A 56,438-nucleotide genomic window follows, 5' to 3' on the forward strand; every position below is an offset into this window, starting at 1 on the left:
TCGAAGGTGTCGTGCGCCGCATGCCCGCGCGCACGCACCGCCGCACCACCTCCGGCTGCTCCCGCATGAGCCGCAACCCGCGCCGCACGAGCGTCGGCACCGGCTTGCGGGCCTCGGCGACGTCGCGGGCGAACCGCCGCACGAACGTGACCGGCGGGCTCGGCGCGAGCACGATCGCGTCCCGCAGCACGCCCGCGTCCCGCGCGCCCTGGACCAGCAGGTCCGCGAACAGACCCTCCGCGATGAACGCGGGCGCGTCGCCGAGCTCGATCGTCTGGGTGCCGACCGCGCGGTCTTCGCTGATCGAGTAGACCGGCGCCTCGACCCTGCCCGTCTCCGACAGTTCGATCACGGCCTTCAGGGCCTTGTCCGCGTTCCACGAGCCGATGTCGTCCCAGTCGGCGCGGCCGTGGTCGTCGCGGGGGAGCAGCGGGTCGTCGCCGTCGCGGTAGAAGTCGTCCAGGCGCAGCACGGGCCAGCCGAGGTGGGCGGCGAGTGTCGACTTGCCTGAGCCGGAGGGTCCGGCGAGCAGCACGGCACGGGGGATGGGCACGGAACGCGATCCTCCCACATGTCCTAGGCTCGAACGCATGAGCGAAGGTCTGTTCGACGAGGGCCTCTTCGGCGCGACCGACGAGGAGAAGGCCGAGCGCATCGCGGCCAACGCCCCGCTGGCCGTGCGGATGCGCCCCGCCTCGCTGGACGAGGTCGTCGGCCAGGACCACCTGCTCGGCCCCGGCGCCCCGCTGCGCCGCCTGGTCGAGGGCGCCACGCCCGCGTCCGTGATGCTCTACGGCCCTCCCGGCACCGGCAAGACGACGCTCGCGACGTTGGTGTCCAAGGCGACCGGCCGCAGGTTTGTCGCGCTGTCGGCGCTGTCCGCGGGCGTCAAGGAGGTGCGGGCGGTCATCGACGAGGCCCGCCGCCGCCTGGTCCGCTCCGGCGAGTCCACGGTGCTGTTCATCGACGAGGTGCACCGGTTCTCCAAGACGCAGCAGGACGCGCTGCTGGGCGCGGTCGAGGACCGGATCGTGCTGCTGGTCGCGGCCACCACGGAGAACCCGTTCTTCTCGGTCGTGTCGCCGCTGCTGTCGCGCTCGCTGGTGCTGCAGCTCAAGTCGCTGACCGACGACGGCGTGCGGTCGGTCATCCGGCGCGCGGTGTCCGACGAACGCGGCCTGGGCGGGTCCGTGCGGCTCGAACCCGACGCCGAGGACCACCTGATCCGGCTGGCCGGGGGCGACGCCCGCCGGTCGCTGACGGCGCTGGAGGCGGCCGCGGACTCGGCGGTGGCCTCGAACGACGGCGTGATCACGCTGGAGCTGCTGGAGTCCACGGTGGACAAGGCGGCGGTGCGCTACGACCGCGACGGCGACCAGCACTACGACGTGACGTCCGCGTTCATCAAGTCCATCCGCGGCTCGGACGTCGACGCGGCGCTGCACTACCTCGCGCGCATGATCGAGGCGGGGGAGGACCCGAGGTTCATCGCCCGGCGGCTGGTGATCCACGCCAGCGAGGACGTCGGCATGGCCGACCCGACGGCGTTGCAGACGTGCGTGGCGGCCGCACAGGCCGTGCAGCTCATCGGACTGCCCGAGTGCGCGCTCAACCTCGCGCAGGCCACGATCCACCTGGCGACCGCGCCGAAGTCCAACGCCGTGACGACCGCGATCTACGCCGCGATCGAGGACGTGCGCAAGGGCGCTATCGGTGCCGTGCCCGCGCATCTGCGCGATGGGCACTATGCGGGCGCCGCGAAGCTCGGCAACGCCCAGGGCTACCGCTACCCGCACGACGTGCCCGAGGGGGTGCTCACACAGCAGTACGCGCCGGACGACCTGGTGGGCCGCGACTACTACGAGCCGACCGGACGTGGCGGCGAACGCGCTCTCGCGGAACGGCTGCCCCGCCTGCGCCGGGTGATCCGCGGCGAGTAAATCGCTTGGCGGCCCGCGCATGATCGACGCATGGAACTCGTGCCGCACGACCCCACCGACGGCGTCTACGCGACCGGCGGCGACTGGGTGCACGCCATGGAGGTCCGTGGCGCCGAACGGTTCTTGTTCGTCTCGGGCACGATGGGCCTCGACCCGGCCGGGAACCCCGGCGCGGACCTGGCCGGGCAGCTCGACCTGATCTGGGCCAACATCCGCGCGATCCTCGCGTCGGCCGGCATGACCGTCGACAACGTCGTGCGGCTCACCAGCTACCTGCGCGACGCCTCCTACGCCGAGGCCAACGCGGCCGCGCGGGTCGCGGCGCTCGGCGGCCGGGCCGTGCCGACCACCGCCATCGTCGCCACCACGCTGGTCAGCGACTGGCTGGTGGAAATCGAGGTGATCGCGGCCGGCTGACCTCGGTAGGTTCGGCGAGGTGACGATCAGAGAAGACTTCCTGACCACCGCCCGCACCGCGCTCGGCCTGCTGCGCCACGAGCAGGTCGGGAAGCACTGGGAGCGGCCCAGCGCGTTGCCGGAGTTCGGCGTCAGCGGCCTGGCCGGACACCTCGCGTACCAGGCGCTGCCGCTGCCCGGCATGATCGCGGCACCCCTCGGCGACGAGCCGGTCGTCTCGCTGATGGAGCACTACGAGCGGGCGAAGTGGACCGACCTCGACGTCGACTCCGAGTTCCACACCCGCATCCGCGCGGGCGGCGAGAAGCTCGCGGCCCAGGGGCGGACCGACCTCTGCGCGCGGTTCGAGCAGGTGCTCGACGAGCTCGAGAAGTCGTTGCCGGGCTTGGAGAACCGGGGCGTGCGCATGCCGCACTGGGGACCGTGGGCCGTGCCGCTGGACGAGTACCTCGTGAGCCGGCTGATGGAGTTCGTCGTGCACTCCGACGACCTCGCGGTCAGCGTCGGCGTGGAGACGCCCGAGTTCCCGCGCCGCGTCAACGAAACGGTGATCGACCTGCTGACGCGGATGTCGTTGAACAAGCACCGCGCCATCGACGTGGTGCGCGCGCTCAGCCGCAAGGAGCGCGCACCGCAGGACATCACCGCGTTCTAACGACGGCACACCATCAGCAGTGCGAGCTTGCCGGGCAGCATGATCTCGTCGGTCGCCACGAACCCACCGGCCTCGAACGACTTGATGGCGCGCGTGTTGCGCACGTCCGGTTCGAGCACGATCCGGGTGCAGTGCGGGTCGGCCTCGAACAACGCGTCGGTGAGGCGGGGGAGCAGGGACCGCACGAGCCCGCGGTCGGTCATCGCCAGCTCGCCGACCGCGAGGTTCAGCCCGAGGTCGTGCGGCCGCGCCCGGTAGCCCTGGGCGACCGCGTGCCGCGCGGCCCGGTAGACCTCGGCGTAGATCACCGGCCGGCCGTGCCAGCTGATCAGCAGGGGCCGCACGTCGTCACCCGCCAGGTGGCCGCGCAGTTCCTCCTCCCAGCGCGGGAGCGTCCACGCCTGCCGCCAGAACGCGGCCACGTGCGGGGCCTGGTTCCAGCGGTGCACGAGGTGCAGGTCGTAGCCGTCCGGCCGGGCCAGGCGCGCGTCCCAGGGCATCGACAGCTCGGGCACGGGCGGCGCGTCCGCGGTCAGTCGACGCCGGTAGGAGTCCAGGTGCGTCACCGGCTTCACGGGGCCTCCTGCGCGGATCAACTTAGGGTTGCCTAACTTCAGCCTGGCAAGGCCGCCGTGTCAAGCCCTGTGTGACGGGTATTTCACAGGCTGTGACGGGCACGCGTCAATGAGTTGTCCCGTACCTTCTCGTCATGCAGGAGACCCAGCGCGAACCCGTGCCGCGCGTCGACACCGGCGAGCTCGACGTCGCGCGCGCGTTCCTAGCGTTCCAGCGCCACTGCGTGCTCAAGAAGGCCGAGGGGCTCACCGACGAGCAGCTCCGCCGGTCGGTGGTCGCGAGCGGCACCTCGGTCCTGGGGCTGGTCCAGCACCTGGCCGGGGCGGAGCGCTTCTGGTTCGCCCACACCGTCGGCGGCGGCGCCGAACCCGCGGACGACGCCCTGAGCATGACGGTGTCACCGGACCGTTCGGCGGCCCGGGTGATCGAGGACTACCGCGCGGCGATCGCCGCCAGCGACCGGGTCGTCGAGGCCGCCGCGAGCCCGGAGGCGCTCACCGCGATCCCGATCGACGGCACGCCCAAGTCGCTGCGGTGGGTCCTCGCGCACATGACCGCCGAGACCGCCCGGCACGCCGGTCACGCCGACATCATTCGTGAGCAGATCGACGGCGCCACCGGTCGTTGAAGATCAACAAATGGTGCCGCCCAGTCGGGTGTCGGACCCACCCGGTAATCTCACCCGCAACCAAGCCTGAACGCCTGTTCACCAGGAGGATCTGTGTCGCCAGGGTGGCTCGCCGCCGGTGCCTTCGTGCTGCTCGTGATCGTGCTGGTGTTCGTGGGCATCAAGGCAGCGCGGTTCTTCGACGAGGCGACGATCGCGATGCGCAAGGCGCACGAGAACACGGACCCGTTGTTCACCGAGGCCAACACGACGCTCACGCACGTGAACACGCAGCTGGAGCGCGTCGACGGCATCACGGCCAACGCGCGCGCCGTCACGGGCAACGTCTCGGCGCTCACCAGCCTGTTCACCGCCACGCTCGGCGGCCCGCTGGTCAAGGCCGCCGCGCTGTCCTACGGCGTGAGCAAGGCCGTCAAGGCCCGCCGCAAGGCGGCCGAGCAGCCGAACAAGCACGCCAAGCGCCGCCCGAAGCGAGGTGGGCGATGAGCCGCCTCTTCTGGTTCGGCCTGGGTGCCGCGGCCGGTCTCTTCGCCGCGAAGAAGGCCGCCGAGGTGACAAAGCAGGCGACTCCTGCCGGTATCGGCGCTAACGTGGGTGAAGGCCTGCGCGAACTCGCCGGCGCCATCGGTTCCTTCGGGGCCGAGGTGCGCGCGGGAATGGCCGAGCGGGAACAGGAGTTGCAGGACACCGTGGAACGTCAGACGGGATTCACGCCGGGGCGTCGAGCGCCCAGGGCGAACGGAAAGCACTGACCGTTCGCCTCCTTGTCGTGCCCTGACCTTCCCCAGCAACACACTTAGGAACTTCCCGTGCAGACCCACGAGATCATCAAGCGCTTCCGCGAGCACTTCGAGAACGCCGGGCACAAGTACATCCCCAGCGCCTCGCTGCTGCTCGACGACCCCAACCTGCTGTTCGTCAACGCCGGCATGGTGCCGTTCAAGCCGTACTTCCTCGGCGAGGCCCCGCCGCCCGCCCCGCGGATGACGAGCATCCAGAAGTGCGTGCGCACCCCCGACATCGACGAGGTCGGCAAGACCACGCGCCACCTGACGTTCTTCCAGATGGCCGGCAACTTCTCGCTCGGCGACTACTTCAAGGAAGACGCCATCCGCCTGGCCTGGGAGCTGATCACCAAGTCCCAGGACGAGGGCGGCTACGGCTTCGACCCCGAGCGCATCTGGGTCACCGTCTACGAGACCGACGACGAGGCCATCGAGCTGTGGCAGAAGGTCGCCGGCATGCCGCTGGAGCGCATCCAGCGCCGCGGCATCGAGGACAACTTCTGGTCGATGGGCGTCCCCGGCCCGTGCGGCCCGTGCTCGGAGATCTACTACGACCGCGGCCCCGCCTACGGCAAGGAGGGCGGCCCGGTCGTCGACGAGGACAGGTACCTGGAGATCTGGAACCTCGTCTTCATGCAGAACATCCGCGGCGAGGGTGGTGCCAAGAAGGACTACCCCGTCATCGGTGAGCTGCCGTCGAAGAACATCGACACCGGCATGGGCGTCGAGCGCGTCGCCTACCTGCTGCAGGGCGTCGACAACGTCTACGAGACCGACCTCGTCCGCGCCGTAATCAACAAGGCCGAGGAGCTCTCCGGCCGCAAGTACGGCGCCAACGAGACCGACGACGTCCGCTTCCGCGTCATCGCCGACCACGCCCGCAGCGGTGTGCTCCTCGTCGGCGACGGTGTCACGCCCGGCAACGAGGCCCGCGGCTACGTGCTGCGCCGCCTGCTGCGCCGCATCGTGCGCTCGTCGCGCCTGCTCGGCGTGACCGAGCCGGTGCTGCAGACGTTCGCCGAGGTCGTCCGCGACTCGATGGGCGAGGCCTACCCCGAGCTGGTCACCGGGTTCGCCCGCATCCAGCAGGTGCTCAAGGCCGAGGAGGACACCTTCCTCCGCACGCTCGACGCCGGCTCGCGGATCTTCGAGAACGCCGCCGGCGAGGTCAAGGCCGACGGCCGCGCCACGCTGCCCGGTGACAAGGCCTTCCAGCTGCACGACACGTACGGCTTCCCGATCGACCTGACACTGGAGATGGCCTCCGAGGCCGGCCTGTCGGTCGACGAGGACGGCTTCCGCAAGCTGATGGCCGAGCAGCGCGCCCGCGCCAAGGCCGACGCCGCCGGCAAGAAGACCGGTCACGGCGACCAGTCGGTCTACCGCGAGCTGCTGGAGCAGGGCCCGACCGAGTTCACCGGCTACACCGAGCTCGCCTCCGAGGCCACGCTGCGCGGCATCGTGCTGAACGGCGCTCGGGTGAAGTCGGCTCGCGAGGGCGACATCGTCGAGGTCGTCCTCGACCGCACGCCGCTCTACGCCGAGTCCGGTGGCCAGGAGTCCGACGCCGGCACGATCGTCACGGCCAACGCCGAGCTCGAGGTGCTCGACGTGCAGAAGGTCGCCCGCAAGCTGTGGGTGCACCAGGTGCGCGTCCGCTCCGGCGAGGTCAGCGAGGGCGAGCACGTCGAGGCCCGCGTCGACCCGGAGTGGCGCGTCGGTGCCCGCCAGGGCCACTCGGGCACGCACGTCGTGCACGCCGCCCTGCGCCACGTGCTCGGCCCGTCGGCCCTGCAGAGCGGTTCGTACAACAAGCCCGGCTACCTGCGCCTCGACTTCGCCTGGACCGGTGGCCTGTCCGCCGAGGCCAAGAGCGAGATCGAGGAGGTCTCGAACCTCGCCGTGCGCCGCGACCTGCCGGTCAGCGTCGTCTACACCGACATGTCCGGTGCCCAGGAGATGGGCGCCGTCGCCCTGTTCGGCGAGACCTACGACGAGACGGTGCGCGTCGTCGAGATCGGTGGCGAGTGGTCCCGCGAGCTCTGCGGTGGCACCCACGTCGAGCACTCGTCGCAGATCGGCCCGATCACCCTGCTGGGTGAGTCGTCGGTCGGCTCCGGCGTGCGCCGACTGGAGGCCTACGTCGGCATCGAGGCCATGCGGTTCCTGGCCAAGGAACGCGCCATCGTGCAGAACCTCTCCGACATGCTGAAGGTCGGTTCCGAGGGCCTGCCCGAGCGGATCGAGTCGCTGGTCGAGCGCCTGAAGACCGCCGAGAAGGAGCTGGAGAAGGTCCGCGCCGCCGAGCTGCTCGGCAACGCCGGCGCCCTCGCCGACAAGGCCCTGGACATCCGCGGCCTGTCGCTCGTGGCCCTGGGCCTTGAGGGCGTGTCGGGCAACGACCTGCGCACCCTCGGTGGCGAGGTCCGCAACCGCCTGGGCAGCAAGCCCGGTGTGGTGGCCCTGTTCTCGACCGACGGTGACAAGGTGAGCTTCGTGGTGGCCACCACGGCCGCCGCCCGCGACATGGGTCTCGCCGCCGGCAAGCTCGTCCCGGTGTTCGGCCCGGCCATCGCCGCCCGCGGTGGCGGCAAGCCGGACCTGGCCCAGGGCGGTGGCACGAACCCGGCCGGCGTTCCGGAGGCCGTCACGGCCCTGACGAACGAACTGGACAAGGTGCTTGAGCAGCGCTGATGTTGCCGGTGTCGACGATCCGGGCCTCGGACGGAGGCTCGGCGTCGACGTCGGATCGGTTCGCGTGGGTATTTCGCTCAGCGATCCATCCGCTTTTCTCGCGACTCCGCTGGTTACCCTGCAGCGTGACGAGAAGAAGGGCTCCGACCTCACGGAGCTCGTACATCTCGTCGCCGAGCATGACGTCGTCGAGGTCGTGGTCGGCTTACCGAAGACACTGGCAGGCAAGCACGGGCCCGCTGCCGAGGCAGCGACCGCGTACGCTGCGGCCTTGGCCGGGCGCATCGCGCCGGTGCCGGTGCGGCTCAGCGACGAACGACTGACGACCGTCGTGGTGAGCCGAGTGCTGGCGCAGCGCGGTGTGAAGGGCAAGAAGCAGCGTGCCGTGGTCGATCAGGCTGCCGCTGTCGAGATCCTGCAATCTTGGCTGGACGCACGGGCACGTTCGGTGTCCGCCCGAAAGGACGAGGCGTGAGCGGCGACGATCTCGGGTTGTTCACCGACCCCGACGTGGACGAGCGGCGGCCGGCGAAGAAGCGCGACCGCCAGCGCGAGATCGCGCGGGCCAAGGCGAAGAAGCGCAAGAAGACGGTCCTGTGGCTGGTCGTCGCGCTGGTCCTCGCCGTCGGCATGGGTGGCGCCTACTACGGCTACACCGAGCTGCGCGGCATCGGCTCGTACGAGGACTACGCGGGCGCCGGCGAGACCGACACGATCGTCGAGGTCCAGGACGGCGACGTGGTCAGCAAGATCGCGTCGACCCTGCAGGAGAACGGCGTCGTCGCGTCCTCCACCGCCTTCATCCAGGCCAGCAAGACCGACGCCCGCGTGACGTCGATCCAGCCCGGCTTCTACCTGATGAAGACGAAGATGTCGGGCCAGAACGCCGTGGCCAAGATGATCGACCCGAAGACGCGCGTCCCTGCCGTCCAGATCGTCGGTGGCCTGAAGCTCACCGACATCCAGGCGAACGGCAAGACCGTCCCGGGCGTCTACTCCCAGCTCGCCGCCGCGAGCTGCACCGAGAAGGACGGCCAGAAGGTCTGCCTGACCGCGGACGAGATCAAGGCCGCCGCCGAGCAGACCGACCCGGTCGCCCTCGGCGTGCCGGACTGGGCGCTCGCCGACGTGAAGCGCGCCGATCCGCAGTTCCGGCTCGAAGGCCTGATCATGCGCGGCGTCTACCAGGTCAAGCCGGGTGTCAGTGCGGTCGAGCTGATCCGCAGCGTCGTCGTGTCCTCGGCCCAGAAGCTCCAGGGCGCCGGCATCCCCGGCGGCACCATGAACACCGGCTTCCGCCCGTACGAGGTCCTCGTGATCGCGTCGCTGATCGAGAAGGAAGCCATCGAGCAGGACTTCGGCAAGGTCTCGCGGGTCATCTACAACCGCATCGCGAAGCCCATGGCCCTGCAGTTCGACTCGACCATCAACTACAAGAACAACCAGCCGCACATCCGCACCTCCGACGCGGACCGCGCGGCGAACCAGCCGTACAACACGTACAAGAACCAGGGCCTGACGCCGACCCCGATCGGGTCGCCGTCGCAGCAGGCCATCGCCGCCGCGATCAAGCCCGAGGCCGGCGACATGCTGTACTTCGTGAAGTGCCAGACCAACGGCGCGTCGTGCTTCGCGAACACGTTCGAGGAGCACAACGCGAACGACCAGAAGGCCCAGAAGGACGGCATCTACTAGTGGTGCGCAAGGCCGCGGTGATCGGTTCGCCGATCGAGCACTCGCTTTCCCCCGTGCTGCACAACGCCGCCTACGCGGCCCTGGGCCTCGACTGGGAGTACACGAGGCTGGAGTGCACCGAGGCCGAGGTGCCGGCCCTCGTGTCGTCACTGGGCCCCGAGTGGGTCGGCCTGTCGTGCACGATGCCGACCAAACGCGCGGCGCTCGCGTTCGCCTCCGTGGTGACGCCACGCGCCTCGGCCGTCGGCGCGGCGAACACGCTGGTGCGGCACGGGTCCGAGTGGCACGCCGACTGCACCGATGTGGACGGTGTGGTCGGAGCGTTGCAGGAGAAGGGTTTCTCGTCCGGCTCGCACGGCGTGGTGCTGGGGGCCGGTGGGACGGCCACCGCGGCGTTGGCGGGGTTGGCCGCTCTGGGGATCTCCTCGGTTTCCCTTGTGGTGCGCGATTCTTCGCGTGCCGGCGAGGCTGTCTCGACGGCCGCTCGGGTGGGCGTCGCGGTCGAGGTGCTGGAGCTGTCCGCTGTGGACCTTGGGGTGCTCTGCGGGGCTGCGGACGTGGTGGTGTCCACTGTGCCCGCGTCGGCCACCGTGCCGTTGGCCGGGTTCTTGGCCCGCGCGCCCTACGTGCTGGACGTGATCTACCACCCGTGGCCCACGCCCGTCGCGTCTGCGGTGGAGGTTGCCGGCAGCCGGCTCGCCACCGGGCTGGACATGTTGCTGCACCAGGCTTTCGGGCAGGTGGAGCAGTTCACCGGGATGGCCGCGCCGCAGGACGTGATGAGGGAAGCGCTGGCGTCCGCGCTGGCTGCTCGGGCGTAACTTTCGGCTTGATCATTCGGCTGGGCGTGTTTTTCGGGGCTGCTGTTGTGGTTGGCTTGCGGAGACTCGTTTGGCTGCGGACGATGTGCCACTCGGCCGGAGCCATCGCATGCCGGTGATCACCTTGGGAGCCTTGGGAGAGCCGGTGGGTGGGGCGCACGGGTGTGCCTGCCGGGAGCCTCGCTTGGGCGCGTGGGCTACCGGTTCCGGCACTACGGCCACCTGTGCGTCCTGCCCCTGATCGCTGGTCACCTGCCGTGCGTCCCGTCGCCTTCCAGCGTGGTCACCGTGGCTCGTACCGGGCCGGTGCCGGGCATCGCCGCTTCGCGACGATTGCGATTGGGGCTTGACTTCGGGGCCCTTGCGAGGCCTTCCTCGGCCTAGAAAAGCCGGGTCTGTACAGCCCGGCCGAGGGTCAAGTTTAAGGCCTCGCACCCAAAGTCAAGCCCCAATCGCCGTCGTGGTTGCGTCACCACCACTTGACCGACATCCAGTGCGCACACGCCTCGGCTTCGCCATTGCGTGAGGCGGCGGGTGCTCGCTTTCCCCTTCACCCGGCAGCCTCCACACCTAGGATCTCCCTGTGGAGATTCCTGGCCTGGGAGCCGTGACCGAGGACGACTACGAAGGCCTCGCCAGCGCGCCCATCCCCGTCCCGGTCCTCGGCGGCGCCCCCTTCGTGTTCCACGTCGAGGGCTACGAGGACGACCCCGCCCCCGAGGACTTCCACGAAGCAGTCAAAGCCTTCCTAGCCCTCACCCCGAGCGACCTGGACGAGGCCGCGCAGGGCGTCTTCCAGTACTACCGGCACATGGGCGAGGTCTTCGGCGACGGCCTCGACGACTTCCCCCGCATCGCAGGGCCGGAAGATGTCTGGGACCACGTCACGTTCGAAGGGCACGACATCGCGGTGTCGAGGGACGCCGCGGGCGGTCCCGTCTACGTGTCCCTCGAAGCCGAGTGTGCGTGGGAGGTCGAGCACGGGCTGCAGGTCGTGTTCCGCCGCGGTGCCCGCGTCACGAAGGTCGGGCCGTACGACGGGCACCTGACGAACACGGACGACGTGCTGTACGAGCACTAAGGGCAGAGGTCGTCCGGGACCGGTTCCACGCCTGCCACCTTCGCCCGGCTCGCCAGTGCCGTGCAGTGCACCTGGAAGGCCGCCCACTTCGAGGTCGGCGGTGCCACCTCCTGCGGCATCACGATCACACCCAGGACGTCGACGGCCTTGGCTGTCGTCGTGGGGAGTTCGCTGGTCAGGCCCAGCTTCTTCTCCTCCTCGTTCGGGCCGGTCAGGAGGAGGTTCATGGCTGTGGTGATGTCCACGAGGCCGGTGTGGTCGCGGGTGCGGCGGACCAGGCCGTCGCCCTGGGCGTTGACCAGGTAGATGGTCACCTGGTGCTCGGAGACCGTGGGGGCCTCCGCGCCGGTCAGGATCGGGGTTGGGCGGATGCCGCAGGACGTGAGGGTCGCTAGGGCAAGCGCAAGGTGAAGACCGCGCCGCCGGTGGGGGCGTTGGCCGCCTCGATGGTGCCGCCGTGCAGGCGTGCGTTCTCCCATGCGATCGCCAATCCCAGTCCGCTGCCCTCGGAACGGGAGCGGGCCGTGTCTGCCTTGTAGAAGCGGTCGAAGATGTGGGGGAGGGCGTCCGCTGGGATGCCCGGGCCGTGGTCGGCAACCTCGATCGTGCCTGGCCGCACCGTCACGTGGACGGGGACGCCGCCGTGCTTCAGGGCGTTGCCGACGAGGTTGGCGACGATGACGTCCAGGCGGCGGCGGTCGACTCGTGCCACCACGCCCTCGGGCAGTGAGGCCTGCACCGACTCGGTCCAGCCTCGGGCGGCGAGGGTGTCGCGGACGGCCGTGCCGATGTCCCAGTCGTCGAGTTCCAGGAGGTTGCGGCCCTCGTCGAAGCGGGAGATCTCCATCAGGTCGTTGACCAGGCGGGTCAGCTTGCGCGTCTCCGCGGAGACCAGGCGGGCCGCGACGGCCGTGTCCGGCGGGAGCGTGTCCGCGTCCTCGTCCAGGACCGCCGTCACGGCGTTCATCGCCGTCAGCGGTGTGCGGAGTTCGTGGGACACGTCCGCGACGAACCGGCGGGAGGCGGCCTGGGAGGCCTCCAGCTGCTCCGCTGCGCGGTTGAACGTGCGGGCGAGGTCAGCGAGTTCGTCGGAGCCGCGTTCGTCCACTCGCGTGTCCAGGCGGCCCGAACCGAGTGCTCGGGCGGCGGTGCCCAGGCGGCGGACCGGGCGCAGGACGCCTCGTGCCGTGAAGAGCGCGAGGCCCAGGGCCAACGGGACCACGAGGCTCACGCCGACCCAGGCCGCGGTCGAGAAGCTGTCGATGGCCGTCTGCGGGCCTTTCAGGTACTGCAACGCCCACACCTCGACGCCTGTCGGCGTGCCGTCCGCACGGACCAGAGGGATGCCCACGACGACGTACGGGTCCGTCAGGTCCGTGCGGCGCTGCCAGAGCGTCGTCCTGCTCGTCTTCAGCATCTGACGCATGTCGGCCGGGATGAACGACGGGTCGGCGCCCGCTTTGGAGCGCAGGTTCTCGTAGACCACCACCGCCGACCCGCGCAGGTACTGGCCGAACTCGTCCAGGTCCGCCTGCGCCGGCGGCACGGTGAGGCGGGGCGCGTAGTCGCGGACGTCCGCCACCAGCGGGTTCATGAAGTTGTCCTGCGCGTCCTCCAGCAGCAACGTGCGGGCGGTCGCGTAGGAGGCACCCGCGGCTCCCACCGCGCCGAGCACCGTGAGCAGCAGGAACGCGGCCATCAGCCGGGGGCGCAGGCCGCGCAGCAACGACCTCATCGGGGGCCGAAGCGGTAACCGAAGCCGCGCACCGTGTGCACGTAGCCGGGGTCGGAGGGCACGTCCTCGATCTTCGCGCGCAACCGCTGCACGCACGCGTCGACGAGCCGCGAGTCGCCGAGGTAGTCGTGCTCCCACACGGCCTCGAGGATCTGCTGGCGGGTCAGGACGCGGCCGGGGGTGCGCGACAGTTCGAGCAGCAGCTTGAGCTCGGTCGGGGTCAGCGCGACCTTCACGTCGTTCTTGAGCACCTGCAACCCTGCCCGATCGATCACCAGCGAGCCGTGCCGCTCGACCGACGACGGCTCGGACACCGTGCGGCGCAGCACGGCCCGGATCCTCGCCTCCAGCACGCGCGGTTCGACGGGCTTGACCACGTAGTCGTCCGCGCCCGCCTCGAGGCCCGCGACCACGTCGAAGTCGTCGCCGCGCGCGGTGAGCATGATGATCGGCACCTCGGCGTGCGTGCGCATCCGGCGGCACGTCTCGAAGCCGTCGATGCCGGGCAGCATGATGTCGAGGACCACGATGTCGGGGCGGGACTCGCGCAGCTTCGCGACCCCGTCCTCGCCCGTTTCCGCTGCTCGGACGTCGTGTCCCTGGCGGCGCAACGCCAGCCCGAGTCCTTCACGCACCGAGGGGTCGTCCTCGACCAGCAAGACCATCGCCACGAGATCCATTATCGGCGGGAGGCGGCACCGTCGCTGGATCTGTAGCGGAACCATGACATGGCGTGGACGTTCCCATGGACCGGCTCGCGGAATCTCGAACGCATGGCCGGAAGTTTGCTGGGATTCCTCTTCACGTACTTCACGCTGGTATGGACGTCGTTCGGGCAGAAGGCGGAGAACGCCGCGTTGCCCGAGCTGTCACTGCAACGCTCGTGGGCGTCCAACGTGGACATGGCGATCCTTGTCGCCGCAGTCCTCGTGGTTCTCTTCGCCCGCAAGAAGTCCCTCGCGCCGTTGCTGCTGCTCGGCGGTTCGGTGCTGGGTGCGCAGGTCCTCAAGCTCTACGTGCTGGTGCGGCCGCCCCTGGACGACGACGCCGTGCTGGTGCACAACAGCTTCCCGAGTGGACACACGACGGCCGCGGTGGCGTCGGTGATCGCGGTGACGATGGCCGTGCCGCGCCGGTTCGCACCGGTCGTGGCGGTGCCGGGGGCGATCGGCGCGGGGCTGGTCGCGGCGGAGACGGTGTCGCTCGGCTGGCACCGGTTCAGCGACACGCTCGGGGCGGCGCTGCTGGTCTCGACGCTCGCGTTCCTGCTGCTGCGCAAGTGGACCGCGGGGCTGGTCGTGCCGCCCGTGCTGGCCGTGGGCGGTGTCTGGCTGATGGTGGACCACCCGCAGGCCACGCCGTCGACCTTGGCCGGCGTCGTGACCGCGGGTGTCGTCCTGCACTTCGGGTGGGCCGTGAGTGGTCTCGGCCGTCGGGGAGACCGAGACCACTCACAGCCGGGATCACTCGTCGTGGTCGGTGGCGATCAGTTCCGCGATGGCGTCGAGAGCGGCGTCCGCTCCGTCCCCCTCGGCGCTGAGCACCACCTCGTCACCGTGCATGGCGCCCAGGGTCATCAGACCCAGAACACTCGCCGCGTCAACGGCTTCGCCGCCGTCCTTGGCGATGCTGACCGTCACCGGCTGGTCGGCGGCGGCCTTCGCCAGCAGTGCGGCCGGTCGGGCGTGCAGTCCGACCTTGCTGGCCACGGTGACCCGTCGCTCGGCCATGATGATTCCCTTCGGTAGAACTGGTTGTGCTTACTGCTGGTCGCGCTTGGTGCGAGTCTCGCGCACCGCGGTGTCACCCGCGCTGCCGACCACGCTCTCGTCGGCCTCCGGCGACTCGTCGTCCTCGCGTCCCGGCGTCTTCAGGTTCCACTTGGTGATGACGAAGCGGAACAGGAAGTAGTAGATCACCGCGTAGATCGCGCCGAGGATGATGAGCAGCCACGGCTTCTGCGCGATGTTCCAGTTCAGGATGAAGTCGATCGCACCGGCGGAGAACGAGAAGCCGTCGTGCGCGCCCAGGGCGTTCGAGATCGCCAGGGAGCTACCGGTCAGGATCGCGTGGATCACGTACAGCGGCCACGCCACGAACATGAACGCGAACTCGAGCGGCTCCGTCACACCGGTGATGAACGCGGTGAGGGCGGCGGAGCCCATGATGCCGCCGATGAGCTTGCGCTGGCTCGGCCGTGCGGTGTGCACGATCGCGAGGGCGGCGGCCGGGAGGGCGAACATCAGGATGGGGAAGAAGCCGGTCTGGAACGTGCCGGCGGTCGGGTCGCCCTCGAGGAAGCGGGGGATGTCACCGGTCTTGCCGTTGTACTCGCCGAACTGGAACCACACGACGTTGTTGACGATGTGGTGCAGACCCAGCGGGATCAGCAGGCGGTTGACGACACCGTAGATGAACGCACCGATGATCGTGCTGCCCGTGACCCACTCACCGATGGCGGTCAGGCCCGCGTCGAACCACGGGTAGACCAGGCCGAGCAGGACGCCGACGAGCGTCATGACGCCGGCGACGATGATCGGGACGAACCGGCGGCCACCGAAGAACGCCAGGTACGGGGGCAGCTTGATGCGGTGGTACTTCTGCCAGAGCAGGGCGGTCAGGATGCCGACGACGATACCGCCGAGGACACCGTAGTTGATCACCTCGGGCTTGGCGGCCGGGTCGGTCGGCTGGTCGAGGACCAGCGGCGACATGGCCTTGAACACGCTGGTCAGCACGACGTAGCCGACGACGCCCGCGAGCGCCGTGGAGCCGTCACCTCGCCGCGCGAAGCCGACGGCGATGCCGACGGCGAACAGCAGCGCGAGGTTGCTGAACAGCGCGTCACCCGCGGCACCGATCACCGAGGCGACGGCGTTCCAGCCGAGACCCTTCTCACCCAGCATGTCGGGCTGTCCGAAGCGGAGCAGAAGACCTGCCGCGGGCAGCACGGCGATCGGCAGCATGAGGCTGCGACCGAAGCGCTGCAACGTGGCGAGGCCCTTGATCTCACGACCACCGGTTGCGGCGTCCGTGCTCATCGGGTTCCTCCCTTGGCGGAGTCGAGGCCGGAACCCGGGTCGGTCCGGTCGAGTTGCATGGTCACCTGGTAGAGATCGCCCCGGTACCAGGAAGTCACGTCCTCGCAGGGCTTGCCGTCGGAGCTGGCCACCCTGCGGAAAACGAGGAGCGGGCTGCCCTTGCGGACGTCGAGCGCCTTCGCGGTCTCCGCGTCGGCGGTCTCGGCCCACACGGTCTGCCGCGCGTGGTCGAGCTGGATCCCGTACCGGGTCGCGATGATCTCGTAGATCGACCCGGTCAGATCGCATCGGTCGAGCTCGGGAAGCATGTGCGGGCTGTACCAGCCGGCCTCGAGCGCCAACGGGGCCCCGTCGGCCTTGCGCAGCCGCACGACGCGGTACGCGTACTCGTCCGGTTCGAGGCCGAGAGAGGCCTTCGAACCCGGTGCCGCCTGGCCGCAGCTGATCACCTCGGTGCTGGGTTCGACCCCGCGCTGCTTCATGTCCGAGGTGAACGAGGCCAGGAAGAGCTGCAGGTCGTAGCGCCTCTTGGCGGTGAACGTCCCACGGCCCTTCGCCCGCGTGAGCAGGCCTTCGGCGACCAGTTGGCCGACTGCGGCCCGCACGGTGATGCGAGAGACTCCGTACCGCTCGGCCAGATCGCGCTCGGACGGAATCGGTGAGCCGGGTGCGAGCTCCTGTTCGGCCAGCCGCCGCAGGATCTCGCGCAGCTGCGCGTGCTTCGGCTTGGGACCTTCCACGATCTCGTTCACTCGCTCACCTCCTCGCTAGTGGTACTTTCCGGTCTAGACCAGTTGGTGCGGGAGAATGCTCCGCGCACCGAGCGGGTGTCAACCGCTGTTACGGGAACGAGAGGTACGAACGTGGCTGACGAGAAGGCTCAGGGGATCCTCGCGGCGCTGGGCGGGCGCGACAACGTGATCGAGATCGAGCCCTGCATCACCCGCCTGCGCTGTGAGCTCGAGGACGGGTCCGTGGTGGACGAGAAGGCGCTGAAGGCGTTGGGAGCGCACGGAGTCATGCGTTCCGGCAACGTCGTCCAGGTCGTCGTCGGGCCCGAGGCGGACACCATCGCGTCGGACATCGAGGACCTCCTGTGAGCGTCCGCGTCGGCAGCCCCGTGGCCGGGCGCGTGGTCGCGCTCTCCGAGGTTCCGGACCAGGTCTTCGCCGAGGCCATGGTCGGCCCCGGTGTGGCCGTCGAGCCCGTCCGGTCGAAGGCCGACGTGGTCTCGCCGCTCGACGGCACGGTCGTCACGCTGCACCCGCACGCGTTCGTGGTCGCCGGTGCAGACGGCGCCGCGGTGCTGGTCCACCTGGGCATCGACACCGTGAAGCGCAAGGGCGAGGGCTTCGAGCTCCACGTCGTCAAGGGCGAGCAGGTCCAGGCCGGTCAGAAGATCGTGACGTGGGACCCGGCCGAGGTCGAGGCGGCCGGGTTCGCGCCGATCTGCCCGGTCATCGCGCTCGACGCGGCGGCGGAGACGCTGGGCGACCTGGCGCTGGGCGTGGACGTCGCGGCGAACGACGCGCTGTTCGACTGGACCCGCTGAGCCGGTCAGTTCGTTCCTCCGGCGAACCCGTGCGTGAACGGTCCGTTCACCACATGCCGGGATTTGGCCCAAGCCGTGCCGAGCAGGACCGTGGTCCCCATGACCACGGTCCTGCTCGCGTTCGCACTCGGTTCCCTGTGGACGGTCGCCGCCGTCCTGGACGCCCCACCCTCGTCGTTCCTGCTCGCCTGGTTCGGCATCGTGCTCGTGATGATCGACCTGCGGCACCACCGGTTGCCGGACGCGCTCACCCTCCCGTTGGGCGCGGCGCTGCTGCTCCTGCAGTTCCACGGGCTGGGAGCGGCGGCCCTCACGGCGCTCGTTTTCGGTGGCGCGCATCTCGCCGTGCGCCGGTACCGGCCCGCGCTGATGGGCGGCGGCGACGTGAAGCTCGCGTTCGGGCTCGGCGCGGCGCTCCCGCTGCCGTCACTCCTACCTGCGGCGATCCTGTCGAGCGCCGTCACGCTCGTGATCGCGGCGTGCAGACGCACCCGCGCCGTGCCGCACGGACCGGGCCTGCTGGCCGCCACCTGGGCGTTGACGACGCTGTGAAAGGATTGTGAACGTGCTGCGCTGGATCACCGCTGGAGAGTCACACGGCCCCGCCCTCGTCGCCGTCCTGGAGGGCATGCCCGCCGGGGTGGAGGTGACCACCGAGGACCTAGTCGCCCAGCTCGGGCGCCGCAGGCTCGGGTTCGGTCGCTCGCCCCGCATGGGCTTCGAGCAGGACGAGGTCGAGATCCTCGGCGGCGTGCGCCACGGCAGGACGCAGGGTGGTCCGATCGCCGTGACGATCGGCAACTCCGAGTGGCCCAAGTGGCAGACGGTCATGTCGCCGGACCCGGTCGACCCCTCGCTGCTCAAGCCCACCGGCCGCAACGAGGCGCTCACCCGCCCGCGGCCCGGCCACGCCGACCTGCCCGGTATGCAGAAGTTCGGCTTCGACGAGGCCCGCCCGGTGCTGGAGCGCGCCTCCGCCCGCGAGACCGCCGCGCGCACCGCTCTCGGCACGGTCGCCCGCCAGTTCCTGCAGCAGCTGCTCGGCGTGCAGGTCCTCAGCCACGTGGTGTCCATCGGCAAGGCCGAGACGCCCGAGGACGCCGGTCTGCCCACTCCGGACGACCTCGCCGCGATCGACGAGTCGCCCGTGCGCTGCTTCGACCCGCGCGGCACCGACGCGATGGTCGCCGAGGTCGAGGCCGTCAAGGAGGCCGGTGACACGGTCGGCGGCGTCATCGAGGTGCTCGCCTACGGACTCCCGCCGGGCCTCGGCTCGCACGTGCACTGGGACCGCCGCCTCGACGCGCGCCTGGCCGCCGCCCTGATGGGCGTGCAGGCGATGAAGGGCGTCGAGATCGGTGATGGCTTCACGTCGGCGAAGCGCTGGGGATCGCAGGCGCACGACGAGATCGACCGCGGCAGCGGCCCGGTCGGCGTCACCCGCCGCTCGAACCGCGCCGGTGGTCTCGAGGGCGGCATCACCAACGGCGAGATCCTGCGCGCCCGCGTGGCGATGAAGCCCATCTCGACCGTCCCGCGCGCACTGTCCACCGTGGACGTCCGCACCGGCGAGCCCGCCGTCGCGATCCACCAGCGCTCGGACGTCTGCGCCGTGCCGCGCGCCGGCGTCGTGCTGGAGTCCGTGGTGGCGCTGGTGCTGGCCGAGGCCGCGCTGGAGAAGTTCGGCGGCGACTCGCTCGACGAGACGCGCCGCAACGCCCACGCGTACCTCAAGGCGCTGGAAGCCCGCTGGGAGGGCATGTGAGCCCCCGGTACGTGGTGGTCGGTCCTCCCGGAGCCGGGAAGACCACCGTCAGCGAAATGCTGGCCGCCCGGCTCGGCCTGCCGTTCCGCGACGTGGACGCCGACATCGTGGCGCTCGCGGGCAAGCCGATCTCGGACATCTTCACCTCCGACGGCGAGCCCGCTTTCCGCGCCATGGAAGAGGAAGCGGTCGCCAAGGCGCTCGTCGAGCACGAGGGCGTGCTGGCGCTGGGCGGGGGAGCGGTGCTGTCCGCCACGACCCGTGAACGCCTGCGCGAGCACACCGTGGTGTTCCTGAACGTGGGCATGGCCGAGGGCGTGCGCCGCACCGGGCTCGCGTCCAACCGCCCGCTGCTGACCGGCGTGAACCCGCGCGCCACGTTCAAGGCGCTGCTGGACGCGCGCCTGCCGCTGTACCGCGAGGTCGCGACGGTCGAGGTCCTGACGGACGCGCTCGATCCGGAGCAGGTGACCGACGCGGTGATCAAGGGAGTTGGGGAATGACCGAGCCGCTGACCGTCGAGGTCAACGCCGAGAAGCCGTACGTCGTCGTGATCGGCCGCGGGCTGCTGGGCGAGATCGTCGCGCACCTCGAGGGCACGGCCAAGGTCGCGATCGTGCACCAGCCGACCCTGGCCGCCACGGCCGAGGTGCTGGTCGACGAGTTGAAGGCGACCGGCATCGACGCGCACCGCGTCGAGGTGCCCGACGCCGAGGACGGCAAGGACCTGGCCGTCGCGGGCTTCTGCTGGGACGTGCTCGGCAAGATCGGCCTGTCGCGCTCCGACGTGGTCGTCGGCCTCGGCGGCGGCGCCGTCACGGACCTCGCCGGGTTCGTCGCGTCCACGTGGATGCGCGGCGTGCGCCTGGTCAACATCCCGACCACCATGCTCGGCATGGTCGACGCCGCCGTCGGCGGCAAGACCGGCATCAACACCGACGCGGGCAAGAACCTCGTCGGCACGTTCTACGAGCCCGAGGTCGTCTTCGTCGACCTCGCGACGCTGGAGACGTTGCCGCGCAACGAGCTCATCGCCGGCATGGCCGAGGTCGTGAAGGGCGGCTTCATCGCCGACCCGGTCATCCTCGACCTCATCGAGGCCGACCCGCAGGCCGCCCTGGACCCGACCGGCGACGTGCTCGCGGAGCTCGTCCGCCGCAAGATCCAGATCAAGGCCGACGTCGTCTCGAACGACCTGCGCGAGTCGTCGCTGCGCGAGATCCTCAACTACGGCCACACCCTCGGCCACGCCATCGAACGCCGCGAGCGCTACCGCTGGCGCCACGGCGCCGCCATCAGCGTGGGCCTCGTCTTCGCCGCCGAACTGGCCCGCCTCGCCGGCCGCCTCGACGACGAGACCGCCGACCGCCACAAGCGCGTCCTCGAACTGCTGGGCCTGCCGACCACCTACGACCCGGACGGCCTCCCGCAGCTGATGGAGGGCATGAAGGTCGACAAGAAGAACAAGGCGGGCGTGCTCCGCTTCGTCGTCCTCGACGGCCTCGCCAAGCCGGGCCGCCTCGAAGGCCCGGACCCGGCCCTGATCGCCGCCGCGTACTCGGCCGTCGCCTCCGAGCCCAAGTCCGCGGGCGGGACGGTGCTGCTGTGAAGGTCCTCGTCCTGAACGGCCCGAACCTCGACCGCCTCGGCACCCGCGAGCCGCTCATCTACGGCAGCACCACGCACGCCGACCTCGTCGAGATGTGCGTGGCCGAGGGCAAGACCCTGGGCTTCGAGGTGGAGGTCCGCCAGACCGCCTACGAGGGCGACATGGTCAAGTGGCTGCACGAGGCCGCCGACACCTCCACCCCCGTGATCCTCAACGGCGCGGCCTGGACGCACTACTCGATCGCGATCCGCGACGCCTGCTCGCAGCTCACCGCGCCCCTGGTCGAGGTGCACATCTCGAACATCCACCAGCGCGAGGAGTTCCGGCACCACAGCGTCATCTCGGCGGTGGCGAGCGGCGTGATCGTGGGGCTGGGCGTGGAGGGCTACCTGCTCGCCCTGCGCTGGCTGTCGCTCAGGAAGTAGCGCGCACCGGGTGGCGCATCCAGAGGTTCGTCTCCTCGTAGACGCCCTGTTCGCGCTCCCGGTCGATCTCGACGAGGTCCAGCCCGCCGGCGACGACGTACCGCCCGCTGTGCGGGAAGGCCATCCCGGTCCACCTCTCCCACTCCGCGACGGTCCCGGTCACGACCATCGACCGTGGCGCGGGGCCGAGGATCGTGGCGCCGAGCCGCTGGTGCGTGCGGATCCACGGGTCGACGTGCAGCCCGTCCTCGCGGGTCCACCGCTGGAACTCGTCCATGGACGTCAGCGGGTGGTCCGCCTTCGACGTTGGCCGCACCGGCACGACCACCCGCGCGAGCCCGTCCTCGGCGGCCCGTTCGCGCAGCCCGGTCAGCACCCGCCCCGCCAGCCCGCCACCGATCCGATCGGCCCGCACGGTCGCCGCCACGACGCACAGGGTGTCCGGCACGACCCCGCTCTCGTGCCCGGCGACCGCCGCGACCAGCGCGCCGTCGTACCCGCCGTCCGGCAACGTCGACGGCTCGCCGTCCCACCGCAGCGCCACCGCCGTCGCGCGCGCCAGCACCAGGTCGTCCTCGACCAGCAGCACGTCGTAGCGCGGGAAGTACTCGGCCACGGCGGCGCGGTGGGTGGCCGGGACCTGCCCGCGCAGCACGAACGGCGGCCAGCCGTCCCGCAGCGCGGCCTGCGCGGCACCCTGCAGATCAGGGCGCGAGGCGTTCGAGACGATCTCCACCCGGTCGATCGTAGGAAGGCGCGGAATGCTGCATCACGTCGAACTGTGGGTGCCCGACCTGGCTCGGGCCGAGTCCACCTTCGGGTGGATCTTCACCGAACTCGGCTGGACCGAGCACCAGCGCTGGCCCGTCGGCGTCAGCTGGAAGCACGGCGAGACCTACGTCGTGGTCGAGCAGTCCCCGGCCATCACCGGCCCCCACGACCGCATGAAGGCAGGCCTGAACCACCTCGCCCTCCACGCGGGCACCCGAGCGACCGTCGACCGCCTCACCGGAGAATCCGAGGCCCACGGCTGGAAACTCATGTTCGCGGACCGCCATCCTCACGCGGGAGGACCGGACCACTACGCCGCGTTCCTGGAGAACGAAGACGGCTTCGAAATAGAGCTCGTAGCAGGCTGAACGTGTAAAGATGCCGCTCGTGCCGAGACTGCTCATCGCCGCGTTCGCCCTGCTCCTCGCCGGGTGCGCGGCCTCGCCGGAGCCCGCTCCCGTCAGCAGCGAGACGACCACGTCCGCGACCGAGCAGTTGTCGGACCAGGAGCTGCAGGCGAAGTGGTGGACCTGGGCCGCGTCGAGCCCGGAGAGGCGCAACCCCGTCGTCGACGACACCGGGCAGTGGTGCGCGGAGAACCAGCCGCAGGACGTGTGGTTCTTCGCCGGCACGTTCGGCGGCTCGGTGGCCCGCAAGTGCCGCGTGCCCGCCGGCCGGCCGCTCGCCGGTCCCGCGCTGAACCTCGCCGCGTCGGACTCGGACTGCGCGGCGTTCATGGAGACCGCCAAGGGCTCGGTGACGCTCGACGGGCAGCTGGTGGAGCTGCGGCGGATCGCGCCGGTCGCCATCACCTTCCAGGCGGTGGAGGGCAACGCGGTCGGGCGGCCGCAGGGGCGGGTCGCGGTGCAGGGGTGCGGGCTGTGGGCGTGGATCCCGCCGCTGTCGCCGGGCGAGCACGAGCTCGAGGTCAAGGGGGAGTCGGGCGACTTCCAGACATCCGCGCGCTACCTGCTGACGGTCAGCTCCTCGGACTAGCCTTCTGCGCGAGGAACCCGCCGAGCAGCATGCCGAGGCCGGCCGGGGCGAGGATCAGCAACGCCGTGAACGCGGCGCCGCCGGTCAGCGCCACCCACAGCGCCTCCTGCCCGGTCTGGTCGACCAGCAACGCCGACCCGATCACGCCGAGCGCGCCCGCGAACGGACCGGCGATCAACGACGCGATGAACCACTGCATGCCGCGCCCGTCCAGGTCGCGCAACGTGTCCACGGCGCCCCACAGCACCGCGGCGACGATCAGCAGCGCCAGGGCGATCGGCCGGACCGACGACGCCTCGGGGCTGCGCACGCCCACCGCGGCCACTCCGGTCTGCACGGCCCCGTGCAGGAGCCCCATCCACAACGCACGGACGAACCAAGGACTCATGCGGACAGCTTAGGACTGGCCGTACGCTGCGAGACATGTCGTCGTACGCCGCACGCCGAACCGCACTGCGCCGGGAGCTCCAGTCCACGAACCTGGACGCGCTCCTCGTGACGAACCTGCTGAACGTCCGGTACCTGACGGGGTTCACCGGGTCGAACGCCGCGGTCCTGGTCCGCGCGGACGGCGACGACGTCTTCTGCACCGACGGCCGCTACCTCACCCAGTCGGCGAAGCAGGTGCCGGACCTGGAACGGCTCATCGACCGGCCGTGCGACACCGCGCTCGCGGCCAGGGCGAAGGGCCGGCTCGGGTTCGAGAGCCACCACGTCACGGTCGACGGGCTCGACGAGCTCACGGCCGCCGCGGGCAAGGCGGAGCTGGTCAAGGCCGGTGGCCTGGTCGAGAAGCTGCGGCTGGTCAAGGACGAGGTCGAGATCGAGGCGCTGCGGATGGCGTGCGCGGCGGCGGACCGGGCGCTCGCGGCGTTGATCGGGCACGGCGGCCTGCGGGCCGGCCGGACCGAACGCGAGGTCGCGCGCGAGCTGGAGAGCCGCATGCTCGACCACGGCGCGGCGGGCCCGTCGTTCTCCTCGATCGTGGCGTTCGGCGCGAACTCGGCCGTGCCCCACCACTCGCCGACGGACGCGGTGCTGCACCCCGGCGACTTCATCAAGCTCGACTTCGGCGCGCTGGTCGACGGCTACCACTCCGACATGACCCGCACGCTGGTGCTCGGCAAGCCCGCCGACTGGCAGCGCGACCTGTACGACCTGGTCGCGCGCTCGCAGGCCGCCGGCCGCAACGCCCTCGCGCCCGGCGTGAAGGTCAGCGACGTCGACCGCGCCTCGCGCGAGGTGATCGAGAAGGCCGGGCACGGGGAGGAGTTCCTGCACGGCCTCGGCCACGGGGTCGGGCTGGAGATCCACGAGGCACCGGCTTTGTCCAAGGCGGGTGCCGGTACACTTTCGGCCGGTATGGCGGTCACCGTCGAGCCCGGCGTCTACTTGTCGGGGCGGGGCGGGGTCCGCATCGAGGACACCCTCGTGGTCCGCGAAAGCGGTCCGGAGCTCCTCACCCTGACCACGAAAGAACTCGTGGTCGTCTGACACCCCCGTCCTACACAGGAGAAATCCCACCGTGGCCACCACGAACGACCTGAAGAACGGCCTGGTGCTGAACCTCGACGGCCAGCTCTGGACCGTCACCGCGTTCCAGCACGTCAAGCCCGGCAAGGGTGGCGCCTTCGTGCGCACGACCCTCAAGCACGTGCTGACCGGCAAGGTCGTCGACAAGACCTTCAACGCGGGCACCAAGGTCGAGACCGCCACCGTGGACAAGCGCGGCATGACGTTCCTCTACAAGGACGGCGCCGACTTCATCTTCATGGACGGCGACACCTACGACCAGATCCCGGTCCCCGGCGACACGGTTGGCGACGCCGCCAACTACATGCTGGAGAACCAGGAGGCCGTCGTGGCCGTCCACGAGGGCGTGCCGCTGTTCATCGAGCTCCCGACCTCGGTCGAGCTCGTGATCGAGCACACCGACCCGGGCCTGCAGGGCGACCGCTCCACCGGCGGCACCAAGCCCGCGCGCCTCGAGACCGGTGCCGAGATCCAGGTCCCGCTGTTCGTCACGACGGGCGAGAAGATCAAGGTCGACACCCGCGACGGCCGGTACCTCGGCCGCATCAGCGACAAGTAATGGGCGCACGGAGCAAGGCCCGCAAGCGCGCGGTCGACTTCCTCTACGAAGCCGACCTGCTGGGCACCGACCCGGTGACGCTGCTGGCCGGGCGCGTGGGTTCGCCCGACGTCCCCCCGGTGAACGACTACACGGTCGCACTGGTCGAGGGCGTCACCGCGAACCGCGCGCGCATCGACGACCTGATCTCCGAACACGCCGAGGGCTGGACCCTGCAGCGCATGCCGGCGGTCGACCGGGCGGTCCTGCGCATCGGCCTGTACGAGCTGCTGTGGGCGGCCGACGTGCCGGACGCGGTGGCCATCGACGAGGCCGTGGAGCTCGCCAAGGGCTTGTCCACGGACGACTCGCCGCGGTTCGTGAACGGTGTGCTCGGCCGGATCGCGGTCATCGCGGACCAGTTGCGCGCCGTTCTCTAGTTCGGCTTCACCCCGGCCGCCTGTCCTGCGGGGCAGGCGGCCGTCGTGCGTCCTAGGAGCGTGCCCAGCCGCGCCGCTCGCCCTCGTCGATGAGCTGCAGCGCTGCCTCCAGCAGCTTGGCGGAGCCCTCGCCGATCACGGCCTTGCGAGCCCTCACGTCGTTCGCGGTCACCCCGGGCGTCCGCCAGGTGCCGCCCTTGGCCATCCAGTTGAGCAGCAGCGGTTGGAGCCGGTCCATGGACTTGGCGAACCGCGCCTCGGGCGTCTGCCGCGCCTCGAACTCGTCCCACAACGCGCGCATCGAGCGGCCCGCGTCCTCGGGCAGCAGGCCGAACAACCGGTCCGCGGCCGCCTCCTCGCGTTCCTGCTGGCTCTCGGCCAGCGCGGTGTCGTAGATCGGCGTGTCGCCCGCGTAGATCTCGATCAGGTCGTGCACCACCACGAGCTTCATCGTGTGGCCGACGTCGATCGGTTCGTCGGCGTACTCGGCGAGCGTCATCACCATCAACGCGAGGTGCCACGAGTGCTCCGCGTCGTTCTCACGCCTGTCGGCCGCCGCGAGAGGGGAGGCGCGCAGCACGGTCTTGAGCTGGTCGACCTCGATCAGGAACGTGAGGTGCTCGCGCAGCCGGGAGTCCAAGGTGGACGGCAACGGGTTCTGATCAGCGAGAAGTCCTGTCACGTTGTCAGGATCCTACCGATCGGCGAGGAACTCCTCCCACGTCCGGGTGCCGTGGTCGCCGTCCAGCGCCAGGTTCAGCCCGCCCCGGTAGGCCCTGCCCGCCTTCCCCGGCAGCCGCACCGGCACGGTGAGCCGCCGCTTCCCGGTGGCGGTCAGGTAGTCCCGCACGAGCTCGCCGAGGTCGTGCACGGCCGGTCCGGCGAGGTCGGCCACGCGCCCGGCGGGCCGCCCCAGCGCGAGCTCGGCGAGCCGGACCGCCACGTCGCGGGCGTCGACGGGCTGCAACCGCAGGCCCGGCACCGGCACGACCGGGAGCTTCGCGAGACCGCGCACCACCGTCAGCGTCAGCTCGTGGAACTGGGCGGCGCGCAGGACCGTGAACGGGATGCCCGACGCCGCGACCGCCTCCTCGCAGGCGAGCTTCGTGCGCAACCACGCGAGCGGCACGGTGTCCGCGCCGATCGGCGACGTCGCCCGCGAGCAGGTCGCAGGCGATGTCGCCGTGCCTGCTCAGCGTCGTGACCTCGGCGCCGGCGTTGCGCAGCAGCGGGACGAGGTGCCTGCCGAGGTTGCCGGTGCCGCCCGTGACGACGATCTTCATGATTACCCTCCAGAACGAGTCGTTGCCCGGTTGACCCGGCGGCGGCCGGAAACGTGACAGGGTGTGCGCCAGGCCACAGGGGGAAGCTTTGATCGCGCAGTTCGAACAGGAGCGCACGCGGTTGCGCGCCGTCGCCCACCGCATGCTGGGCTCGTTCGCCGAGGCCGACGACGCGCTGCAGGAGGCGTGGCTGCGCGTCGACCGCGCCGACACGTCCGAGATCGACAACCCGGCCGCCTGGCTCACCACCGTCGTCGGCCGGGTGTGCCTGAACATGCTGCGCGACCGCCGCGAGCACGCCCACGAGATGCCCGACCCCGTGATCGACGTCGGTGACGAGCCGGAGCAGCAGGCCGTCGCGAACGACCAGGTCGGGCTCGCGATGCTGATCGTCCTCGACTCCCTCAAGCCCGACGAACGGCTCGCGTTCGTGCTGCACGACATGTTCGCCGTGCCGTTCGACGACATCGCGCCGTTGATCGACAAGACCCCGGCGACGGCCCGGCAGCTGGCGTCGCGCGCCCGCAGGCGCGTGCAGGACCGGCCTCAGCCGGACGTCGACCTGCCGCAGCAGCGCGAGGTGGTGCGGGCGTTCCTCCGGGCGTCCCGGGAAGGGGACCTGGAGGGACTGGTCGCCGTGCTGCACCCGGACGTCGTGCTGCGCGCGGGTGATCTCCAGGTGGTCGGCGGGCGGGCCGTCGCGGGTCGTGCGAGCCTGTTCCGGAAGTACGCGGGGCTGGCATCCGTCGAGTTCGCGGTCATCGGCGGCGAGGCCGGCTTCGTCACGCGGGTGGACGGCGTGCTGTTCTCGGTCATGGCCTTCACCGTCCGGGATGGACAGATCGCCGCGATCCACGTGATCCAGGACGAAAAGCAGCTCGCCGCGCTTATTCCGTGAGCATCACCACTGCTGTCGCTGGTCACATCCTCCGAGCGCTCGGTGTCTAGTGGAAGTGGGCGCACGATCGAAGGGGACCGATGATGGACCAGGGGGAGAGACTCGCCTACCGGATGCTCGGCCGGTTCGCCGAGGCCGCCGACGCGGTGCGGGAGGCGCGGCGCAAGATCGAGAAGACCGGTGAGCCGAGCTGGCTGAGCACCGTGGTGGCGCGGGTGAGCCTCACGATGCTGCGCGCGCGGGGCCGCAACGGGTTCGAGATGCCGGACCCGGTCGTGAGCAGGGGACCGAACCGCGAGCCGGGGCTCGGCGTGCTCACCGCTCTCGACGCGCTGACGCCCGACGAACGGGTCGCGTACGTGCTGCACGACATGTTCGAGGAACCGTTCGAGCAGGTCGCGCCGTTGATCGGCCGTACGCCGCTGGGTGCGGCGCAGGTCGAGGCGCGGGCGCGCACGCGGGTGACGGGCAGACCGGTGCCCGACGTGGGCCTGGCCGTTCAACGCGAGGTCGTCGACGCGTTCCTGGCCGGCGCGGACGTGCTGGACCCGGACGTGACGCTGCGGTCGGAGGGGATCTGGCTGCGCGGTGCGAGCATGGTCGCGCCCAAGGTCGAGGCGTTGCGCGCGGCTCCGTGCCTGGAACCGGCCGTCGTCGGCGGCGAGGCGGGCCTGGTGTCGGCGGTGGACGGTCAGCCGGTCGCCCTGGTGGCGTTCACGGTGCGGGAGAACAGGATCGCGGCGATCCACGCCATCACGGACCGGGAGCACGCCCGCCGGTTGGTTCCCTCGGCACCGTGACCAGCACCGCGACGGCCCCGAGCGCGGCCGCCGCACCCGCCACCGCGAACGCCCACCCGGCCGACCACTGGAGCACCGCTCCGCCGATGGCCGACCCGACGGGCATACCCAGGACGTTCAGGCTGATCGACACGGCCAGCACCCGGCCGAGTCGGTCTGGGTCCGCACGACGCTGACGCAGAGTCAGCAGACCCACGTTGACCAGGCCGGACACCAGTCCGACCAGGATCAGCCCGATGGTCAGCCCGGTGAGACCGAGACCGGCGACCAGCACCGCGCACGCCGTGGCGGCGATGCCCACCACCATCGCCGCCCGTTCGCGGCCTTCGCGCAGGACGTGACCCGCGAGCAACGCCCCGACCAGGCCCGCGAGCCCGGCGGCACCCCACAGCAGGCCGGCCCGCGCGTCCCCGGCCACGGTCGGCACCGCCACCACCAGCACACCCCACGCGACCTGGTAGAGGCCGTACGACACCACGAGCCCGCGGAGCAGCGGATGCGTCAGGACGTAACGCACGCCGTCCCCCGTGGCGCGCAGCAGCGGTGGGTGCACGACGCCCGACGGACGATCCGACGGCAACAGCAGCATCAACGGGCAGGCCACGAAGTAGAGCGCGGCCACGACCAGCAGGGCCGTCCGGCCGCCTGCCAGGGCGAACAGCCCGCCCGCGAGCACCGGTCCCAGCACCTCGACGAGGTTGAACAGCCCCGAGTCCAGCGCGTTCGCCCGCTCGGCGGCACGGCGGGGCACCAGGCGCGGCAGCAGCACGCGCACTCCGGCGATGTTGAGGGGACTGGTCAGCGAGTACAGCGCGGCCAGGACGAGGATCGTGGCGACGTCGGCCGGCGCGAACGCGAGCGCGCCCACCAGCACGGCGCTCGCCACCAGGTCGGCCACGATCGACCTCACCACCCCGGCGCGGCCCAGCAGCGCGCCCGCGACCGGGCTGACGAGCAGGCCGGGAGCGACCGCGGCGAACACCACGGCGCCTGCGAGGGCGGGGGAGCCGAACAGGCCCAGCACGTGCAGGACCAGCACGAACGTGAACATCTGCTCCGCGAGCCGGGAACACAGCGCGGCACCGAGCAGGGGCGCGACCCTCGGCGTCCGCAGGACCTCGCGGTACGTCGTCACGCTCGGTGCCTCCCACTCGAATGCAGCAGTGGCTCCCCGGACGTCCTCAGGGCGACTGGCAGGACGTCAGGGGAGCCACTGCTCCGAACGTGGAAGCTTCAGTCTTCCTTGGCCGGCCGGGCCTCGGGGGGCAGCACGCCCCAGTCGATCAGCTGCTCGGTGAGCTCGCCCGGCGTCATGTCGTAGATGATCGCGAGCGACCGCAGGTCCTCGGTGCGGATCGAGAGGACCTTGCCGTTGTAGTCACCGCGCTGCGACTGGATGGTCGCGGCGTAGCGCGCCAGCGGGCCGACCTTCTCGACCGGCAGCTGCTGCAGCCGTTCGAGGTTGATCACGATCTTGGTGGCCGGCTCGGCACCCGACGGCACGCGGCCCTCGGGCAGGAGCTCGGCGACGGGAACCCCGTAGAAGTCGGCCAGCTCGGCCAGCTTCTGCACGGTCACCGCGCGGTCACCGCGCTCGTACGAGCCGACGACCACGGCCTTCCAGCGACCGCCGGACTTCTGCTCGACGCCGTGCAGGGACAGACCCTGCTGCTGGCGGATAGCGCGGAGCTTGGCCCCCAGCGCCTTGGCGTAGTCGCCCATGTGGCGGTTCTCCGTTCATTCGCCCCGTCAGCAGTACGAGCGTGCTGCGGGGAGGCTTAGATCGATACGCAGAGTAATGATTACTCGCCGTGTCCGGCAGGTCAAGCTGATCTCAAGGAGAGACGCGCGCCACGCCTGGCCTACCACTCGGATGGTTGACCGTCCGTAGGTGATACGGTGCAGGTCAGCCTAGTTGTTACCAGGTGTCCGACGTCCTTTAAGGACCCGTCCAGTGAGGCGGGGAAGGAGGTCCAGCCGTGGCGTCACGTCAACGTGGCGCGACGGATCCGGCCGGGGATCGCGAGATTCTCTCGGCCGGTGACGTCGCGCGCACTGTCGCCCGAATGGCCCATCAGATCATCGAGAAGACCGCTCTCGATGCACCCAGCGCACCCGACGTCGTCTTGATGGGTATTCCCAGCCGGGGAGCCCCCCTCGCACGACGGCTAGCCGCTAAGATCGCCGAATTTTCCGGCCGGACGGTGCACGAGGGCACGCTCGACATCACCCTCTACCGCGACGACCTCCGCCGAGGCCCCACCAGGCCGTTGGAGGCGACGAAGCTGCCCGAGGGCGGCATCGACGACAAGCTGGTCGTGCTCGTGGACGACGTGCTGTTCTCCGGCCGCACGATCCGCGCCGCCCTCGACGCCCTGCGCGACCACGGCCGGCCCCGCGCCGTCCAGCTGGCCGTGCTGGTCGACCGCGGCCACCGCGAGCTGCCGATCCGCGCGGACTACGTGGGCAAGAACCTGCCGACCTCCAAGAACGAGGACGTCGTCGTGAACCTCGAGGAGTTCGACGGCCGCGACGGAGTGGTGCTGAAGTGAAGCACCTGCTCTCCACCGACGGCCTCGACCGCGACCAGGCGATCGCGATCCTCGACACCGCGGACCGGCTGAAGCAGGCGCTGCTCGGCCGCGAGGTCCGCAAGCTGCCGACGCTGCGCGGCCGCACGGTGATCACGATGTTCTACGAGAACAGCACCCGTACCCGCGTCAGCTTCGAGATCGCCGGCAAGTGGATGTCCGCCGACGTGATCAACGTCAGCAGCTCCGGTTCCAGCGTCAGCAAGGGCGAGTCGCTGCGCGACACCGCCCTGACGCTGCAGGCCGCGGGCGCCGACTGCGTCATCGTGCGGCACCCGGCGTCCGGCGCGGCCCACCGGCTCGCGGGCTGGCTCAAGCACACCAGCACGTCCGTGGTGAACGCGGGCGACGGCATGCACGAGCACCCCACGCAGGCGCTGCTCGACGCCGCCACGTTGCGCGACCGCCTGGGCAGCCTCGACGGCCGCCGCGTCGCGATCGTCGGCGACGTCCTGCACAGCCGGGTCGCCCGGTCGAACGTGCACCTGCTCACCACCCTCGGCGCCGAGGTCACGCTGGTCGCCCCGCCGACCCTGCTGCCCACCGGCGTCGAGAACTGGCCGGTCACGTTCTCGCACGAGATCGACTCCGAGCTCGCCTCGCAGGACGCGGTGATGTTGCTGCGTGTGCAGGCCGAGCGGATGACCGGCGGGTTCTTCCCGAGCTCGCGCGAGTACTCGATCGCGTACGGCCTCAACGAGCGGCGTCTGAAGCTGCTCCCCGAGCACGCCGTCGTGCTGCACCCCGGCCCGATGCTGCGCGGCATGGAGATCGCCTCCGTCGTCGCCGACAGCCCGCAGGCCGCCATCACCGAGCAGGTCCGCAACGGTGTCCACGTGCGCATGGCCGTGCTGTACCACCTGCTTGCCCACGAGGAGGAAAACGCGTGAAACCCTTGCTTCTCAAGGGAGTCAGGCCCTACGGCGAGGGGGAACCGATCGACCTGCTGATCCGCGACGGCGTGATCGCAGAGGGATCGGACGAGAACGCCGAGATCATCGAAGGCAACGGCGCGGTCCTGCTGCCGGGCTTCGTCGACCTGCACACCCACCTGCGTGAGCCGGGCCGTGAAGACACCGAGACCATCGAGACGGGCTCGAAGGCCGCGGCTCTCGGCGGTTACACGGCGGTCTTCGCGATGGCCAACACCGACCCGGTCGCCGACAACGCCGTCATCGTCGAGCACGTCGCCCGCCGCGGCCAGGAGGTCGGCCTCGTCGACGTCCACCCGGTCGGCGCCGTCACCGTCGGCCTCAAGGGCGAGAAGCTCGCCGAGCTCGGCACGATGGCCAAGTCCAGGGCGAACGTCCGCGTCTTCTCCGACGACGGCCACTGCGTGCACGATCCGTTGATCATGCGCCGCGCGCTGGAGTACTCGAAGGCCCTGGGCGCCGTCATCGCCCAGCACGCCGAGGAGCCGAAGCTCACCGTCGGAGCGCAGGCGCACGAGGGCGAGAACGCCTCCCGGCTCGGTCTGCAGGGCTGGCCCGCGGCCGCCGAGGAGTCGATCGTCGCCCGCGACTGCATCCTCGCGAAGCAGGTCGACGCGAAGCTGCACGTCTGCCACGTCAGCACCACCGGCACGGCGGACGTCCTGAAGTGGGCCAAGGCGCGCGGCACCAAGGTGTCCGCCGAGGTCACCCCGCACCACCTGATCCTGACCGACGACCGGCTCGCCACCTACGACCCGGTCAACAAGGTCAACCCGCCGCTGCGCACCCAGTCTGACGTGGACGCGCTGCGCCAGGCCCTGGCCGACGGCACGATCGACTGCGTCGCCACGGACCACGCCCCGCACGCGGTCCAGGACAAGGACTGCGAGTGGTCGGCCGCCCGTCCGGGCATGCTCGGCCTGCAGACCGCCCTCGGCATCGTCGTCGAGACGATGGTGAAGACCGGCCTGCTGGACTGGCGCGGCGTCGCCCGCGTGATGAGCGAGAAGCCCGCCGAGATCGCCGGCCTGACCGACCAGGGCCGTCCGATCGCGGTCGGCGAGCCCGCGAACCTCGTGCTGGTCGACCCGGACGCGTCCTGGACGGTCCGCGGCGCCGAGCTCGCGAGCATCGCCGGCAACACCCCGTTCGAGGGCATGGAGCTGCCCGCGGCGGTGACGGCCACCATCTTGCGTGGCCGGGTGACCGCGGTGGCGGGGAGGATTGCGGAATGACCCGGATCCTCCTGTCCCTGGCGGTCTTCGTCTTCTTCGCCCTGTGCGTCTACGGCATGTGGCACGGCTGGAAGCGACGTCAGCGCAAGCAGGCCGATCTGCCCGCCTTCCCGGCGACACCGGAGAAGCTCGGCGCGGCGCGCCTCGCGACCACCGGCGTCTACATCGGAACGACGAACGCGGGCAACTGGCAGGACCGCATCCAGGTCGGCGACATCGGCCACCGCGCCGAGGCCACGCTGAGCCTGGTGCCGGAAGGCGTCGCGATCGAGCGGACCGGCGCCTCGCCGATCTTCATCCCGGCGCAGTCCATCCGGGACGCCCGCACGGACCGGGGCCTGGCCGGGAAGGTCATGTTCAGCGAAGAGGGCCTGCTGGTGGTCCAGTGGGAGAACGAAGGCCACCTCTTCGACACGGGTTTCCGTGGCGATGACAAAGACGTTTACGACGAATGGGTTGCAGCTCTCGTGGGAGGCAAGGCGTGACGAACGCGGCATTGGTGCTGGAAGACGGACGAGTCTTCCGCGGTGAGGCGTACGGAGCGACCGGCGTCTCGCTCGGCGAGGTCGTGTTCTCCACGGCCATGACCGGGTACCAGGAAACCCTGACCGACCCGTCCTACCACCGCCAGATCGTGGTGCAGACCGCGCCGCAGATCGGCAACACCGGCTGGAACGACGAGGACGACGAGTCGTCCAAGATCTGGGTGGCGGGCTACGTGGTCCGCGACCCCGCGCGCACCCCGTCGAACTGGCGCTCGAAGCGCGGTCTCGACGAGGAGCTCGCGAACCAGGGCGTCGTCGGCATCGCGGGCCTCGACACCCGCACGCTGACCCGTCACATCCGCGAGCAGGGCGCGATGCGCGCCGGCGTGTTCTCGGGCTCCGAGCTGAGCGACGACGCGTCGATGGTCGAGCAGGTCAAGGCGTCCGCGCAGATGGTCGGCGCGAACCTCGCGGTCGACGTGACGACGGACAAGCCGTACGTGGTCGAGGCCATCGGCGAGAAGAAGTTCACCGTCGCGGCGCTCGACCTGGGCATCAAGTCCAACACTCCGCGGATGATGGCGGCGCGCGGCATCGAGGTGCACGTCCTGCCGTTGACCAGCACGTTCGAGGACATCCTGAAGGTCAGCCCGGACGGGGTGTTCCTCTCGAACGGCCCCGGCGACCCGGCCACGCAGGACCACGCCATCGCCCTGACGCGGGAGGCACTGGGCCGCAAGCTGCCGCTGTTCGGCATCTGCTTCGGCAACCAGATCCTCGGCCGCGCGGTCGGCCGCGGCACGTACAAGATGCGCTACGGCCACCGCGGCATCAACATCCCGGTTATCGACGTGACCACCGGCAAGGTCGCCATCACCTCGCAGAACCACGGGTTCGCGCTCGAGGGCACGCCCGGCGAGGAGTTCTCGTCGGAGTTCGGCCGCGCCGTGCTGTCGCACTACTGCCCGAACGACGGCACCGTCGAGGGCGTCCGGCTGCTCGACGCGCCGGCGTTCTCCGTGCAGTACCACCCCGAGGCCGCGGCCGGCCCGCACGACGCCGCGCCCCTGTTCGACGACTTCGTGACCATGATGAATGAGGCCCGCTGATGCCGAAGAGGACTGATCTCAAGCACATCCTGGTCATCGGCTCCGGCCCGATCGTCATCGGTCAGGCCTGCGAGTTCGACTACTCCGGCACCCAGGCGTGCCGGGTGCTGAGGGAGGAGGGCATCAGGGTCAGCCTGGTGAACTCCAACCCGGCGACCATCATGACCGACCCCGAGTTCGCCGACGCCACCTACATCGAGCCGATCACGGCCGAGTTCGTGGAGAAGGTCATCGCGCAGGAGCGCCCGGACGCGATCCTCGCGACGCTGGGCGGCCAGACGGCGCTGAACACGGCCATCGCGCTGCACGAGCGCGGCGTGCTGGAGAAGTACGACGTCGAGCTGATCGGCGCGAACATCGACGCCATCCAGCGCGGCGAGGACCGGCAGATCTTCAAGGACCTGGTCCGCCGCATCGGCTCGGACGTCCCGCGTTCGGCCGTATGCAAGACGATGGACGAGGTCCGCGCGACCGTCGCCGAGCTCGGCCTCCCGGTCGTCATCCGGCCGTCGTTCACCATGGGCGGCCTGGGTTCCGGCATGGCCTACACGCACGAGGAGCTGGAGCGCCTCGCCGCGATCGGCCTCGAGGAGTCCCCGGTCACCGAGGTGCTCATCGAGGAGAGCGTGCTCGGGTGGAAGGAGTACGAGCTCGAGCTGATGCGCGACCGCAACGACAACGTCGTCGTCATCTGCTCGATCGAGAACATCGACCCGATGGGCGTGCACACCGGTGACTCGGTCACGGTCGCGCCCGCGATGACGCTGACCGACCGCGAGTACCAGCACATGCGCGACGTCGGCATCCAGGTCATCCGCGAGGTCGGCGTCGACACCGGTGGCTGCAACATCCAGTTCGCCATCCACCCGGACAACGGCCGCATGGTCGTCATCGAGATGAACCCGCGCGTGTCGCGGTCGTCGGCGCTGGCGTCCAAGGCGACCGGCTTCCCGATCGCCAAGATCGCCGCGAAGCTCGCCATCGGCTACACGCTCGACGAGATCACCAACGACATCACGGGGGAGACCCCGGCGTCGTTCGAGCCGACGCTCGACTACGTGGTCGTGAAGGCACCGCGGTTCGCCTTCGAGAAGTTCCCCGGCGCCGACCCCACGCTGACGACCACGATGAAGTCGGTCGGCGAGGCCATGTCGATCGGCCGGAACTTCGTGGAGGCGCTGGGCAAGGCGCTGCGTTCGCTGGAAACGAAATCGGTCGGTTTCTGGACCCAGCCCGACCCGGAGGGCACTACTCTGGAGTCGGTCCTGGCCCAGCTGGAGCGGGGTCACGACGGTCGCATCTACACGGTCGAGCGTGCTCTTCGACTCGGCGCGTCCATCGAGGACGTGTACAACGCGTCGAAGATCGACCCGTGGTTCATCGAGCAGATCGCCTGGCTCGGCACGTTGCGCACGGAGCTCCTGGAGGCTCCCGTGCTCGACGAGCCGTTGCTGCGCAAGGCGAAGCGCGCCGGTCTCTCCGACCGGCAGATCTCCGTCCTCCGCCCGGAGCTGGCCGGTGAGGACGGCGTGCGCGCGCTGCGCCACCGCCTGGGCGTGCGTCCGGTCTACAAGACGGTCGACACGTGCGCGGCGGAGTTCAAGTCCGAGACGCCGTACCACTACTCCGCCTACGAGCTCGACCCGAACGCCGAGACCGAGGTCGCGGAGCAGCGGGAGAAGCCGAAGGTGCTGATCCTCGGCTCCGGGCCGAACCGCATCGGCCAGGGCATCGAGTTCGACTACTCGTGCGTGCACGCGGCCATGGCGCTGCGGCAGGCCGGGTACGAGACGGTCATGGTCAACTGCAACCCGGAGACGGTGTCGACCGACTACGACACCTCCGACCGCCTGTACTTCGAGCCGCTGACGTTCGAGGACGTGCTGGAGGTCGTGCACTCCGAGCAGCGCTCCGGCACCGTCGCGGGCGTCATCGTGCAGCTGGGCGGCCAGACGCCGCTGGGCCTCGCGAAGCGCCTGTCGGACGCCGGTGTGCCGGTCGTGGGCACCACGCCCGAGGCGATCCACCTCGCCGAGGACCGCGGCCAGTTCGGCAAGGTGCTGACCGAGGCCGGGCTGCCCGCGCCGAAGTTCGGCACGGCCACGTCGTTCGACGAGGCGAAGGAGATCGCGGACGAGATCGGCTACCCGGTCCTCGTGCGCCCCTCCTACGTGCTCGGCGGGCGCGGCATGGAGATCGTGTACGACGAGGAGTCGCTGTCGGGCTACATCGCCCGCGCGACCGAGGTGACGCCCGAGCACCCGGTGCTGGTCGACCGGTTCCTCGACGACGCCATCGAGATCGACGTGGACGCGCTGTGCGACGGCACCGAGGTGTTCATCGGCGGTGTGATGGAGCACATCGAGGAAGCCGGTGTGCACTCCGGCGACTCCTCCTGCGCGCTGCCGCCGATCACGCTCGGCGCGTCGGACATCGAGAACGTCCGCCGCTCCACCGAGGCCATCGCGCGCGGCATCGGCGTGAAGGGGCTCCTGAACGTCCAGTACGCGCTCAAGGACGACGTGCTGTACGTCCTGGAGGCGAACCCCCGTGCGTCGCGCACAGTGCCGTTCGTGTCCAAGGCGACGGCGGTGTCGATGGCCAAGGCCGCGTCCCGCGTCATGCTCGGCGCGACGATCGCGGAGCTGCGGGTCGAGGGCATCCTGCCGGCCACCGGTGACGGTGCCCGGCTGCCCGAGCACGCGCCGGTCGCGGTCAAGGAAGCGGTCATGCAGTTCCACCGCTTCCGCACGCCCGAGGGCCACGGCGTCGACTCGTTGCTCGGCCCGGAGATGAAGTCCACCGGCGAGGTCATGGGCATCGACTCGTCGTTCGGCAAGGCGTTCGCGAAGTCGCAGACGGCCTCGTACGGCTCGTTGCCCACCAAGGGCAAGGTGTTCGTGTCGTTCGCGAACCGCGACAAGCGCGCGATGATCTTCCCGGTGAAGCGGCTGGCCGACCTCGGGTTCCAGATCCTCGCGACCTCGGGCACCGCGGAGGTGTTGAAGCGCAACGGGATCCCGTGCACCGAGGTGCGCAAGCACTTCGAGGGCGAGGGCAACGTCGTCGACATGATCCTGAACGGTGAGATCGACATGATCTTCAACACGCCGTACGGCAACAGCGGTCCCCGTGTGGACGGTTACGAGATCCGCACCGCCGCCGTCGCCAAGGACATCCCGTGCGTCACCACGATCCAGGGCGCTGCCGCGGCCGTGCACGGCATCGAGGCGCTCATCCGCGGTGACATCGGGGTCCAGCCGCTGCAGGCGCTCCAGGCGGCGCTGAGGGGAGACGCGTGATCTTCGTGCCAGATCATTTCGGGCAGAAGCTCGCGAAGGCCGTCGACGCGCACGGACCGCTGTGCGTCGGGATCGACCCGCACCCGAGCCTCCTCGACGCCTGGGGCCTGTCCCCGACCGTCGAGGGCCTCGAACGGTTCGCCCTGACCGCCGTGGAGGCGTTCGGCGGCACGGTGGCGATGGTGAAGCCGCAGGCGGCGTTCTTCGAGGCCTACGGGTCGCGGGGCGTCGCCGTGCTGGAGCGGGTGATCGCGGACCTGCGCGACTCGGGCACGCTGGTGCTCGTGGACGCCAAGCGCGGCGACATCGGCTCCACCATGGCCGCCTACGCGCAGGCCTACCTGGGCGACGGCTCGCCGCTCGCCGGGGACGCCGTCACGCTGTCGCCGTTCCTCGGGTTCGGCTCGCTGCAGCCGGCGCTCGACAAGGCGCGGGAGACGGGCAGGGGAGTGTTCGTGCTCGCCCTCACGTCCAACCCGGAGGGTGCCGAGGTCCAGCGGGTCGTTGCTCCGGACGGGCGAACCGTGGCGCAGACGATCATCGATTTCGCCGCGGACCGGAATTCAGGCATTTCCCCGTGCGGCGATGTCGGTCTCGTCGTGGGTGCCACGATCGGGGAAACGGATGTAGACCTCTCGCGGTTCAACGGGCCGATCCTGGCGCCCGGTTTCGGCGCTCAGGGCGGCTCGGTGGCTGATCTAAAACGGCTCTTCGGGTCCGACATGCGGGGTGTCCTGCCAACTTCTTCACGAGATGTTCTCAAGCATGGCCCGGACGTATCGTCGCTGGTCAGCGCCGTGCGGAGGGTGCAGGAGAGCCTCTGAGGAGGGGCGCGCCACGACTTTTGGGGTGTGGCGCGCTCACCAGGGGAAACATGTGTTGGTAGGGTCCACGCCACCGGCTGCCCCGCTGGTCACCGGCCTCATAGCACACGTAACGTGGGCGACGAGTTGCCGGAGGCAGTGATCAGGCCGCCGGAGGGTGTTGGTACTACTACCACCCGCCGCATCACTCACCACCGCTGAAGATTTACCTGACTGGGTCACGTTGTACTCAGGCAATTGCGGTCGGTACGGTCGCGGCACCGATCCGAAAAGAATCCACACCACGGAGGAAATCGTGGCTCTTCCCCAGCTTACCGAGGAGCAGCGAGCCGCAGCGCTGGAGAAGGCTGCTGCCGCTCGTCGCGCTCGGGCTGAGCTCAAGGAGCGCCTCAAGCGCGGCGGCACGACCCTGACGGACGTGCTCAAGGCCGCCGAGAGCGACGAGGTCCTGGGCAAGATGAAGGTGTCCGCGCTGCTCGAGGCCCTCCCGGGCGTCGGCAAGGTTCGCGCGCAGCAGATCATGGAGCGCCTCGAGATCGCTCCCAGCCGTCGCCTGCGCGGTCTCGGTGACCGCCAGCGCAAGGCCCTGCTCTCCGAGTTCAGCGGAGAGTGATTGGCACCGAGGCGGGGGCGGGCGTCGCCCGTCCCCGCCTCACCGTCTTGTCCGGGCCGTCCGGCGTTGGCAAGTCCAGCGTCCTGGCGGAGCTGCGCAGGCAGCAGCCCGATGTCTACTTCTCCGTCTCGGCGACCACCAGGAAACCGAGGCCGGGCGAGGTCGACGGGGTGCACTACCACTTCGTGGACCACGAGAAGTTCCAGCAGATGGTGGACGCGGGCGAGTTCCTCGAACACGCCGACTTCGCCGGAAACCGCTACGGAACCCCTCGCAGGCCCGTCGAGGAAGCACTGGCCGCCGGCCGTCCCGCCCTGCTCGAGATCGAGCTGCAGGGCGCGCGGCAGGTCCGCGTGGCCATGCCCGAGGCCCAGCTGGTCATGCTGATGCCCCCGTCCTGGGAGCACCTGGTCGACCGGCTGACCGGCCGGGGCACCGAACACCCGGACGTCGTCGAACGTCGCCTGGAGATCGCCCGCGAGGAGCTGGCGGCCGAAAAGGAGTTCGACGAGGTCGTCGTGAACGCCGACGTGCAGTCGGCCGCGGCCGACTTGCTATCCTTGATGGTCGGACCACGAATTTCAGGAGTCTGAGAGTGATCACCCACACCGAGCTCGGTCACCTGACCGGTTCCCCGGAGGGCATCACCAACCCGCCGATCGACGACCTGCTTGAGCAGGTGAGCTCGAAGTACGCGTTGGTGATCTACGCCGCGAAGCGTGCCCGCCAGATCAACGACTACTACGCGCAGCTCGGCGAGGGCCTGCTCGAGTACGTCGGCCCGCTCGTCGAGCCGGGCCCGCGCGAGAAGCCGCTCTCGATCGCTCTGCGCGAGATCCACGCGGGTCTCCTCGAGCACACCGAGGGCGAGTGACCGCGTCGTCTGACGCTGATGCCCCCACCAAGCCCAGGATCGTTCTGGGTGTTGGCGGGGGCATCGCTGCGTACAAGGCCTGTGAGGTCCTGCGCCGGTTGACCGAGTCCGGTCACTCCGTGCGGGTCATCCCCACCGAGGGCGCGCTCAAGTTCGTGGGAGCCGCCACGTTCGAGGCCCTGTCCGGCCAGGTCGTGTCCGCCGACCCGTTCGACGACGTGCACGAGGTGCCGCACGTCAAGCTCGGGCAGAACGCCGACCTTGTCATGGTCGCCCCGGCGACCGCGAACCTGATCGCGAAGGCCGCGCACGGCCTCGCCGACGACCTGCTGACCAACACCCTGCTGACCGCGCGCTGCCCGGTCCTGCTGGTGCCGGCGATGCACACCGAGATGTGGGAGCACCCGGCCACCCAGCACAACGTGGCGCTGCTGCGCTCGCGCGGTGTCGTCGTCGCCGAACCCGCGTCCGGCCGGTTGACGGGCAAGGACACCGGCAAGGGCCGCCTGCCCGACCCGGCCGAGATCGTCGAGCTGGCCCGGCTGCTGCTCGTGCAGGCCGACGCGCTGCCGCGCTCGCTGGAGGGCGTGCACGTCGCCATCTCCGCCGGCGGCACGCGCGAACCACTCGATCCGGTGCGGTTCATCGGCAACCGCTCGTCCGGCAAGCAGGGCTACGCGCTCGCACGGGTGGCCGCGCAGCGCGGCGCGCGTGTGACTTTGGTAGCGGGAAACACCGCGGATCTGGCCACACCCGCCGGGGTCGACCTGGTGCGCGTGGGTTCCGCGGTCGAGCTGCGCGACGCGATGCACAAGGTGGCGGCGGACGCGGACGTGGTCGTGATGGCCGCCGCGGTGGCCGACTTCCGGCCGTTGTCCCTCACCGGACACAAGATCAAGAAGACCGACGGCGACCCGGACCCGATCGCGCTGACGAAGAACCCCGACATCCTCGTGGAGCTCGTTTCCGCACGTCGGAGCGGCCAGCTGATCGTCGGGTTCGCCGCGGAGACCGGCGACGAGACCACGTCGGTGCTCGACTACGGCCGGGCGAAGCTGCGGCGCAAGGGCTGCGACCTCCTAGTGCTGAACGCGGTCGGCGACGGCAAGGCGTTCGAGCAGGAGGACAACGCCGGCTGGCTGCTGTCCCCGGACGGCGCCGAGACGCCTATACCCCACGGGCCGAAAACTCAACTGGCGTCCGCTGTCTGGGACGCGGTTACCGCTCGCTTGACGCGGTCTCGGTAAGGTTCACCTCAGTCCAACCCCGCAACGAAGGAGTGTCCGTGAGCCAGCACAGCAGCAGGCTGTTCACCAGTGAGTCGGTGACCGAGGGACACCCGGACAAGATCTGTGACGCCATCAGCGACTCGATCCTGGACGCGCTGCTCGCCAAGGACCCGCGCTCCCGCGTCGCCGTGGAGACGCTGGTGACCACGGGTCAGGTGCACGTCGCGGGTGAGGTCACCACCGAGGCCTACGCGGACATCCCCACGATCGTCCGCGAGAAGATCCTGGAGATCGGCTACGACTCGTCCGCGAAGGGCTTCGACGGCCACTCGTGCGGCGTGAACGTGGCGATCGGCGCGCAGTCCCCGGACATCGCGCAGGGCGTCGACACGGCGTTCGAGGAGCGCGTCGAGGGCGCTGCGGACGAGATCGACAAGCAGGGTGCCGGCGACCAGGGCCTGATGTTCGGCTACGCGTGCACCGACACGCCCGAGCTGATGCCGCTGCCGATCGCGCTGGCGCACCGCCTGTCCCGCCGCCTGACCGCGGTCCGCAAGGACGGCACCGTTCCGTACCTGCGCCCGGACGGCAAGACCCAGGTCACCATCGAGTACGCGGGTGACCAGCCGGTCCGCCTCGACACGGTCGTCATCTCCACGCAGCACGCCGACGGCATCGACCTCGAGAAGCTGCTCGGCGTCGACCTGCGCGAGCACGTCGTGGAGCCCGAGCTCGCCGAGCTGTCGCTGGACACCACGGGTGTCCGCCTGCTCACGAACCCGACCGGCCGCTTCGTCATCGGTGGCCCGATGGGTGACGCGGGCCTGACCGGCCGCAAGATCATCGTCGACACCTACGGCGGCATGGCCCGCCACGGTGGCGGCGCGTTCTCCGGCAAGGACCCGTCGAAGGTCGACCGCTCCGCCGCCTACGCCATGCGCTGGGTCGCGAAGAACACCGTCGCGGCGGGCCTCGCCACCCGCGTCGAGGTCCAGGTCGCCTACGCGATCGGCAAGGCGGCCCCCGTCGGCCTCTTCGTCGAGACCTTCGGCACCGAGACCGTCGACCCGCAGAAGATCCAGCAGGCCATCACCGAGGTGTTCGACCTCCGGCCCGCCGCGATCATCCGCGACCTCGACCTGCTCCGCCCGATCTACGGCCCGACCGCCGCGTACGGCCACTTCGGTCGCACGGACGTCGACCTCCCCTGGGAGTCGACGGACCGCGCCGAGGCCCTGCGCAACGCCGCCGGCGCCTGATCGTCCGACGACGGCCCGCCTCCCTTCCCGGGGAGGCGGGCCGTTTCGCGTATTTCGGGCGTGGTCCGCGTCTCCGCAGTGCGTGGGGGACAACACGACAGGTCTGCGCGCCGTGCCGCGCCCGCTCGACGCCGAGCTGCCGCGCCCGCGTCTGGTGGACCGCCTGCGGAGCCGCTGGTCCCGTCCGGTCACGCTGGTCACCGCGGGACCCGGCTTCGGCAAGACCACCGCGCTGGCGCAGGCCGTCCGCGCGAACCTCCTGGCGCCGCAGGGCATCGACGCCTGGGTGACCTGCGGACCCGGCCACGAGGACGCCGGCCGGTTGGCCGCGGCGATCCTCGACGCTCTCGGCACCGACGCGCGGGACGTGCTCGTGACGTCGCAAGCCCCGCGTGAACTCGCACGCGACGTCGTCGCGGCCTTGCTGGCCAAGGCCCCGCTGGACGTCTGCCTGGTGCTCGACGACGTCCACGAGGTCCCGGACGGGTCGCCCGGCGCCGACCTGCTCGCGGAGGTCGCCCGTGCCCTGCCCGACACCGCGCACCTCGTGCTCGCCGGTCGCACGACGCCGGGCCTGCCGCTCGCGCGGCGTCAGGCGGCGGGGCAGGTGGGCGTGGTCGAGACGGCGGACCTGGCGTTCACCGACGCCGAAACGTCCGCGCTGGCCCGGAAACTGGGGCGGGAAGCGGCCGAGGACCTGCACGGCTGGCCCGCGCTCGTGCGGCTGTCGCTCACCGCCGGTCCGGCCGCGTCGTGGCGGTACGCCGCCGAGGAGGTGCTGAACCAGGTGCCGGAACGGACGCGCACCGCGCTGGCGGCGTTGGTGGCACTCGGGACCGCCACGGTGGACGAGGTCGGCGCGGTGGCGGGGGAGCCCGCGGACCTGGAGCACCTGGCGCGCGCGATCCCGTTGGTGGACCGGCTCGACGACGGCCGCTACCGGGCCCACGACCTGTGGGGGAGCCTGGTGTCCACCGGTCGTTTCCGGGGCAGGGCCGTGGAAGTGCTGACGGCGCGCGGAGATCTGGCCGCGGCGGGACGGGTCGCGTGCCGGGCCTACGACTGGGCGCTGCTCGCCGAGCTCGCGGTCGAGCTCGTGCGGACCACGTTGTCCGTGCTGCCGAGCGCGATCGCGCGGACGTGGCTCGACGCGGTGCCGGCGCAGTGCGGACGCGAGCCCGCGTTCCTGTTGCTGAAGGCCGCGGTCCTGCACGCCGAGGACTTCTCCGACCCGTCGATCGACCACCTGGTCGACCAGGCCTGCGCCCTGATGCTGCGGGCCGGCGACCACGAGGGAGCCGCGGTGGCGCTGGGGCAGGCCGTGATCACCGCGCACTCGCGGGGCGATCTGGTGCGGCTGGCCACCGTCGCCGGCAGGGCCCAGGAGCTCGACGCGCACTCGCCGGTGCTGAAGGTGTTGCGGCACAGCACCGCCGCGGTGGTGGCCGAGCTCGACGGTGACCCGGAGACGGCGCTGCGGCACCTCGCCCAGGCACCGGTGCACGCGGTGCCCCAAGCGCTTGCGGTGTCCACGACCAGGTTCCACGTGCACTGCCTCGCGATGTGCGGGCGCGGGCAGGACGCGGCCGAGCTCGCCGAACGGATGCTCGGCGACGACCTGGCGCGCCGCCACGCCGCGACGGCGCGGTGGTTCGACGGGGAGGCCGTCGAGTTCCAGGGGGATGACACGGGGAGCACCGCGCGCGACGAGTTCGTGGCGGGTGCCGTCCGCGCCGTCGTCGCGGCGTCGTTCGGGGAGACCGGGCCGGACCTGCCCGCCGAGCACGACAACCCGCGCGATGCGGTGCTGGCGTGCGCGGCGCAGGCGGCGGGCGCCGTCACGCGCGGCGAGGAGGACCTGGCCCGCGACCTCTACAAGCGGCACCTGGACCGGTGGCCGCTGGAGATCAGGCTCGCCGAACGGCACCTGCGCCGGTTCCTGACGCTCGGGTACGTGCTCAGCGACGAGCTCAGGGAACGGTGGGACGACACGGACCTGGGCCCGTCGCACCGCAAGGCGCGCGCGGCCGGGCGTGCGTTCCTCGCGGCCAGGAACGGCGATCCGCGCAAGGACCTGCCGGACGCCCACGCGCTCTGCTTCCTGCCGCTGCCGTGGTCCGTCGAGCTGGCCGCCCGGCAGGCCGCCGCGGGCAGCACGCGCCTGGGCACCTGGCTCGCCGACCGCGTCGGAGCGGCCGCGCACCGCCAGTTCCGGGAGCTCACCAGGGACCCGGACCTCGTCGCCGGTGCCGCGAGACTGCTCGCCGCCGTGCCGGCGCCTCCGGACCACCCGATCGGCATCGAGGTGATCGGCCCGATGCGGGTCACCAGGAACGGGGTCGCCGCGGAGGCACCCGAGCTGCGCCGGGCCCGCGTCCGCCAGCTGCTGGGCCTGCTCGTGCTGCGGACCGAGGTTTCTCGCGAGCAGGCGATGGACCTGCTCTGGCCGGACCTCGACCCGGCGAGCGCCGCGCGGAACCTGCGCGTGACGACGACGCACCTCCGCCGGCTGCTCGAACCCGGCCGTGCGGGCGGTGAGGCCAGCTACTTCCTGCGCAGCGACAACGAGACGATCCGGCTCGTCCGGAGCGACCAGCTGACCGTGGACCTGTGGTCGGCGCGGGAGCGGGACGCCGCCGACGCCGTGGCGCTGTGGCGGGGCGAACCGCTCCCGGACCTGGCCGACGTGTGCGAGGCCGAGATCGCCGAGATCAGGGCCGCGCACGTGCGGAACCTGGTGGAGCTGGGCGAACTGCGGCTCGTCACGGGTGATCCGGCCGAGGCGCACGTGCTCGCCGAACGGGCGCTGGCGCTGGAGCCGTTCGACCCGCGCGGGCACCGGCTCGCCCTGGCCGCCGCACTGCGCGCACGCGATCCGCACAGGATGGTGAGGACGCGTGCGCGCGTGCTGGACTCGCTGCGGCAGCTCGGGGTCGGGCCCGATCCCGCCACCGCGATCCTGCTGCGGCAGGCGGTCGCTAGCAGCTGATCTGGACCTCGGTGGACGCCGTGCAGAAGTCGAACCCGAGCTCGCCGTCGCCCTCGTCGAAGTTGAGGTCGCCGGACAGCAGGTCCATCCCCTCGCCACCGAGCATCTTGTCGTTGCCGGCCTCGCCGTAGACGGTGTCGTGGTGCAGGCCGCCGTCGACCTTGTCGTCGCCCCAGCCGGCGCAGACCAGGTCGTTGCCCGGCCCGCCGAAGATCACGTCGTCGGCGCCGAGGCCGATGATGATGTCGTTGCCCTCCATGGCGACGATGACGTCCGGGCCGGGGCTGCCGAGGATCACGTCCGCTCCGCTCCCGCCGGGGATGAAGCCCGCGCCGACGATCGTGGGCACGGCGTTGTAGCAGGCCGCCGGGGTCGGTCTGTTCTGGAACTCCGGCGGCACGTCGTCGGCCTGGGCCACCCCGGCGGTGCACAGCCCGATGGCGAGCGCGGCGGCGGTGATGCGCAGTCTCATGGTCGGTTCCCCTCTTCGGTTTCCTTGCCTGGGAAGAGGGTCGCGACCCGGCGTTGCCCAGGCGCTAACCGGAGCGCGCCAGGTCCCGTTCGACGGTCGGCACCGGCGCCCCGATGCGGGCCCGGATCGCCGCGGCCTCGGTCAGCAGCTCCCGCCGGCCGGTCGAGCGGGCCAGCGCCTCCAGGACGCTCGCCTCGCGCCAGCGGTCGCCCAGTTCGCGGTGCAGCGTGAGACTGCGCTCCAGCAACGGCCGCGCGACCCGCGGGTTGCCGGTGCCGTGCTCGACCACGCCGAGCAGGTTCAGCGCCCAGGCGATGCCCTCCTTGAACTCCAGTTCCCCGAACGTGTCCAGCGCCTCGTCGAGCATCGTGCGCGCCCGCGCCTCGTCGCCCCGGTACCAGGCGACGGCACCGAGGTAGGCGAGCGAGGACGTGGCACCACGCCGGTCACCCAGTTCGCGCAGTGACTTCAGTGATGCCTGAAGATCGGCCTCCGCGACGACGAGGTCACCGGCGAGCCAGGACGTGGCACCCGCGAGCTGCCGGGCGTAGGCGGCGTTCGCCGGGTTCGAGGCGCACGCGGCCTCTTGGTAGTGGTGCAGCGCGGCCTCGTAATGACCGCGTTCCCGCGCGACCGAGCCGAGCAGCCGGTGCAGCCTTCCGGCCAAAGATGGATCGGTCTCCAATCCATCCCGAGCATAGCGCACCGCGTCGGCGTAGTCGCACTCCAGCAACGCGAGCGCGGCGGCGGACGCCAAAGCCTTGCCGCGCAACGGTCCTGAGCCTCGCAACGCCACCTTGAGCCAGCGCCGGCCTTCGCGGTAGTCGCCGGTGCGGTGCCAGTAGCGGTTCAACGCCACCACCAGGCGGAGCACCTTGTCCGTGTCGCCGGTCGACGTGAACCAGTCCATGGTGCGTTGCAGGTTCGCGTGCTCGATGCGCAACTCGGTGAGCAGCGTGCCCGTGGGATCGGCCTCGGCGCGTTCGGCGAGACATAAGAAGAAGTCGGCGGCACGACCGTGCGCGGACGAGCCTTGTTCCGCAGCGAACGCCTGCACGGTCTCCAGCAAGGAGAAGCGGGTTTCGCCGGCGACCCGGGACACCCGCACCAGGGATTTGGCGACCAGCCCGGTGAGCGCGTCGAGCGAGCTGCCCAGCGCCTCGACCAGGTCCGCCGGGAACCCGCCCGCGCACACCGCGAGATCGGCGAGCAGCGCGCGTTCCGCGGCCGTCAGCAGGTCGTGGCTCCACACGATCGCGGCCCGCAACGGTTCCAGCAGCCCGAACCTGTCGCGCAGCCGCCGCGCGACCTGGGCGGGCGTGAGGACGGACGTGCGGGCGGCCGCGAGTTCCAGCGCCAGCGGAAGGCCGTCGAGCGCCGCGCAGAGCTGGGCGATCGCCGGAGCGTCGGCATCGGTGTACGTGTGCGCCGCACGGTCCAGGAACAGCCGCACGGCGTCATAGGCGGCCAGGTCGGCCAAAGACCGCGGCACATCCGGGTCGGGCACGGCCAGCGGTGGCAGCGGGTAGACCGTTTCTCCCAGCACGCAAAGGGGCTCACGGCTCGTGGCGAGCACACGCAGCCGAGGGTGTGCCTCAATGAAATCCGCGCAGCGAGCGCGTAGGTGTTCGCAGTTGTCCAGCACCAGCAACGTGTTCCCAAGCGTGTGCAGCTCTCGCGTCGTGAGCGCGAACGCTGCGGCGACGGCGTCCTCGACGCACGACGCGGACGTCAGGTCCACCACCGTGGAGGACGGCGAGACGTGCTGGGCCAGCCGCGACTTGCCGCAGCCCGCCGGCCCGGTGACCGTCACGAGCCGGGACTTCTCCAGCAGCCGCACGACGTCCTGGGTCTCGCGCTGCCGTCCGACGAGAGCGGCTCCGGCGTCCGCGGGCGGGCAGGCCAGGGCCTCTGCCTCGACCGCGCGCAGTCCCGGTCCGGGGTCCACGCCCAGTTCGTCGACGAGCACTTTGCGCGCCTTGCGCACCGTGCTCAACGCATCAGCCCGTCGGCCGCCGCGTAGTTGTGCGTCGGCGAGCAGTTCCCAGAAGCGTTCCCGCAGTGGATGACTGACGACGAGCCGTTCGAGCTGTGCGGCTGCGGCTCCGCAGGCACCGCGGCCGATCTCCTGCTGCGCCAACGCTTCCTCGGCCGCCAGCCGTGCCTCGTGCAGCCGGGTGATCTCGGCGGACGCCCACTCGGAGACCGCGCAATCGGTCAGAGGATCGCCGCGCCACAACGAGAGTGCCGCACGAGGTGATGGGGCGCGCTCGAACCGTGTGACGTCAACGTGCGATGGATCGATCCGCAGTGCATAGCCAGCGCTGGTGGTGATCAGGACGTCCGGCAGTCCGATCGCGGCGAGAGCCGAGCGCACGCGCGCGATGTGGCTGTGCAACGTCCGCAAGGCCGTGGGTGGGGGCTCGGTGCCCCACAACGCGTCGATGAGACGCGCTGCGGGGAGCACCGAGGGTGCGCGCAACGCCAGCAGCGCCAGGAGGGAGCGCTGGCGCGTGCCGGCGAGGCGCAGCACGCCGCCCGGCCCGGTGACTTCGAGGGGTCCGAGCAGGCGGACGTCCAGTTTGTCCACGCACGAGCGGAGTTCCTACGGCCGAGCTTGATACATCAGCCGGTCGAACTCATGGGAAGCACTGGTCCGAGGGACCTTGCACGCACGTGTCGTCGCCGCCCATCCCGGCCAGCCTGTTGGGCCAGGCGTTGCCGACCAGCACGTCGTCGCCCTGCGTGCCGTCGACGTCCTGCACGTTCTTGACCTGGTCGAACTCGCCCGGCCTGCTGGCGACGCCCAGCTCCAGGTCGATCGTCATGCCCTCGGCGTGGTCGCTGAAGTCGGCCCGGTCGCGCATGTTCAGCTTGGCGCCGTCGATCCGGTCGTTGCCGTAGCCGCCCTGCAGGAGGTTGCCGCCCGTGTCGGCCTGCGGCTCGTCCAGCACGTCGTCGCCATCACCGCCGTAGAGCTGGTCGGGACCGATGCCGCCGTTCAGCGTGTCGTCGCCCTCGCCTCCCTTCAGCACGTCCGCGCCCGTGCCGCCGTTGAGTGAGTCGTCGCCACCACCACCGTGCTGTTCGGTCGGCACGGCGCTGTCGTAGAGCACGGTGTCGTTGCGGTTCCCCAGGTAGATGACGACTTTCTGCACCTGGGCGCACTGGACGCGTGAGGCCGACAGACGCGTGCATCCAGTGCCCGGCCGCATCGTGCCGGCGTCGCTGACGGTGGTGCCGGAGACGTGGATCTGGCCGGCGCGTGCCGGTGCCCCGGTGATGACGAGCCGGCCGGCCTCGACCCGCGCGACGGTCGCGGGGTCCGGTGCGGCGGCGGTTCCCGATGCGGCCAGTGCGGCCGCGACGACGAGCGTGAGCATGGTGTTCCCCCTCGGAGACGTTGTGCTCGTGGGTACGCGCGGCCTGTTGTGAATCTGTTGTGACGGCCGCATCCGCACCACAACCGCGCCGGACTCTCCTTCTCGCCGTCAGATCGTTTCGGAAGGGGAGGAAGACCATGAGAACCGGCATGGCAGCCCTGATCGGCGTCGTGATGGCGCTGGCGGTGACGCCGCTGACGGCGTCGGCCCAGGAGGAGCCCGAGGAGCAGGAGATCATCGTCAAGTTCCGCGAGGGAGCGTCGCGCGGGGACGCGCTGACCGAGTCGCGGACGAGGGCCGTCGCGGACGCCACCGACGGCGCGGAGGTGCTCGCCTCCCGCGACGCCGCCGAGTCGATCCGGGTGCTGCTGGCGCGGGGCGACGTCGAGTACGCCGAGCCCAACATCGTGCTCGAGGCGACGGCCGTGCCCAACGACCCGCTGTGGCCGCAGCAGTGGCACTACTGGGAGCCCGTCGGCGGCATCGGGTTGTCGCAGGCGTGGGACCTCGGGCCGTCCGGCGCGGGCCAGCGGGTCGCGGTGATCGACACCGGCCGCACCGCCCACCCGGACATGTCCGCCAACTACCTCGGCGGCTACGACTTCATCAGCAACGCGGCCTTCGCCAAGGACGGCACCGGCCGGGACGCCAACCCCACCGACCAGGGCGACTGGCGGCTCGCCAACCAGTGCGGTCCCGGGTCGGCGGCGCGACCGTCGAGCTGGCACGGGCTGCACGTCGCCGGCACCGTGGCGGAGCTGCGCAACAACCTGACCGGAGGTACCGGCGTCGCTCCGTTGGCCAAGGTCGTGCCCGTGCGCGTCCTCGGCACGTGCGGCGGCACGATCGCGGACATCGCCGCGGGCATCCTGTGGGCGGCCGGTGCCCCCGTGGCGGGAGTCCCGGCGAACCCGAACCCGGCGAAGACGCTGAACCTGTCGCTCGGCGGTCCGTCGGCGGCCTGCCCGGCGATCCTGCAGAACGCGCTCAACACCGTGCGCAACAACCCCTACAACGCCACGGTCATCGTCTCGGCGGGCAACTCCAACGCCAACGCGAGCGGGTTCACCCCGGCCAACTGCGGCGGCGTGATCACCACCGCCGCGACCGACCGGCAGGCGAACAAGGCGTCGTACTCGAACTTCGGCGCGACGGTCGAGATCTGCGCGCCCGGTGGGGAGACGTCCCCCTCGGCGGCGAACGGGGTGCTGTCGACGCTGAACAACGGCGCGACCGTTCCCGCGGGGTCGATCTACCAGTACTACCAGGGCACCAGCATGGCGTCCCCGCACGTCGCGGGCGTGGTGGCGTTGATGCAGCACGGTCGGGTGCAACACGGGAAGGCGCTGATGACGCCCGCGCAGGTGTGGATGAGGCTGCAGGCGAAGCCACACCCGATCGCCGGGCAGTGCGGCAAGGGCAGGCTCGACGCACGGGCGAGCGTGGCCGCCGCGATCGCCGCGCCCTGATGTGATCTGTGAACAAGGCCCTGGTCATCCGGGGCCTTTGTTCATACGAGGGTCGGTTCCGCGACATGTCCCCGGACTACAAACTCGAATCATGTCGCTCTCTCGTCGTGGGTTCATGGCCGCCGTCGCTGCCGCTGGTGCGGGCACTCTGCTGCCACCGTCGGTGTACGCAGCGTTGGCACAGGAACCCCGTGCGGGAGGTTTGCGCGCGATCAAGCACGTCGTGCTGTTGATGCAGGAGAACCGTTCGTTCGACCACTACTACGGCACGCTCCGCGGCGTGAGGGGGTTCTCCGACCGCAACGCGCTGAGGGGTGTGTTCGACCAGTCGGGCGTGCTGCCGTTCCCGGTGCGTGAGGCGGCTTCCGGGCGGGACATCCAGTACATCGGAGACCTGGACCACAGCTGGAACGGCGGGCACGCGGCGTTGCGCGGCGGGTGGAACGACAACTGGGTGCCGGCGAAGACCGCGGCGACGATGGCGTTCTACACGCGTCAGGACATCCCGTTCCACTACGAGCTCGCGGACACCTTCACGCTCTGCGACGCCTACCACTGCTCGGTGCCGTCCTCGACGTCGCCGAACCGCAACTACTGGGTGTCCGGCTACACGGGCTATGAGCCCGCTGGCGGCCGTGCGACGGGCAACGCGGCGTACAGCGAGGACACGCACACGGGCTACACGTGGATGACGTACCCGGAACGCCTTGAGGCCGCCGGGAAGTCGTGGCGCGTGTACCAGGAGTGGGACAACTTCCAGGACAACAACCTGGAGTTCTACCTGCGCTTCAAGGAGATCGCGCGCAAGGTGCTGCCCGCCGGGTTCAAGTCGCTGGACAAGCTCTACGGCACCGGTGACCCCGCGCTGATCGGCTCGCTGGACCTCTCGAAGCTGTCCGCGGCGGAGAAGTCGTTGTACACGCGCGGTCTGCACCGGGTGAAGCCCGGCGGCCTGGGGGAGGAGTTCCGCGCCGACGTCGCCGCCGGAAAGTTGCCCGCAGTGTCGTACCTGGTGCCGTCCTCTGTGGACTCCGAGCACCCCGGCGCGTCGTCGCCCGCCGCGTCCGCCTCGATCACCTACCAGGTGCTGGACGCGCTGGCGTCGAACCAGGAGGTGTGGGAGTCGACGGTGCTGTTCGTCACCTACGACGAGAACGACGGCTTCTTCGACCACGTGCCGCCGCCGCGCCCGCCGCTGTCGGTGACCGACGAGTACGTGGGCGACCGGCCGCTCGGGCTCGGCGCGCGGGTGCCGATGACCGTCGTCTCGCCGTGGTCGGTCGGCGGCTACGTGAACTCGCAGGTGTTCGACCACACGTCGATGACGCGGTTCCTGGAGAGGTGGACCGGCGTGCGGTCGGAGGAGATCTCCGCGTGGCGCCGGACCGTCGCCGGAGACCTGACCTCGACGTTCGACTTCGACCGCCGCCGCACGTGGCCCGAGGTCGGCGAACCCGCCGCCGTGCCGCCCGCGACGCCGCGCTGGCGGCCCTCGCCCCCGTCGTCGCAGAAGATGCCGGAGCAGGAGCCCGGACGGCGGCGTGCGCGCGCTCTGCCGTACCAGCCCGACGCGTCGTTGCACGGGTCGACGTTGGAGATGTCCAACGCGGGCAGCGCGTCCGTGCACCTCGCGCTGTACCCGTACTCGGGCCAGTTCGCGCAGCCGCAGCACTTCGACGTTGCTTCCTCGGCGTCGTGCGAGGTCGTGGGCGAGCATGACCTCGTGTTGCTGGGCCCCAACGGCTTCCGCCGTGAGTTCGTGGGCACTTCTTCTGACCGTGCGCGCGTCTCGTCGTCGGTGCGCGGCTACAGCCGTGTGCTGACCTTGACGTTCGAGAACAGCGGCACGTCGCGGCTGACGTTCGTGCTGGGGCGGCGTCGTTACGTCGTGAGGCCCGGCCATCGGCACGTGATCCCGTGGCTGACCGTGATGAACTCCGGCTGGTACGACCTCACGGTGACGGTGGAGGAGGAGCCGAAGTTCCGCCGCCGTCTGTGCGGCCACATCGAGAACGGCCGCGAGTCGATCTCGGGCTAACGTGACCCCGTGGAGATCACGGGGGACGAGATCCGGCAGCGGATGATCGAGCACGAGTCGCTGGATCCCGGCGGGTACCGATTGACGGGCGCGACGATCACCGGGCAGCTCGACCTGTCCGACGTCGTCGCGAAGAAGCCGTTGGTGCTGCGGGACTGCACCACGGACCAGCCGGTGCTGCTCGACCGCGCGCACTTCTCGTTGCTCGACCTCTCCGGACTGGTCGCGCCGGCGGTGCACGCCCGCGGCCTGACCCTGGACCACCACCTCACGCTCAGCGGCGCCCGCTTGAGTGCCGACGAGTCCGTAGACGCACTGCACATGCGCATCGGCGGCAGCGTCTACCTGGAGGACGGCTTCCACGCCGCGGGTTCGGTGACGCTGAGCAGCTCGCGCATCGCCGGCGTGCTCGCCTGTCGCGGAGCGCGTTTCGAAGCGCGACTCAACGTCGTCGACCTGCACGTCGGCGACGGGATCTTCCTGATGCAGGGCTGCGAGGTCACCGGCGGCGGCGACCGGCAGCACGCGGCCGTGCGGATGCGCGGAACGCACGTCGACGGTCAGCTCGTCCTGCGGGGAGGCAGGTTCGTCTCCTCCGGCGTCGCGCTCGACCTGCGGCACACGCGCATCGGCAAGGAGCTGATGATGCCGCTAGACGGCATCGAGGGCGACGTCCAACTCGAAGGCATGGTCTACGAGGGCCTGCCGCGCGACGCCACAGTGGACGAATGGCTGACACTGCTGTCCACCCGGACCTCCTACTACTCCACCCAACCGTGGGTGCAACTGGCCGCCGCACACTCGGCGGCAGGCCACGAACGCGACGTGCGCCGCATCCGAGTCGCCCAGCAACGTGACCTCCGCCGCCGAGGTCAGCTCTCCCGCTGGGGCCGGGCCTGGCACCTGATCCGCGGCGCGACGGTCGGCCACGGCTACCGCCCCGGCCTCGCCCTGGTGTGGCTCGCCGGAGTCCTCGCCCTGTCGGTCGGCGTGGTGCTGCTCTCCGGCGCCGTCCGCTGCTCGACCGTGGAACAGGTCGGCTACGCCCTGAACGTGGCGACACCGCTGGTCAAGGTCGACGCCACCCGCTGCACCGTGGACGCCGCCACCGCCGCCGGCCGCACCGTCCTCGCCTCGACCTGGCTGCTGCAGATCCTCGCCTGGGCGTTCGCGACCCTGTTCGTGGCGGGCTTCACCGGTTTGGTGAGGCGCAACGCGTGACTGTCGGAGGTGTCTGATACACCAAGAGGCATGAGCGCGAAGACCGGAGCGAGAAAAGGGGAGCGGGTCCCCGCGGAGTCGCTGCCGGTCGCCCGGATCGCGGTGGACGTGCCGCTGGCCCACCTGGACCGCCCCTTCGACTACGCGGTTCCGTCCGAACTGGACACGACAGCCGTCCCGGGCTGCCGCGTCCGCGTGCGGTTCGCGGGCCAACTGGTCGACGGCTACCTCCTGGAGCGCGCCGAGACCTCCGAGTACGGCAAGAAGCTGGCGTTCATCGAGAAGGTCGTCTCACCCGAGCCCGTGCTCGCCCCGGAGATCGCCACCCTGGCCCGGGCGATCGCGGACAGGTACGCGGGCGCGATGATCGACGTGCTCCGCCTGGCCATCCCGCCCCGCCACGCGAGGGCGGAGGCAGCCGCACCCGGCGAACCGCCACCGCTGCCGCAGGTCCCGGCCTGGGTGGACCAGCAGGCAGCACCCGCCGCGCTCCTCGCGGCGCCGCCCACCACCGAGGTCATGTCACCCGACCTGGCCTCGGGAGGTGCCTCCGCCTCCGCGACCGACAGCGTGGCCGCCACCCCGGACACCGCGGCTGCCACCCCGGACACAGCACCGGCCGCCACCCCAGATACGGCATCTGCGGCCGACACAGCCGGCACGATCGCCCCCGCCCCCGCCCCCGCCCCCGCCACCGCCCCCGCCACCGGGCCTGACACCGCCGCTCCCGGCACCGTCACCCCCGGCACCGTCACCCCCGCCGCCAACACCACCGACACCATCCCCGACGCCGACACCCCCGACGCCTACACCGCCCTTCCCACCGCCCCCGCTGCCGCCGCCGGCCTTGCTGCCGCCCCTCCCGCCACCGCCACCCCCGAGGCCGCCGCCACACCCGCCGCCACCCCATCGCCCGAGCTCCCGACCGCCGCCCGACCCGCGGCCGAGCCCGCGCGGTCCCAGCTGCCGCCCGTCCCCGCCGACGCCTGGTCCCGCTATCCCCGCGGCCCCAAGTGGCTGGAGGCCCTGCGCGAAGGCCGTCCCGCCCATGCCGTCTGGCAGGCCCTGCCCGCCGAGGACTGGCCCGCCCGGCTCGCCGAAGCCGCGGCTGCGGTCGCCTCGTCCGGGCGTGGTGTGGCGATCGTCGTGCCGGACCACCGGGATCTCGCTCGGGTCGCCGAGGCGTGCGGGCGGTTGATCGAGGGCGTGGTGACGTTGTCGGCCGATCTCGGGCCGTCGGAGCGCTACAAGCGGTGGCTGGCCGTTCGGCGCGGGGTGGCGCGGGTGGTCGTCGGGACGCGGGCCACCGCGTTCGCACCGGTGCGGGATCCCGGGCTGCTCGTGGTGTGGGACGACGGGGACGACCTGCACGTCGAGCAGCGGTCGCCCTATCCGAACGTGCGGGACGTGTTGGTGCAGCGCGCGCACATGACGGGTGCCGCGTTGCTCATCGGCGGGTTCGCGCGGACCGCCGAGGCCCAGTTGCTGGTCGAGACCGGGTGGGCGCACGAGATCGTGGCGTCGCGGGAGACGTTGCGGGCGGTGGCGCCCCGGGTCGTGTCGGTGGGCGACAACGACTGGCAGGACGTCAAGGACGCCGCTGCTCGCACGGCGCGGTTGCCGTCCATCGCCTTCGACGCCGCGCGGTTCGCGCTGGTCGACTCGCCGGTGCTGATCCAGGTGCCGCGTCGTGGGTACGTGCCTTCGCTGGCCTGTGGTCAGTGCCGGGGGCCCG

59 protein-coding genes and 2 pseudogenes (2 of these 61 only partly in view) are annotated in these 56,438 nt (G+C 70.8%); 43 read left to right on the plus strand and 18 right to left on the minus strand.

From position 1 onward, the window contains the following. Window positions 1-553, minus strand: the 5' portion of a protein-coding gene (locus tag ABZX02_RS32930; RefSeq protein ID WP_355304074.1) for a uridine kinase. The gene continues 26 nt to the left of window position 1, outside the view; only the first 553 of its 579 coding nucleotides appear in the window; it begins with the start codon at window positions 551-553; its stop codon lies beyond the left edge, outside the window. 37 nt (window positions 554-590) lie between these two features. On the opposite strand from ABZX02_RS32930, the gene ABZX02_RS32935 reads away from it, so the two are divergent. From ABZX02_RS32935 to ABZX02_RS32945, 3 genes are read left to right on the plus strand one after another with little or no spacing between them, the layout of a single operon-like run. Continuing rightward, window positions 591-1,940 carry a replication-associated recombination protein A gene (locus ABZX02_RS32935; protein ID WP_355304076.1) on the plus strand — a complete coding sequence of 450 codons (1,350 nt, stop codon included), beginning with the start codon at window positions 591-593 and terminating at the stop codon, window positions 1,938-1,940. 30 nt (window positions 1,941-1,970) lie between these two features. Then, window positions 1,971-2,357 carry a RidA family protein gene (locus ABZX02_RS32940; RefSeq protein WP_355304078.1) on the plus strand — a complete coding sequence of 129 codons (387 nt, stop codon included), beginning with the start codon at window positions 1,971-1,973 and terminating at the stop codon, window positions 2,355-2,357. A gap of 19 nt (window positions 2,358-2,376) precedes the next feature. Then, window positions 2,377-3,012 carry a maleylpyruvate isomerase N-terminal domain-containing protein gene (locus tag ABZX02_RS32945; RefSeq protein WP_355304080.1) on the plus strand — a complete coding sequence of 212 codons (636 nt, stop codon included), beginning with the start codon at window positions 2,377-2,379 and terminating at the stop codon, window positions 3,010-3,012. Here the strand turns inward: ABZX02_RS32945 and ABZX02_RS32950 are convergent. Further along, window positions 3,009-3,587 (minus strand): GNAT family N-acetyltransferase, encoded by a 579-nt coding sequence (locus ABZX02_RS32950; protein WP_355304082.1) that lies wholly within the window; start codon window positions 3,585-3,587, stop codon window positions 3,009-3,011. The two genes, ABZX02_RS32945 and ABZX02_RS32950, sit on opposite strands and share 4 nt — an antisense overlap. 134 nt (window positions 3,588-3,721) lie before the next feature. Between ABZX02_RS32950 and ABZX02_RS32955 the strand changes: the two genes are divergently transcribed. The 8 genes from ABZX02_RS32955 to ABZX02_RS32990 all read left to right on the plus strand — a co-directional run bounded on the left by ABZX02_RS32955 (window position 3,722) and on the right by ABZX02_RS32990 (window position 11,292). Continuing rightward, window positions 3,722-4,216 carry a DinB family protein gene (locus tag ABZX02_RS32955; protein ID WP_355304084.1) on the plus strand — a complete coding sequence of 165 codons (495 nt, stop codon included), beginning with the start codon at window positions 3,722-3,724 and terminating at the stop codon, window positions 4,214-4,216. 93 nt (window positions 4,217-4,309) lie between these two features. Next, window positions 4,310-4,702 (plus strand): DUF948 domain-containing protein, encoded by a 393-nt coding sequence (locus ABZX02_RS32960; protein ID WP_355304086.1) that lies wholly within the window; start codon window positions 4,310-4,312, stop codon window positions 4,700-4,702. Further along, window positions 4,699-4,968 carry a hypothetical protein gene (locus ABZX02_RS32965; RefSeq protein WP_065920541.1) on the plus strand — a complete coding sequence of 90 codons (270 nt, stop codon included), beginning with the start codon at window positions 4,699-4,701 and terminating at the stop codon, window positions 4,966-4,968. The genes ABZX02_RS32960 and ABZX02_RS32965 overlap by 4 nt, the downstream gene beginning before the upstream one ends. 57 nt (window positions 4,969-5,025) lie before the next feature. Continuing rightward, window positions 5,026-7,695: an alanine--tRNA ligase gene (gene alaS, locus ABZX02_RS32970; protein ID WP_355304088.1), complete on the plus strand. Its 2,670-nt coding sequence runs from the start codon at window positions 5,026-5,028 to the stop codon at window positions 7,693-7,695. Further along, the gene (ruvX, locus tag ABZX02_RS32975; RefSeq protein WP_355304089.1) at window positions 7,682-8,170 is read left to right on the plus strand and encodes a Holliday junction resolvase RuvX; all 489 of its coding nucleotides are present in this window, start codon (window positions 7,682-7,684) and stop codon (window positions 8,168-8,170) included. Before alaS ends, ruvX begins: the two co-directional genes overlap by 14 nt. Then, a complete protein-coding gene (gene mltG, locus ABZX02_RS32980) occupies window positions 8,167-9,390 on the plus strand; it encodes an endolytic transglycosylase MltG (protein ID WP_355304091.1) in 1,224 nt (407 codons plus the stop codon). Before ruvX ends, mltG begins: the two co-directional genes overlap by 4 nt. Then, entirely contained in the window at window positions 9,390-10,211 is an 822-nt protein-coding gene (locus tag ABZX02_RS32985) for a shikimate dehydrogenase (protein WP_355304093.1), read from the plus strand. Before mltG ends, ABZX02_RS32985 begins: the two co-directional genes overlap by 1 nt. Before the next feature lie 583 nt (window positions 10,212-10,794). Next, on the plus strand, window positions 10,795-11,292 hold the full coding sequence (locus ABZX02_RS32990; RefSeq protein ID WP_355304094.1) for a hypothetical protein: 498 nt from the start codon (window positions 10,795-10,797) through the stop codon (window positions 11,290-11,292). Here ABZX02_RS32990 and ABZX02_RS32995 read toward each other — a convergent pair. The 3 genes from ABZX02_RS32995 to ABZX02_RS33005 form a co-directional block, all read right to left on the minus strand. After that, window positions 11,289-11,606 (minus strand): hypothetical protein, encoded by a 318-nt coding sequence (locus tag ABZX02_RS32995; protein WP_355304096.1) that lies wholly within the window; start codon window positions 11,604-11,606, stop codon window positions 11,289-11,291. The two genes, ABZX02_RS32990 and ABZX02_RS32995, sit on opposite strands and share 4 nt — an antisense overlap. Window positions 11,607-11,683: 77 nt before the next feature. Then, entirely contained in the window at window positions 11,684-13,027 is a 1,344-nt protein-coding gene (locus ABZX02_RS33000; protein WP_355304098.1) for an ATP-binding protein, read from the minus strand. Beyond that, window positions 13,024-13,698: a response regulator transcription factor gene (locus tag ABZX02_RS33005; RefSeq protein ID WP_355304100.1), complete on the minus strand. Its 675-nt coding sequence runs from the start codon at window positions 13,696-13,698 to the stop codon at window positions 13,024-13,026. The genes ABZX02_RS33000 and ABZX02_RS33005 overlap by 4 nt, the downstream gene beginning before the upstream one ends. Window positions 13,699-13,929: 231 nt before the next feature. Between ABZX02_RS33005 and ABZX02_RS33010 the strand changes: the two are divergent. Next, window positions 13,930-14,292, plus strand: a pseudogene (locus ABZX02_RS33010) (phosphatase PAP2 family protein); the annotation flags it as partial. 198 nt (window positions 14,293-14,490) lie between these two features. Here the strand turns inward: ABZX02_RS33010 and ABZX02_RS33015 are convergent. Genes ABZX02_RS33015 through ABZX02_RS33025 form a run of 3 tightly spaced genes read right to left on the minus strand, consistent with a single transcriptional unit; the run spans window position 14,491 to window position 16,820 of the window. Beyond that, window positions 14,491-14,757 carry an HPr family phosphocarrier protein gene (locus ABZX02_RS33015; protein WP_170176508.1) on the minus strand — a complete coding sequence of 89 codons (267 nt, stop codon included), beginning with the start codon at window positions 14,755-14,757 and terminating at the stop codon, window positions 14,491-14,493. Between the two features lie 30 nt (window positions 14,758-14,787). After that, window positions 14,788-16,068 carry a PTS transporter subunit EIIC gene (locus ABZX02_RS33020; RefSeq protein ID WP_355304102.1) on the minus strand — a complete coding sequence of 427 codons (1,281 nt, stop codon included), beginning with the start codon at window positions 16,066-16,068 and terminating at the stop codon, window positions 14,788-14,790. Beyond that, window positions 16,065-16,820 carry a GntR family transcriptional regulator gene (locus ABZX02_RS33025; protein ID WP_355304104.1) on the minus strand — a complete coding sequence of 252 codons (756 nt, stop codon included), beginning with the start codon at window positions 16,818-16,820 and terminating at the stop codon, window positions 16,065-16,067. Before ABZX02_RS33025 ends, ABZX02_RS33020 begins: the two co-directional genes overlap by 4 nt. Window positions 16,821-16,931: 111 nt before the next feature. On the opposite strand from ABZX02_RS33025, the gene ABZX02_RS33030 reads away from it, so the two are divergent. The 7 genes from ABZX02_RS33030 (at window position 16,932) to aroQ (ending at window position 21,419) form a co-directional block, all read left to right on the plus strand. After that, the gene (locus tag ABZX02_RS33030; protein WP_355304106.1) at window positions 16,932-17,168 is read left to right on the plus strand and encodes a PTS glucose/sucrose transporter subunit IIB; all 237 of its coding nucleotides are present in this window, start codon (window positions 16,932-16,934) and stop codon (window positions 17,166-17,168) included. Then, window positions 17,165-17,620 (plus strand): PTS glucose transporter subunit IIA, encoded by a 456-nt coding sequence (locus tag ABZX02_RS33035; protein ID WP_355304108.1) that lies wholly within the window; start codon window positions 17,165-17,167, stop codon window positions 17,618-17,620. Before ABZX02_RS33030 ends, ABZX02_RS33035 begins: the two co-directional genes overlap by 4 nt. Before the next feature lie 99 nt (window positions 17,621-17,719). Beyond that, window positions 17,720-18,172: an A24 family peptidase gene (locus tag ABZX02_RS33040; protein WP_355304110.1), complete on the plus strand. Its 453-nt coding sequence runs from the start codon at window positions 17,720-17,722 to the stop codon at window positions 18,170-18,172. 13 nt (window positions 18,173-18,185) lie between these two features. Beyond that, entirely contained in the window at window positions 18,186-19,385 is a 1,200-nt protein-coding gene (aroC, locus tag ABZX02_RS33045; protein ID WP_355304112.1) for a chorismate synthase, read from the plus strand. Then, complete coding sequence (locus ABZX02_RS33050) at window positions 19,382-19,888, plus strand: shikimate kinase (protein WP_355304114.1); 507 nt, start codon at window positions 19,382-19,384, stop codon at window positions 19,886-19,888. The genes aroC and ABZX02_RS33050 overlap by 4 nt, the downstream gene beginning before the upstream one ends. Next, window positions 19,885-20,994 carry a 3-dehydroquinate synthase gene (gene aroB / locus ABZX02_RS33055; RefSeq protein ID WP_355304116.1) on the plus strand — a complete coding sequence of 370 codons (1,110 nt, stop codon included), beginning with the start codon at window positions 19,885-19,887 and terminating at the stop codon, window positions 20,992-20,994. Before ABZX02_RS33050 ends, aroB begins: the two co-directional genes overlap by 4 nt. Beyond that, a complete protein-coding gene (gene aroQ, locus ABZX02_RS33060; RefSeq protein WP_355304118.1) occupies window positions 20,991-21,419 on the plus strand; it encodes a type II 3-dehydroquinate dehydratase in 429 nt (142 codons plus the stop codon). Before aroB ends, aroQ begins: the two co-directional genes overlap by 4 nt. Here the strand turns inward: aroQ and ABZX02_RS33065 are convergent. Beyond that, window positions 21,409-22,155 carry a Long-chain-fatty-acid--CoA ligase gene (locus tag ABZX02_RS33065; protein WP_355304120.1) on the minus strand — a complete coding sequence of 249 codons (747 nt, stop codon included), beginning with the start codon at window positions 22,153-22,155 and terminating at the stop codon, window positions 21,409-21,411. The two genes, aroQ and ABZX02_RS33065, sit on opposite strands and share 11 nt — an antisense overlap. 25 nt (window positions 22,156-22,180) lie before the next feature. Between ABZX02_RS33065 and ABZX02_RS33070 the strand changes: the two genes are divergently transcribed. Beyond that, window positions 22,181-22,558: a VOC family protein gene (locus ABZX02_RS33070; RefSeq protein WP_355304121.1), complete on the plus strand. Its 378-nt coding sequence runs from the start codon at window positions 22,181-22,183 to the stop codon at window positions 22,556-22,558. A 19-nt stretch (window positions 22,559-22,577) separates the two neighbouring features. After that, complete coding sequence (locus tag ABZX02_RS33075) at window positions 22,578-23,186, plus strand: hypothetical protein (RefSeq protein WP_355304123.1); 609 nt, start codon at window positions 22,578-22,580, stop codon at window positions 23,184-23,186. Here ABZX02_RS33075 and ABZX02_RS33080 read toward each other — a convergent pair. Continuing rightward, window positions 23,170-23,574, minus strand: a complete 405-nt coding sequence (locus ABZX02_RS33080) for a B-4DMT family transporter (RefSeq protein ID WP_355304125.1) — start codon at window positions 23,572-23,574, stop codon at window positions 23,170-23,172. The two genes, ABZX02_RS33075 and ABZX02_RS33080, sit on opposite strands and share 17 nt — an antisense overlap. Before the next feature lie 35 nt (window positions 23,575-23,609). On the opposite strand from ABZX02_RS33080, the gene ABZX02_RS33085 reads away from it, so the two are divergent. The 3 genes from ABZX02_RS33085 to nusB are packed head-to-tail and all read left to right on the plus strand — an operon-like array spanning window position 23,610 to window position 25,697. Then, a complete protein-coding gene (locus tag ABZX02_RS33085) occupies window positions 23,610-24,680 on the plus strand; it encodes a Xaa-Pro peptidase family protein (protein WP_355304127.1) in 1,071 nt (356 codons plus the stop codon). Window positions 24,681-24,711: 31 nt separating this feature from the next. Next, window positions 24,712-25,278 carry an elongation factor P gene (efp, locus tag ABZX02_RS33090; RefSeq protein WP_355304129.1) on the plus strand — a complete coding sequence of 189 codons (567 nt, stop codon included), beginning with the start codon at window positions 24,712-24,714 and terminating at the stop codon, window positions 25,276-25,278. Continuing rightward, on the plus strand, window positions 25,278-25,697 hold the full coding sequence (gene nusB / locus ABZX02_RS33095) for a transcription antitermination factor NusB (protein ID WP_355304131.1): 420 nt from the start codon (window positions 25,278-25,280) through the stop codon (window positions 25,695-25,697). Before efp ends, nusB begins: the two co-directional genes overlap by 1 nt. Before the next feature lie 52 nt (window positions 25,698-25,749). Here the strand turns inward: nusB and ABZX02_RS33100 are convergent, their stop codons facing one another. From ABZX02_RS33100 to ABZX02_RS33110, 3 genes and pseudogenes are all read right to left on the minus strand, one after another. Continuing rightward, on the minus strand, window positions 25,750-26,379 hold the full coding sequence (locus tag ABZX02_RS33100) for an HD domain-containing protein (protein WP_355304133.1): 630 nt from the start codon (window positions 26,377-26,379) through the stop codon (window positions 25,750-25,752). Between the two features lie 12 nt (window positions 26,380-26,391). Then, complete coding sequence (locus ABZX02_RS33105; RefSeq protein WP_355304135.1) at window positions 26,392-26,811, minus strand: hypothetical protein; 420 nt, start codon at window positions 26,809-26,811, stop codon at window positions 26,392-26,394. Window positions 26,812-26,896: 85 nt separating this feature from the next. After that, window positions 26,897-27,124: pseudogene (locus ABZX02_RS33110) on the minus strand (hypothetical protein); the annotation flags it as partial. Here ABZX02_RS33110 and ABZX02_RS33115 point away from each other — a divergent pair. Then, the gene (locus ABZX02_RS33115) at window positions 27,069-27,878 is read left to right on the plus strand and encodes a sigma-70 family RNA polymerase sigma factor (RefSeq protein WP_355304136.1); all 810 of its coding nucleotides are present in this window, start codon (window positions 27,069-27,071) and stop codon (window positions 27,876-27,878) included. The pseudogene ABZX02_RS33110 and the gene ABZX02_RS33115 overlap by 56 nt on opposite strands. An 83-nt stretch (window positions 27,879-27,961) precedes the next feature. Next, window positions 27,962-28,678: an RNA polymerase subunit sigma-70 gene (locus ABZX02_RS33120; protein ID WP_355304137.1), complete on the plus strand. Its 717-nt coding sequence runs from the start codon at window positions 27,962-27,964 to the stop codon at window positions 28,676-28,678. On the opposite strand, the gene ABZX02_RS33125 is transcribed toward ABZX02_RS33120, so the two are convergent. After that, window positions 28,632-29,813, minus strand: coding sequence for an MFS transporter (locus tag ABZX02_RS33125; protein WP_355304138.1), 1,182 nt, complete (start codon window positions 29,811-29,813; stop codon window positions 28,632-28,634). The two genes, ABZX02_RS33120 and ABZX02_RS33125, sit on opposite strands and share 47 nt — an antisense overlap. 98 nt (window positions 29,814-29,911) lie before the next feature. Beyond that, complete coding sequence (locus tag ABZX02_RS33130; protein ID WP_030471611.1) at window positions 29,912-30,400, minus strand: transcriptional regulator; 489 nt, start codon at window positions 30,398-30,400, stop codon at window positions 29,912-29,914. A gap of 257 nt (window positions 30,401-30,657) precedes the next feature. On the opposite strand from ABZX02_RS33130, the gene pyrR reads away from it, so the two are divergent. The 13 genes from pyrR to ABZX02_RS33195 all read left to right on the plus strand — a co-directional run bounded on the left by pyrR (window position 30,658) and on the right by ABZX02_RS33195 (window position 46,120). Further along, window positions 30,658-31,230, plus strand: a complete 573-nt coding sequence (gene pyrR / locus ABZX02_RS33135) for a bifunctional pyr operon transcriptional regulator/uracil phosphoribosyltransferase PyrR (protein WP_285642317.1) — start codon at window positions 30,658-30,660, stop codon at window positions 31,228-31,230. Beyond that, entirely contained in the window at window positions 31,227-32,159 is a 933-nt protein-coding gene (locus ABZX02_RS33140; protein WP_355304141.1) for an aspartate carbamoyltransferase catalytic subunit, read from the plus strand. Before pyrR ends, ABZX02_RS33140 begins: the two co-directional genes overlap by 4 nt. After that, window positions 32,156-33,436: a dihydroorotase gene (locus ABZX02_RS33145; protein ID WP_355304143.1), complete on the plus strand. Its 1,281-nt coding sequence runs from the start codon at window positions 32,156-32,158 to the stop codon at window positions 33,434-33,436. The genes ABZX02_RS33140 and ABZX02_RS33145 overlap by 4 nt, the downstream gene beginning before the upstream one ends. Further along, entirely contained in the window at window positions 33,433-33,921 is a 489-nt protein-coding gene (locus ABZX02_RS33150; protein ID WP_355304145.1) for a transporter, read from the plus strand. The genes ABZX02_RS33145 and ABZX02_RS33150 overlap by 4 nt, the downstream gene beginning before the upstream one ends. Next, window positions 33,888-35,030, plus strand: a complete 1,143-nt coding sequence (gene carA / locus ABZX02_RS33155) for a glutamine-hydrolyzing carbamoyl-phosphate synthase small subunit (RefSeq protein ID WP_355304147.1) — start codon at window positions 33,888-33,890, stop codon at window positions 35,028-35,030. The genes ABZX02_RS33150 and carA overlap by 34 nt, the downstream gene beginning before the upstream one ends. Then, window positions 35,030-38,332, plus strand: coding sequence for a carbamoyl-phosphate synthase large subunit (gene carB / locus ABZX02_RS33160; protein ID WP_355304149.1), 3,303 nt, complete (start codon window positions 35,030-35,032; stop codon window positions 38,330-38,332). The genes carA and carB overlap by 1 nt, the downstream gene beginning before the upstream one ends. Continuing rightward, a complete protein-coding gene (pyrF, locus tag ABZX02_RS33165) occupies window positions 38,329-39,156 on the plus strand; it encodes an orotidine-5'-phosphate decarboxylase (protein WP_355304151.1) in 828 nt (275 codons plus the stop codon). Before carB ends, pyrF begins: the two co-directional genes overlap by 4 nt. A 295-nt stretch (window positions 39,157-39,451) precedes the next feature. Then, on the plus strand, window positions 39,452-39,769 hold the full coding sequence (gene mihF / locus ABZX02_RS33170) for an integration host factor, actinobacterial type (RefSeq protein ID WP_030471603.1): 318 nt from the start codon (window positions 39,452-39,454) through the stop codon (window positions 39,767-39,769). Continuing rightward, window positions 39,766-40,362 (plus strand): guanylate kinase, encoded by a 597-nt coding sequence (gene gmk / locus ABZX02_RS33175; protein ID WP_355304153.1) that lies wholly within the window; start codon window positions 39,766-39,768, stop codon window positions 40,360-40,362. The genes mihF and gmk overlap by 4 nt, the downstream gene beginning before the upstream one ends. 2 nt (window positions 40,363-40,364) lie before the next feature. Further along, on the plus strand, window positions 40,365-40,643 hold the full coding sequence (gene rpoZ / locus ABZX02_RS33180) for a DNA-directed RNA polymerase subunit omega (protein WP_045313812.1): 279 nt from the start codon (window positions 40,365-40,367) through the stop codon (window positions 40,641-40,643). A gap of 38 nt (window positions 40,644-40,681) precedes the next feature. Further along, entirely contained in the window at window positions 40,682-41,890 is a 1,209-nt protein-coding gene (coaBC, locus tag ABZX02_RS33185; protein ID WP_355304395.1) for a bifunctional phosphopantothenoylcysteine decarboxylase/phosphopantothenate--cysteine ligase CoaBC, read from the plus strand. Window positions 41,891-41,928: 38 nt separating this feature from the next. Beyond that, window positions 41,929-43,131, plus strand: coding sequence for a methionine adenosyltransferase (metK, locus tag ABZX02_RS33190; RefSeq protein WP_355304156.1), 1,203 nt, complete (start codon window positions 41,929-41,931; stop codon window positions 43,129-43,131). Between the two features lie 82 nt (window positions 43,132-43,213). Next, window positions 43,214-46,120: a hypothetical protein gene (locus ABZX02_RS33195; protein ID WP_355304158.1), complete on the plus strand. Its 2,907-nt coding sequence runs from the start codon at window positions 43,214-43,216 to the stop codon at window positions 46,118-46,120. On the opposite strand, the gene ABZX02_RS33200 is transcribed toward ABZX02_RS33195, so the two are convergent. From ABZX02_RS33200 to ABZX02_RS33210, 3 genes are all read right to left on the minus strand, one after another. Further along, window positions 46,110-46,592: a calcium-binding protein gene (locus ABZX02_RS33200; protein WP_355304160.1), complete on the minus strand. Its 483-nt coding sequence runs from the start codon at window positions 46,590-46,592 to the stop codon at window positions 46,110-46,112. The two genes, ABZX02_RS33195 and ABZX02_RS33200, sit on opposite strands and share 11 nt — an antisense overlap. 64 nt (window positions 46,593-46,656) lie before the next feature. Beyond that, window positions 46,657-49,182 carry a BTAD domain-containing putative transcriptional regulator gene (locus ABZX02_RS33205; RefSeq protein WP_355304162.1) on the minus strand — a complete coding sequence of 842 codons (2,526 nt, stop codon included), beginning with the start codon at window positions 49,180-49,182 and terminating at the stop codon, window positions 46,657-46,659. 49 nt (window positions 49,183-49,231) lie between these two features. Further along, the gene (locus tag ABZX02_RS33210; RefSeq protein ID WP_355304164.1) at window positions 49,232-49,975 is read right to left on the minus strand and encodes a calcium-binding protein; all 744 of its coding nucleotides are present in this window, start codon (window positions 49,973-49,975) and stop codon (window positions 49,232-49,234) included. 137 nt (window positions 49,976-50,112) lie between these two features. On the opposite strand from ABZX02_RS33210, the gene ABZX02_RS33215 reads away from it, so the two are divergent. The 4 genes from ABZX02_RS33215 to ABZX02_RS33230 all read left to right on the plus strand — a co-directional run. Then, on the plus strand, window positions 50,113-51,444 hold the full coding sequence (locus tag ABZX02_RS33215) for a S8 family peptidase (RefSeq protein WP_355304165.1): 1,332 nt from the start codon (window positions 50,113-50,115) through the stop codon (window positions 51,442-51,444). Window positions 51,445-51,535: 91 nt separating this feature from the next. After that, complete coding sequence (locus ABZX02_RS33220) at window positions 51,536-53,482, plus strand: phosphocholine-specific phospholipase C (RefSeq protein WP_355304167.1); 1,947 nt, start codon at window positions 51,536-51,538, stop codon at window positions 53,480-53,482. A 9-nt stretch (window positions 53,483-53,491) separates the two neighbouring features. Beyond that, a complete protein-coding gene (locus ABZX02_RS33225; protein ID WP_355304169.1) occupies window positions 53,492-54,703 on the plus strand; it encodes a hypothetical protein in 1,212 nt (403 codons plus the stop codon). Between the two features lie 30 nt (window positions 54,704-54,733). Beyond that, window positions 54,734-56,438, plus strand: the 5' portion of a protein-coding gene (locus ABZX02_RS33230) for a primosomal protein N' (RefSeq protein ID WP_355304171.1). The gene runs 800 nt beyond the window's last position; only the first 1,705 of its 2,505 coding nucleotides appear in the window; it begins with the start codon at window positions 54,734-54,736; the stop codon falls past the right edge of the window.

This window comes from Lentzea sp. NPDC003310 (assembly GCF_040610935.1).
In the GTDB taxonomy this organism is placed as follows: Bacteria; Actinomycetota; Actinomycetes; order Mycobacteriales; family Pseudonocardiaceae; genus Lentzea.

Excerpts from the sequence above, each read along its gene's own strand:
- ABZX02_RS32935 (WP_355304076.1), top strand. The coding sequence starts at position 591 with ATGAGCGAAGGTCTGTTCGACGAGGGCCTCTTCGGCGCGACCGACGAG.
- ABZX02_RS32940 (WP_355304078.1), top strand. The coding sequence starts at position 1,971 with ATGGAACTCGTGCCGCACGACCCCACCGACGGCGTCTACGCGACCGGC.
- ABZX02_RS32955 (WP_355304084.1), top strand. The coding sequence starts at position 3,722 with ATGCAGGAGACCCAGCGCGAACCCGTGCCGCGCGTCGACACCGGCGAG.
- ABZX02_RS32965 (WP_065920541.1), top strand. The coding sequence starts at position 4,699 with ATGAGCCGCCTCTTCTGGTTCGGCCTGGGTGCCGCGGCCGGTCTCTTC.
- ABZX02_RS33000 (WP_355304098.1), bottom strand. The coding sequence starts at position 13,027 with ATGAGGTCGTTGCTGCGCGGCCTGCGCCCCCGGCTGATGGCCGCGTTC.
- ABZX02_RS33015 (WP_170176508.1), bottom strand. The coding sequence starts at position 14,757 with ATGGCCGAGCGACGGGTCACCGTGGCCAGCAAGGTCGGACTGCACGCC.
- ABZX02_RS33020 (WP_355304102.1), bottom strand. The coding sequence starts at position 16,068 with ATGAGCACGGACGCCGCAACCGGTGGTCGTGAGATCAAGGGCCTCGCC.
- ABZX02_RS33040 (WP_355304110.1), top strand. The coding sequence starts at position 17,720 with ATGACCACGGTCCTGCTCGCGTTCGCACTCGGTTCCCTGTGGACGGTC.
- aroB (WP_355304116.1), top strand. The coding sequence starts at position 19,885 with ATGACCGAGCCGCTGACCGTCGAGGTCAACGCCGAGAAGCCGTACGTC.
- ABZX02_RS33070 (WP_355304121.1), top strand. The coding sequence starts at position 22,181 with ATGCTGCATCACGTCGAACTGTGGGTGCCCGACCTGGCTCGGGCCGAG.
- ABZX02_RS33080 (WP_355304125.1), bottom strand. The coding sequence starts at position 23,574 with ATGAGTCCTTGGTTCGTCCGTGCGTTGTGGATGGGGCTCCTGCACGGG.
- ABZX02_RS33085 (WP_355304127.1), top strand. The coding sequence starts at position 23,610 with ATGTCGTCGTACGCCGCACGCCGAACCGCACTGCGCCGGGAGCTCCAG.
- nusB (WP_355304131.1), top strand. The coding sequence starts at position 25,278 with ATGGGCGCACGGAGCAAGGCCCGCAAGCGCGCGGTCGACTTCCTCTAC.
- ABZX02_RS33120 (WP_355304137.1), top strand. The coding sequence starts at position 27,962 with ATGGACCAGGGGGAGAGACTCGCCTACCGGATGCTCGGCCGGTTCGCC.
- ABZX02_RS33130 (WP_030471611.1), bottom strand. The coding sequence starts at position 30,400 with ATGGGCGACTACGCCAAGGCGCTGGGGGCCAAGCTCCGCGCTATCCGC.
- ABZX02_RS33150 (WP_355304145.1), top strand. The coding sequence starts at position 33,433 with ATGACCCGGATCCTCCTGTCCCTGGCGGTCTTCGTCTTCTTCGCCCTG.
- carA (WP_355304147.1), top strand. The coding sequence starts at position 33,888 with ATGGGTTGCAGCTCTCGTGGGAGGCAAGGCGTGACGAACGCGGCATTG.
- carB (WP_355304149.1), top strand. The coding sequence starts at position 35,030 with ATGCCGAAGAGGACTGATCTCAAGCACATCCTGGTCATCGGCTCCGGC.
- ABZX02_RS33200 (WP_355304160.1), bottom strand. The coding sequence starts at position 46,592 with ATGAGACTGCGCATCACCGCCGCCGCGCTCGCCATCGGGCTGTGCACC.
- ABZX02_RS33210 (WP_355304164.1), bottom strand. The coding sequence starts at position 49,975 with ATGCTCACGCTCGTCGTCGCGGCCGCACTGGCCGCATCGGGAACCGCC.
- ABZX02_RS33215 (WP_355304165.1), top strand. The coding sequence starts at position 50,113 with ATGAGAACCGGCATGGCAGCCCTGATCGGCGTCGTGATGGCGCTGGCG.
- ABZX02_RS33220 (WP_355304167.1), top strand. The coding sequence starts at position 51,536 with ATGTCGCTCTCTCGTCGTGGGTTCATGGCCGCCGTCGCTGCCGCTGGT.